Origin of the sequence: Nocardia shimofusensis NBRC 100134 (assembly GCF_001613125.1) — a bacterium.
Taxonomy (GTDB): Bacteria; Actinomycetota; Actinomycetes; order Mycobacteriales; family Mycobacteriaceae; genus Nocardia; species Nocardia shimofusensis.
This window is the reverse complement of sequence record NZ_BDBT01000002.1, coordinates 114,451-170,986: the sequence shown is the minus strand read 5'-3', so window position 1 is coordinate 170,986 and position 56,536 is coordinate 114,451. Positions and strand designations below refer to the sequence as shown.

57 protein-coding genes and 1 tRNA gene (1 of these 58 cut by a window edge) are annotated in these 56,536 nt (G+C 69.2%); 34 read left to right on the top strand and 24 right to left on the bottom strand.

The annotated features are described in order from the left end of the window. Both NS3_RS03045 and NS3_RS03040 read left to right on the top strand, forming a co-directional pair. Nucleotides 1–645, top strand: the final stretch of a protein-coding gene (locus NS3_RS03045) for a UvrD-helicase domain-containing protein (protein WP_067853135.1). Its footprint begins 1,983 nt before the window's first position; 645 of the gene's 2,628 nt are visible here — the last part of the coding sequence; the start codon falls outside the window, past its left edge; the stop codon is at nt 643–645. Nucleotides 646–744: 99 nt separating this feature from the next. After that, nucleotides 745–1,173, top strand: a complete 429-nt coding sequence (locus tag NS3_RS03040; protein ID WP_157101137.1) for a hypothetical protein — start codon at nt 745–747, stop codon at nt 1,171–1,173. Nucleotides 1,174–1,319: 146 nt separating this feature from the next. Here NS3_RS03040 and NS3_RS30480 read toward each other — a convergent pair whose 3' ends face one another. Then, nucleotides 1,320–2,708: a M23 family metallopeptidase gene (locus tag NS3_RS30480; protein ID WP_067853563.1), complete on the bottom strand. Its 1,389-nt coding sequence runs from the start codon at nt 2,706–2,708 to the stop codon at nt 1,320–1,322. Between the two features lie 565 nt (nt 2,709–3,273). Between NS3_RS30480 and sucC the strand changes: the two genes are divergently transcribed. From sucC to NS3_RS03000, 7 genes are all read left to right on the top strand, one after another. Then, nucleotides 3,274–4,440 (top strand): ADP-forming succinate--CoA ligase subunit beta, encoded by a 1,167-nt coding sequence (gene sucC, locus NS3_RS03030; protein WP_067853132.1) that lies wholly within the window; start codon nt 3,274–3,276, stop codon nt 4,438–4,440. A gap of 25 nt (nt 4,441–4,465) precedes the next feature. Continuing rightward, nucleotides 4,466–5,380 (top strand): succinate--CoA ligase subunit alpha, encoded by a 915-nt coding sequence (gene sucD, locus NS3_RS03025; RefSeq protein WP_040798471.1) that lies wholly within the window; start codon nt 4,466–4,468, stop codon nt 5,378–5,380. Between the two features lie 197 nt (nt 5,381–5,577). After that, nucleotides 5,578–6,657: a DUF5336 domain-containing protein gene (locus NS3_RS03020; RefSeq protein ID WP_067853129.1), complete on the top strand. Its 1,080-nt coding sequence runs from the start codon at nt 5,578–5,580 to the stop codon at nt 6,655–6,657. A 211-nt stretch (nt 6,658–6,868) separates the two neighbouring features. Continuing rightward, the gene (locus NS3_RS28830; RefSeq protein ID WP_157101136.1) at nt 6,869–8,500 is read left to right on the top strand and encodes a cell division protein PerM; all 1,632 of its coding nucleotides are present in this window, start codon (nt 6,869–6,871) and stop codon (nt 8,498–8,500) included. A gap of 182 nt (nt 8,501–8,682) precedes the next feature. After that, on the top strand, nt 8,683–9,315 hold the full coding sequence (gene purN, locus NS3_RS03010) for a phosphoribosylglycinamide formyltransferase (protein WP_067853123.1): 633 nt from the start codon (nt 8,683–8,685) through the stop codon (nt 9,313–9,315). Next, nucleotides 9,312–10,889, top strand: a complete 1,578-nt coding sequence (gene purH, locus NS3_RS03005) for a bifunctional phosphoribosylaminoimidazolecarboxamide formyltransferase/IMP cyclohydrolase (protein WP_067853121.1) — start codon at nt 9,312–9,314, stop codon at nt 10,887–10,889. The genes purN and purH overlap by 4 nt, the downstream gene beginning before the upstream one ends. A gap of 100 nt (nt 10,890–10,989) precedes the next feature. Further along, entirely contained in the window at nt 10,990–11,877 is an 888-nt protein-coding gene (locus tag NS3_RS03000) for a TIGR01777 family oxidoreductase (protein ID WP_067853116.1), read from the top strand. On the opposite strand, the gene NS3_RS02995 is transcribed toward NS3_RS03000, so the two are convergent. Then, nucleotides 11,864–12,313, bottom strand: coding sequence for a hypothetical protein (locus tag NS3_RS02995; RefSeq protein ID WP_245649445.1), 450 nt, complete (start codon nt 12,311–12,313; stop codon nt 11,864–11,866). The genes NS3_RS03000 and NS3_RS02995 overlap by 14 nt on opposite strands. Before the next feature lie 212 nt (nt 12,314–12,525). On the opposite strand from NS3_RS02995, the gene NS3_RS02990 reads away from it, so the two are divergent. Next, nucleotides 12,526–13,104: a LysM peptidoglycan-binding domain-containing protein gene (locus NS3_RS02990; protein WP_067853099.1), complete on the top strand. Its 579-nt coding sequence runs from the start codon at nt 12,526–12,528 to the stop codon at nt 13,102–13,104. Nucleotides 13,105–13,194: 90 nt separating this feature from the next. Here the strand turns inward: NS3_RS02990 and NS3_RS02985 are convergent, their stop codons facing one another. The 9 genes from NS3_RS02985 to rpmB all read right to left on the bottom strand — a co-directional run bounded on the left by NS3_RS02985 (nt 13,195) and on the right by rpmB (nt 21,487). After that, a complete protein-coding gene (locus NS3_RS02985) occupies nt 13,195–13,983 on the bottom strand; it encodes an AAA family ATPase (RefSeq protein ID WP_067853096.1) in 789 nt (262 codons plus the stop codon). A gap of 36 nt (nt 13,984–14,019) precedes the next feature. Then, nucleotides 14,020–17,280, bottom strand: a complete 3,261-nt coding sequence (locus tag NS3_RS29720) for a DHA2 family efflux MFS transporter permease subunit (RefSeq protein WP_218018183.1) — start codon at nt 17,278–17,280, stop codon at nt 14,020–14,022. Nucleotides 17,281–17,318: 38 nt separating this feature from the next. Beyond that, on the bottom strand, nt 17,319–17,960 hold the full coding sequence (locus NS3_RS02975; RefSeq protein ID WP_067853560.1) for an adenylate kinase family protein: 642 nt from the start codon (nt 17,958–17,960) through the stop codon (nt 17,319–17,321). 25 nt (nt 17,961–17,985) lie between these two features. After that, a complete protein-coding gene (locus NS3_RS02970; protein ID WP_067853094.1) occupies nt 17,986–18,981 on the bottom strand; it encodes an AvrD family protein in 996 nt (331 codons plus the stop codon). 36 nt (nt 18,982–19,017) lie between these two features. Continuing rightward, nucleotides 19,018–19,992 (bottom strand): beta-ketoacyl-ACP synthase III, encoded by a 975-nt coding sequence (locus tag NS3_RS02965; protein WP_281204737.1) that lies wholly within the window; start codon nt 19,990–19,992, stop codon nt 19,018–19,020. 404 nt (nt 19,993–20,396) lie between these two features. Next, complete coding sequence (rpsR, locus tag NS3_RS02960; protein WP_011211513.1) at nt 20,397–20,651, bottom strand: 30S ribosomal protein S18; 255 nt, start codon at nt 20,649–20,651, stop codon at nt 20,397–20,399. Nucleotides 20,652–20,681: 30 nt separating this feature from the next. Beyond that, nucleotides 20,682–20,987 (bottom strand): 30S ribosomal protein S14, encoded by a 306-nt coding sequence (gene rpsN, locus NS3_RS02955; protein ID WP_067853090.1) that lies wholly within the window; start codon nt 20,985–20,987, stop codon nt 20,682–20,684. Between the two features lie 81 nt (nt 20,988–21,068). Beyond that, the gene (gene rpmG, locus NS3_RS02950; protein WP_011211511.1) at nt 21,069–21,239 is read right to left on the bottom strand and encodes a 50S ribosomal protein L33; all 171 of its coding nucleotides are present in this window, start codon (nt 21,237–21,239) and stop codon (nt 21,069–21,071) included. An 11-nt stretch (nt 21,240–21,250) separates the two neighbouring features. Then, nucleotides 21,251–21,487: a 50S ribosomal protein L28 gene (gene rpmB, locus NS3_RS02945; protein WP_067853087.1), complete on the bottom strand. Its 237-nt coding sequence runs from the start codon at nt 21,485–21,487 to the stop codon at nt 21,251–21,253. Nucleotides 21,488–21,592: 105 nt separating this feature from the next. Here rpmB and mrf point away from each other — a divergent pair, with 105 nt between their 5' ends. From mrf to rpmF, 3 genes are read left to right on the top strand one after another with little or no spacing between them, the layout of a single operon-like run. Further along, nucleotides 21,593–22,975 (top strand): ribosome hibernation factor-recruiting GTPase MRF, encoded by a 1,383-nt coding sequence (mrf, locus tag NS3_RS02940; protein WP_373865274.1) that lies wholly within the window; start codon nt 21,593–21,595, stop codon nt 22,973–22,975. After that, complete coding sequence (locus NS3_RS02935; RefSeq protein WP_067853084.1) at nt 22,972–23,238, top strand: type B 50S ribosomal protein L31; 267 nt, start codon at nt 22,972–22,974, stop codon at nt 23,236–23,238. Before mrf ends, NS3_RS02935 begins: the two co-directional genes overlap by 4 nt. 1 nt (nt 23,239) lies before the next feature. After that, nucleotides 23,240–23,413 carry a 50S ribosomal protein L32 gene (rpmF, locus tag NS3_RS02930; protein ID WP_067853082.1) on the top strand — a complete coding sequence of 58 codons (174 nt, stop codon included), beginning with the start codon at nt 23,240–23,242 and terminating at the stop codon, nt 23,411–23,413. 402 nt (nt 23,414–23,815) lie between these two features. On the opposite strand, the gene NS3_RS02925 is transcribed toward rpmF, so the two are convergent. Genes NS3_RS02925 through NS3_RS02900 form a run of 6 tightly spaced genes read right to left on the bottom strand, consistent with a single transcriptional unit; the run spans nt 23,816 to nt 29,331 of the window. After that, on the bottom strand, nt 23,816–24,238 hold the full coding sequence (locus NS3_RS02925) for a hypothetical protein (protein ID WP_067853080.1): 423 nt from the start codon (nt 24,236–24,238) through the stop codon (nt 23,816–23,818). Between the two features lie 45 nt (nt 24,239–24,283). Further along, on the bottom strand, nt 24,284–25,105 hold the full coding sequence (locus NS3_RS02920) for an MHYT domain-containing protein (RefSeq protein ID WP_067853077.1): 822 nt from the start codon (nt 25,103–25,105) through the stop codon (nt 24,284–24,286). A gap of 13 nt (nt 25,106–25,118) precedes the next feature. Then, nucleotides 25,119–25,751 carry a GTP-binding protein gene (locus NS3_RS02915; RefSeq protein WP_174375436.1) on the bottom strand — a complete coding sequence of 211 codons (633 nt, stop codon included), beginning with the start codon at nt 25,749–25,751 and terminating at the stop codon, nt 25,119–25,121. After that, on the bottom strand, nt 25,732–26,106 hold the full coding sequence (locus NS3_RS02910; protein ID WP_051027397.1) for a DUF742 domain-containing protein: 375 nt from the start codon (nt 26,104–26,106) through the stop codon (nt 25,732–25,734). Before NS3_RS02910 ends, NS3_RS02915 begins: the two co-directional genes overlap by 20 nt. Before the next feature lie 7 nt (nt 26,107–26,113). Further along, nucleotides 26,114–26,524 (bottom strand): roadblock/LC7 domain-containing protein, encoded by a 411-nt coding sequence (locus tag NS3_RS02905; RefSeq protein ID WP_067853074.1) that lies wholly within the window; start codon nt 26,522–26,524, stop codon nt 26,114–26,116. Further along, nucleotides 26,521–29,331: a sensor histidine kinase gene (locus NS3_RS02900; protein WP_245649444.1), complete on the bottom strand. Its 2,811-nt coding sequence runs from the start codon at nt 29,329–29,331 to the stop codon at nt 26,521–26,523. Before NS3_RS02900 ends, NS3_RS02905 begins: the two co-directional genes overlap by 4 nt. A gap of 438 nt (nt 29,332–29,769) precedes the next feature. On the opposite strand from NS3_RS02900, the gene NS3_RS02895 reads away from it, so the two are divergent. The 7 genes from NS3_RS02895 to NS3_RS02865 all read left to right on the top strand — a co-directional run bounded on the left by NS3_RS02895 (nt 29,770) and on the right by NS3_RS02865 (nt 36,167). Further along, a complete protein-coding gene (locus tag NS3_RS02895) occupies nt 29,770–30,456 on the top strand; it encodes a response regulator transcription factor (RefSeq protein WP_067853068.1) in 687 nt (228 codons plus the stop codon). A gap of 12 nt (nt 30,457–30,468) precedes the next feature. Next, complete coding sequence (locus NS3_RS02890) at nt 30,469–31,938, top strand: HAMP domain-containing sensor histidine kinase (RefSeq protein ID WP_157101135.1); 1,470 nt, start codon at nt 30,469–30,471, stop codon at nt 31,936–31,938. Between the two features lie 168 nt (nt 31,939–32,106). After that, entirely contained in the window at nt 32,107–33,453 is a 1,347-nt protein-coding gene (locus tag NS3_RS02885) for a S1C family serine protease (RefSeq protein ID WP_084494992.1), read from the top strand. Between the two features lie 107 nt (nt 33,454–33,560). Then, complete coding sequence (locus NS3_RS02880; RefSeq protein WP_245649453.1) at nt 33,561–34,052, top strand: MogA/MoaB family molybdenum cofactor biosynthesis protein; 492 nt, start codon at nt 33,561–33,563, stop codon at nt 34,050–34,052. Further along, entirely contained in the window at nt 34,049–34,237 is a 189-nt protein-coding gene (locus NS3_RS02875) for a hypothetical protein (RefSeq protein ID WP_067853063.1), read from the top strand. Before NS3_RS02880 ends, NS3_RS02875 begins: the two co-directional genes overlap by 4 nt. A gap of 509 nt (nt 34,238–34,746) precedes the next feature. After that, nucleotides 34,747–35,421, top strand: coding sequence for an MspA family porin (locus NS3_RS02870; RefSeq protein WP_067853060.1), 675 nt, complete (start codon nt 34,747–34,749; stop codon nt 35,419–35,421). A gap of 68 nt (nt 35,422–35,489) precedes the next feature. Then, on the top strand, nt 35,490–36,167 hold the full coding sequence (locus tag NS3_RS02865) for an MspA family porin (RefSeq protein WP_067853054.1): 678 nt from the start codon (nt 35,490–35,492) through the stop codon (nt 36,165–36,167). 77 nt (nt 36,168–36,244) lie between these two features. On the opposite strand, the gene mscL is transcribed toward NS3_RS02865, so the two are convergent. The 4 genes from mscL to NS3_RS02845 all read right to left on the bottom strand — a co-directional run bounded on the left by mscL (nt 36,245) and on the right by NS3_RS02845 (nt 38,598). Further along, nucleotides 36,245–36,652, bottom strand: coding sequence for a large conductance mechanosensitive channel protein MscL (gene mscL / locus NS3_RS02860; protein WP_067853051.1), 408 nt, complete (start codon nt 36,650–36,652; stop codon nt 36,245–36,247). 113 nt (nt 36,653–36,765) lie between these two features. Continuing rightward, a complete protein-coding gene (locus NS3_RS02855) occupies nt 36,766–37,410 on the bottom strand; it encodes an SAF domain-containing protein (protein ID WP_067853048.1) in 645 nt (214 codons plus the stop codon). A gap of 188 nt (nt 37,411–37,598) precedes the next feature. Next, nucleotides 37,599–37,931 (bottom strand): FmdB family zinc ribbon protein, encoded by a 333-nt coding sequence (locus tag NS3_RS28225; protein WP_084494991.1) that lies wholly within the window; start codon nt 37,929–37,931, stop codon nt 37,599–37,601. Between the two features lie 70 nt (nt 37,932–38,001). Continuing rightward, complete coding sequence (locus NS3_RS02845; protein WP_067853037.1) at nt 38,002–38,598, bottom strand: 5-formyltetrahydrofolate cyclo-ligase; 597 nt, start codon at nt 38,596–38,598, stop codon at nt 38,002–38,004. 81 nt (nt 38,599–38,679) lie between these two features. Here NS3_RS02845 and NS3_RS02840 point away from each other — a divergent pair, with 81 nt between their 5' ends. The 9 genes from NS3_RS02840 (at nt 38,680) to NS3_RS02805 (ending at nt 47,359) form a co-directional block, all read left to right on the top strand. Then, nucleotides 38,680–39,669 carry a UTP--glucose-1-phosphate uridylyltransferase gene (locus NS3_RS02840; RefSeq protein WP_245649443.1) on the top strand — a complete coding sequence of 330 codons (990 nt, stop codon included), beginning with the start codon at nt 38,680–38,682 and terminating at the stop codon, nt 39,667–39,669. A gap of 115 nt (nt 39,670–39,784) precedes the next feature. Next, a complete protein-coding gene (gene glp / locus NS3_RS02835; protein WP_067853021.1) occupies nt 39,785–41,041 on the top strand; it encodes a molybdotransferase-like divisome protein Glp in 1,257 nt (418 codons plus the stop codon). A 41-nt stretch (nt 41,042–41,082) separates the two neighbouring features. Then, the gene (locus tag NS3_RS02830; RefSeq protein ID WP_067853545.1) at nt 41,083–41,733 is read left to right on the top strand and encodes a GNAT family N-acetyltransferase; all 651 of its coding nucleotides are present in this window, start codon (nt 41,083–41,085) and stop codon (nt 41,731–41,733) included. Nucleotides 41,734–42,016: 283 nt separating this feature from the next. Further along, nucleotides 42,017–43,564 (top strand): divisome protein SepX/GlpR, encoded by a 1,548-nt coding sequence (gene sepX / locus NS3_RS02825; protein WP_067853019.1) that lies wholly within the window; start codon nt 42,017–42,019, stop codon nt 43,562–43,564. 78 nt (nt 43,565–43,642) lie between these two features. Continuing rightward, a tRNA-Ala gene (locus tag NS3_RS02820) sits at nt 43,643–43,715 on the top strand. Between the two features lie 152 nt (nt 43,716–43,867). Then, entirely contained in the window at nt 43,868–44,023 is a 156-nt protein-coding gene (locus NS3_RS28825; protein ID WP_157101134.1) for a hypothetical protein, read from the top strand. Beyond that, a complete protein-coding gene (locus NS3_RS02815; protein ID WP_067853009.1) occupies nt 44,020–44,778 on the top strand; it encodes a class I SAM-dependent methyltransferase in 759 nt (252 codons plus the stop codon). Before NS3_RS28825 ends, NS3_RS02815 begins: the two co-directional genes overlap by 4 nt. Then, a complete protein-coding gene (locus NS3_RS02810; protein ID WP_067853005.1) occupies nt 44,778–46,355 on the top strand; it encodes an FAD-dependent oxidoreductase in 1,578 nt (525 codons plus the stop codon). Before NS3_RS02815 ends, NS3_RS02810 begins: the two co-directional genes overlap by 1 nt. Next, nucleotides 46,352–47,359, top strand: coding sequence for a DUF5914 domain-containing protein (locus NS3_RS02805; RefSeq protein WP_067853003.1), 1,008 nt, complete (start codon nt 46,352–46,354; stop codon nt 47,357–47,359). Before NS3_RS02810 ends, NS3_RS02805 begins: the two co-directional genes overlap by 4 nt. 101 nt (nt 47,360–47,460) lie before the next feature. Here NS3_RS02805 and NS3_RS02800 read toward each other — a convergent pair whose 3' ends face one another. Further along, the gene (locus NS3_RS02800; RefSeq protein WP_067853002.1) at nt 47,461–47,673 is read right to left on the bottom strand and encodes a hypothetical protein; all 213 of its coding nucleotides are present in this window, start codon (nt 47,671–47,673) and stop codon (nt 47,461–47,463) included. A gap of 226 nt (nt 47,674–47,899) precedes the next feature. Between NS3_RS02800 and NS3_RS02795 the strand changes: the two genes are divergently transcribed. From NS3_RS02795 to NS3_RS02775, 5 genes are all read left to right on the top strand, one after another. Then, a complete protein-coding gene (locus NS3_RS02795) occupies nt 47,900–48,232 on the top strand; it encodes a DUF6223 family protein (RefSeq protein ID WP_218018182.1) in 333 nt (110 codons plus the stop codon). Between the two features lie 267 nt (nt 48,233–48,499). Then, nucleotides 48,500–49,327 carry an LppX_LprAFG lipoprotein gene (locus NS3_RS02790; RefSeq protein WP_084495008.1) on the top strand — a complete coding sequence of 276 codons (828 nt, stop codon included), beginning with the start codon at nt 48,500–48,502 and terminating at the stop codon, nt 49,325–49,327. 411 nt (nt 49,328–49,738) lie between these two features. Beyond that, nucleotides 49,739–51,208 carry a fatty acid desaturase gene (locus NS3_RS02785; protein WP_067853000.1) on the top strand — a complete coding sequence of 490 codons (1,470 nt, stop codon included), beginning with the start codon at nt 49,739–49,741 and terminating at the stop codon, nt 51,206–51,208. A 78-nt stretch (nt 51,209–51,286) separates the two neighbouring features. Further along, complete coding sequence (locus NS3_RS02780) at nt 51,287–52,498, top strand: type III polyketide synthase (RefSeq protein WP_067852999.1); 1,212 nt, start codon at nt 51,287–51,289, stop codon at nt 52,496–52,498. Nucleotides 52,499–52,537: 39 nt separating this feature from the next. Then, on the top strand, nt 52,538–54,361 hold the full coding sequence (locus tag NS3_RS02775; protein ID WP_067852996.1) for an ATP-binding cassette domain-containing protein: 1,824 nt from the start codon (nt 52,538–52,540) through the stop codon (nt 54,359–54,361). 301 nt (nt 54,362–54,662) lie between these two features. On the opposite strand, the gene NS3_RS02770 is transcribed toward NS3_RS02775, so the two are convergent. After that, nucleotides 54,663–55,514: a hypothetical protein gene (locus NS3_RS02770; RefSeq protein ID WP_067852993.1), complete on the bottom strand. Its 852-nt coding sequence runs from the start codon at nt 55,512–55,514 to the stop codon at nt 54,663–54,665. Between the two features lie 124 nt (nt 55,515–55,638). After that, nucleotides 55,639–56,505 (bottom strand): hypothetical protein, encoded by an 867-nt coding sequence (locus NS3_RS02765; protein WP_157101133.1) that lies wholly within the window; start codon nt 56,503–56,505, stop codon nt 55,639–55,641. Between the last annotated feature and the right edge of the window lie 31 nt (nt 56,506–56,536).

Genomic DNA, 56,536 nt, shown 5'->3' with positions numbered 1-56,536 from the left:
GCCGACGCCGACCAGATCCCCGACGAGGGCTCCGGCGTGGTCACCATGATGACCCTGCACACCGCCAAGGGGTTGGAGTTCCCGGTGGTCTTCGTGACCGGCTGGGAGGACGGGCAGTTCCCGCACATGCGCGCGCTCGGCGACCCGACCGAACTGGCCGAGGAGCGCAGGCTCGCCTACGTCGGCATCACCCGCGCCAGGCAGCGCCTCTATCTGTCCCGCGCGGTGGTCCGATCGGGCTGGGGTCAGCCGGTGTCGAATCCGGAATCGCGTTTCCTGCAGGAGATTCCCGGCCATCTGATGGACTGGCGCAGGCTCGAGCCCGCGCATTCGCCCGGTCTGCGCCGTCGCGGCGGCGCGGAGGACATGGAGCGGGACTGGACGCGCGGCGACGGCTGGTCCGAGTCACGCGCCGCGACGCGCGGACGTGGTCCGGCCAGGCCGGCGCCGGGCAAGGCGGGCCGCGCCGCCTCGAATCTGGTTCTCGCCGTGGGGGACCGCGTCAGCGACGACAAATACGGTCTCGGCCGGGTGATCGCCGTCGACAACGTAGGAACGATGCAGACCGTGACCATCGATTTCGGCGGTGACGTGGGCCGGGTCCGGCTCATCCCGCAGCACAGCAGGACTCTGGTCAAGCTCTGAGCCCCGGCCGATAGCGAAAGGCAGGCCGGTGCCGAAAGGGTCTTTCGGCCCGGCCCAGGGCCTCTTCTCCACGGCAGGGTCACTGGGTAGCGTCGAAGTGTGGACAGCTTCGCGCAACACCTGGTCTGGTTCCTTCCGATGTTGTGGCTGGGGATGGTCCTGGCCATCTCGTTCCTCGAGGCGCCGTTGAAGTTCCGGGCGCCGGGGATCACGGTGCCGCTCGGACTGGGGATCGGGCGCATCGTGTTCCGGGCCTTGAACACCGCCGAAACCGTATGGGCCGCACTGCTTCTGATCGCCTGTGTGGTGCTGGGGCCCTCGACCTCGGTGTGGGTCTGGCTCGGTGTCGCAGTGGTGGCGCTGGCGATCCAGCTCGTGGTGATCCGGCCGCCGCTGACCAGGCGGTCGAACCAGGTGCTGGCGGCGGGGGAGGATTTGGGGCGCTCGACCGTGCACTACTACTACGTCGCGTTCGAGGTGGTCAAGGTGGTCGCGTTGATCGGTCTGGCGATCGTCGCCGCGCCCTGAACGACACGAACGACTCCGGTCGTCGGGCGCTGTGGCCGGAACGTCGCATGGCCTGATCGCCGCGCCGCGCGGCCGGTTCGGACAGCGAAACACCCCGGGGCTCGCGGGCTCCGGGGTGTTGTCGGTGGTACGTCGGTGATCGAGGATCAGCTGCGGATCTGACCGAGGGCGATGCCTCGGCTGGCCAGCCAGGGCAGCGGGTCGACCTTGTCGGTGCCGTTGAGCCAGACCTCGAAATGCACGTGCGGACCGGTGGAGAATCCGCGGTTGCCGACGGTGGCGATCTGGTCGCCTGCCATCACGTACTGGCCGGCGGAGACGAGCGCGGTGTCGACGTGGCCGTAAACGGTGACCGTGCCGTCGTCGTGCAGAACCCGGACCCACATGCCGAAGCCGGAGGCAGGGCCCGCCTCGAGTACGGTGCCGTCGGCCACAGCGTAGATCGGGGTGCCGATGGGGGCGGCGATGTCGACGCCGAGGTGCTGCACACCCCAGCGGGCGCCGTAGCCGGAAGTGAAGTTGCCGTAGGTGAACTGGGCGAACAGCGGCCGGAGCTTGGCGGCTTCGGCGGCGGCCAGATCCTCGGCGTACTTGCGGCCCTTCTCCAGGATCTCGTCGAACTGGCCGAGGTTCGAGGGTGCGGAGACGTTGAGCACCTGCGGCGCGGCGGAGGAGGTGGTCGGGTCCTCCAGGCTCACCGACTGCGCGGCGATCTCGTGGATCTGGCCCGCCGCTTCGTAGTCGATGGTCTGGGAGGGCTGACCCGGCGAGGCCATCGCGGCCTGACCCGCAGCGACGACGGCGCCCGCGGCGACGGCGACGACCGCGGCACGCCCCTTGAGCGATCCGGGCGGGGCGGGCACGCGGTGCGCGCCGCCGCGACGGGCGGCGCCGCGACCGGGGATGAAGGTGGGTGCGACGGGCGTGCCGACCAGGCTCGCGTCGGACCGGTCGTCATCGGATTCGTCGTCGTGCCAGCCGTTTTCGGCTTCCGGGGCGTACTGGGACTGGCGCGCCCAGGCGTCGCTGTCGCAGGTGCCTTGCCACTGACTCGGGTCGTCCTGGTTCCAGCCCGGGGCGCCTTCCGGCTCAGCGGCTTCGGTGGCGCCCCAGGCGCCGCCGTCGTTCCAGGAGCCCTGCTGGTGCCATGCCGGGTCCTCGTCCTGATTCCACGCCGAGCCGTCGTTCCACGCGGCATCGTTGTTCCACGCCGTGCCCGAGTCCTGATTCCACGCGGAGGCGTCGGGAGCCGCGGAAACGTGGTCCTGCGCGCTCTCGTTCCAGGCCGAGCCCTCGTTCCACGCGCCGCCCGCCTGGCTCCACGCCGCGGTCTCGTCCCAGGCGGCGTTCCCCGCGGCGTGCGCGCCGAAACCAGCGGCGGCCGGGGCGGCATGGTGATTCGTCGAGGGGGGCAACGGCGCGGCAGCCGGCATGAAGGGCTGATCGTCGTCGCGGTAGCGGTGACCGGAGCGCGAGCGGGGGCCGGAAGAGAAAGCGCCGGCAGCGAGTTCGGTCAGAGTCGAGCGATTACTCATCGGCAGCACCACATCGTGAAGCGGGAGTTGGTCACTGTGCCGATGAAACGGCAGGTGAACGATGTCGGGGGTGTCTCGATCGAACGGCTCACCGATTGCGGAGCGCTGTGCTGCATCAAGGCTTGCCGTCCTCCTCATCCTCTGGAACAGGGGAGTCGTGACATAGTTGTGACATCGACTGCATGACGGTAACGAAGCGATTGCGTCGCTCGCAAGCGCTGCGCCGTTTCTCTCCCGGCATGTGAGATTCATCACGGTAACGGCGCGGAATATCTCACCGCGTTTCGGGCATGCGAGTGAGAATGCCCGCCGCCCCCGCGCGGCGGTCCGGTGCGGGTCTCCGGCGTGGGCCGCTCTACCTGGCCGCACGCCAATAAGCTACTCGCCAGTAGCCTTGGCCAGCGGTTTTGCGTGCCCCGCCTTATGGTGCGTGACCTGCGCCACTTACGATGAACGTGGCCGATTGGCCCTCCATGTGACTGGTTAGAGTCCGACCCGACCCGCTTCCGACGTCGGGCCGCCAACAAAGACGTTGTCATAGCAACGCAGACGAGATGGTGAGTACATGGATCTCTTCGAATATCAGGCGAAGGAGCTCTTCGTTAAGCACGGAGTGCCTTCGTCCGAGGGCCGCGTCACGGACACGGCCGAGGACGCCCGCGCCATCGCGGAGGAAATCGGCAAGCCGGTGATGATCAAGTCCCAGGTCAAGGTCGGTGGCCGCGGCAAGGCCGGTGGCGTGAAGTACGCCGCCACCCCGGAGGACGCGTTCACCCACGCGCAGAACATCATCGGCCTGGACATCAAGGGCCACATCACGAAGAAGATCCTGGTGGCCGAGGCGAAGGACATCGCCGAGGAGTACTACATCTCCTTCCTGCTCGATCGCGCCAACCGCACCTACCTGGCCATGTGCTCGGTGGAAGGCGGCATGGAGATCGAAGAGGTCGCCGCCACCAAGCCGGACCGTCTGGCCAAGGTCGCCGTCGACGCCGTCAAGGGTGTCGATCTGGCGTTCGCGCGCTCCATCGCCGAGCAGGGCCACCTGCCCGCCGAGGTGCTCGACTCCGCCGCGGTGACCATCCAGAAGCTGTGGGAGGTCTTCGTCGCCGAAGACGCCACCCTGGTCGAGGTCAACCCGCTGGTGCGCACCCCGCAGGACGAGATCCTCGCCCTCGACGGCAAGGTGACCCTGGACGAGAACGCCTCCTTCCGGCATCCGGAGCACGACGAGTTCGCGGACATCGACGCCACCGATCCGCTCGAGCTCAAGGCCAAGCAGAACGACCTCAACTACGTCAAGCTCGACGGCGAGGTCGGCATCATCGGCAACGGCGCGGGTCTGGTCATGTCGACCCTCGACGTGGTCGCCTACGCCGGTGAGAACCACGGCGGCGTGAAGCCGGCCAACTTCCTCGACATCGGCGGTGGCGCCTCGGCCGAGATCATGGCCGCCGGTTTGGACGTCATCCTCAACGACGCGCAGGTCAAGAGCGTGTTCGTGAACGTCTTCGGTGGCATCACCGCGTGTGACGCGGTCGCCAACGGCATCGTCAAGGCGCTCGAGATCCTGGGCGAGGAGGCGAACAAGCCGCTGGTCGTGCGTCTCGACGGCAACCGCGTCGAAGAGGGCAGGCAGATTCTGGCCGACGCCGCGCACCCGCTGGTGACGCTGGCTCAGACAATGGACGAAGGCGCCGACAAGGCCGCCGAACTGGCAGCCGCCCGCTGACGCGGACGAGTAAGGACCGAATCTCATGTCTATCTTCCTGAACAAGGACTCCAAGGTCATCGTCCAGGGCATCACCGGCGGTGAGGGCACCAAGCACACCGCCCTCATGCTCAAGGCCGGCACCCAGGTCGTCGGTGGCGTGAACGCCCGCAAGGCCGGCACCACCGTGTCGCACACCGACAAAGACGGCAACGCCGTCGAGCTGCCGGTGTTCGGCACCGTCGCCGAGGCCATCAAGGAGACCGGCGCCGACGTGTCCATCGCGTTCGTGCCGCCGAAGTTCGCCAAGGACGCCATCATCGAGGCCATCGACGCGGAGATCCCGCTGCTCGTGGTCATCACCGAGGGCATCCCCGTGCAGGACACCGCGTACGCGTGGGCCTACAACGTGGAAAAGGGCAACAAGACCCGGATCATCGGCCCCAACTGCCCCGGCATCATCACCCCGGGCGAGGCGCTGGTCGGCATCACCCCGGCCAACATCACCGGCAAGGGCCCGATCGGCCTGGTGTCGAAGTCCGGCACGCTGACCTACCAGATGATGTACGAGCTGCGCGACTTCGGCTTCTCGACCTCCATCGGCATCGGCGGCGACCCGGTCATCGGCACCACCCACATCGACGCCATCGAGGCGTTCGAGAAGGATCCCGAGACCAAGCTCATCGTCATGATCGGCGAGATCGGCGGCGACGCCGAGGAGCGGGCCGCGGCCTACATCCAGGCCAACGTCACCAAGCCGGTCGTCGGCTACGTCGCGGGCTTCACCGCTCCGGAGGGCAAGACCATGGGCCACGCCGGCGCCATCGTGTCCGGCTCCTCGGGCACCGCCCAGGCCAAGAAGGACGCGCTCGAGGCCGCGGGCGTCAAGGTCGGCAAGACTCCTTCGGAGACCGCCGCCCTGGCGCGCGAGATCCTGGAGCAGGCGTCGATCACCGCCTGATTCCCTGGGAGCCATCCGCTCGGACTCGATCGGATAAAGCACGTTGAAGGACCGCTTTTCGGGTAACCGGAAGGCGGTCCTTCCGCTTCGGCGCACGAGGACGACCCGTTCGGGTGAGGATGACCGGTGCGGGCGCGTGCAGTAGCGTCAGAAGTAGTCCAGCCGAAGTACACGAACTCGACCGAGGAGACGACGACATGTCCTACCCGACCGGGGGCTCCGGGTACAACACACCCGCGACGCCCTCCGCACCTTCCGCACCCGGCCCCGGCCAGCCGACCGGTGCAGGCGCCGGTGCGAGCGCCGCCGGTGCCGCGGCCAAGGGGCTGCCGTTCTTCCTGGTGGTCGGCGTCGCTGCGCTCGGTGTGCTCAACTTCCTGCTCGGGTTCCTGCCGTTCGCTCAGCCGGAGATCACCAACTCCTTCAACGGCGCCACCATCACCGGTGATTCGCAGTCGGCGTTCAGCATGGGCATGGCCGGGCTGCTCGCCCTGCTGCTGCTCGGCGGTCTGCTGGCCGGTCTGTCGCTGCTGCCGAAGCAGGATTGGAAGGGCGCTGCCGCCGCGGCGTCGGCCGCCGGTTTCCTGGCGCTGCTGTTCCAGGTCATCGCGCTGCCCGAAGGCTACGGCGCGAAGTTCGGCGCCTGGGTGCTGATCTTCCTGGCGCTGGTGCAGACCGCCATCGCGGTCGCGGCGGTGCTGTTCGACGCGGGCATCCTGAAGCCGCCCGCTCCCAAGCCCGCGCAGCCGGCCGGTCAGCAGGGTGGATTCCCCGGCCAGCAGGGCGGTTACGGTTCCTACGGCCAGCAGGGCCAGTCGCAGTACGGCCAGCAGAGCCAGCCCGGCCAGCAGACCTACGGTCAGCAGGGACAGGGTTACGGTCAGCAGCCCGGGTACGGTTCCGGCGCGCAGTACCCGGCGCAGCAGTCGCCCTACGGTCAGAGCCAGCCCGGCCAGCAGGCCGCCTCGCCGTACGGCCAGCAGAGCCAGCCGGGGTACGGTCAGCAGCCGGGTTACGGTCAGCAGCAGCCGGGATACGGTGCGCCGCAGCAGCCCTCGCCCTACGCGAGCGGTGCGCAGCCGCGTCCCGACGAGAGCGCGACCCAGCACTACGGCGGCCAGTCCGGCCAGCAGTACGGCGCCGGTTACGGTCAGCAGCCCGCCGCCCCGCAAGCCGGTCAGCAGCAGGGACAGCCGTTCGGCGGTGAGACCACCGGTGACCCGGCCGCCGACGCCACCACGGCGTTCCGGCCCTCCGACGACAACAACAACAAGTAGGTCGTCGCAGCACCCGGTCTCGAAGTACCTGTACCGAACCAGATCGGTCGAAGAAGTACCCCGCGAGCACCCGGCCCGTTCCAGGGCGGGTGCTCGCGGCGCGCCTGCCCCGATCCCGTCGCGAAGGCTGCCACGCTGAATTCCCATGAGCTCACCCAGAAACTCGCTCGTCCGCTGGACCGGGGAACCTCCCGGGAAGCCGGAGCGGCCCGTGCGTAGCGGGCCCGAGGAGATCTACGAGCCGGGGTTCCTGTCGCTGACCCCGGAGCGGGCTCGGGTACTGCTGCTCGTCGCGGTCCGCCCGGCGGCCCAGGCGATGCTGGTGATCGCCGTGCTGGTGCTGCTCACGCTGCTCACCTCCGGCGACGGCATGGCGGGCACCTCCGCCGCGATCGCCGCGAGTTGGCTTGCGATGCACCAGGTTCCGCTGGTCGTCGGCCAGACCACGCTCGGACTGCTGCCGTTGCTGCCCACTGCCGTCCTGCTGTGGGCGGCGGCGCGCGAATGCGCCCGCGCCATGCTGCCGGACAGTTCACGCGCCGATCTCGGCTGGCTGATCGGCGCGGCGCTCGGCGGGCCGCTGCTGGTCACCGCGGTCTGTCTGGCCGTGGTCGAGGACGCGTCGGGAATCCTGCCGGTGCGCTCGCCGAACGCGCTCGGCGCCTTCGGCTGGGTGCTCGCGCTGCACACGATCGCGGCGGTGGCGGGCATGGTGAGCCAGGAGATCCCGCACGTGGTCGACGTGCTGCGGCTGCCGGACTGGGCGGTGACCGGTCTGCGCTGCTCGGGGCGCACCGCACTGCGGCTGCTCGCCTGCGCGGCGGCGGTGACCGTGGTGTCGCTGCTCGCGCACTGGTCGGCGCTGGGGGAGGGCTATGGCAGCGCGGGCAATGTCTGGGGCGTGCTCGGCCTGACAGCGCTCTCGCTGGTCTATCTCCCCAATGTCGTGGTCGGTGCACTCGGGGTGCTGATGGGCGCGCCCGTGCAGTTCGGCGCGGCCTCGATCAGCCTGTTCGAGGTGGTCGGCGGCCCGGTGCCCGCGGTGCCCGTGCTGGCCGCGCTGCCGGTCGGTCCCGCGGCCGGGTGGTGGCCGTTGCTGATGGCGCTGCCCGCAGCCGTCGGGGTCGTCACCGGTCTCGATCTGGCGCGCACCGGTGACGACGAGATCCGTCGTCCCTGGTCGGTTCTCGTCTGCGCCGCCGGGACGACACTCGTGCTGCTCGTCGCGGCGCTCCTGGCCGGCGGCGAGCTGGGCGGCTTCGGCCACGTGGGCCTGGACCTGCTGGTCTTCGCCGCGTCATCGTTCCTCGTCCTCGCGTTCACCGGCTGGATCGGTCTGATCGCGGCCAGGCTGGTCCTGGACCGCCGCGCAGGGCGCGTCGGCCACGGCTACTACGACGATGACGACTACGACCGCCGGGGTGGTTCCCGTGCCGACCACGAGGACGGCCGCGACGACGATCACTACGACGACGATCACTACGACGAGCATTACGACGACGATTACGACGACGACGATTACGACGACGAGCACGACTACTACTACGACGACGATTACGACGACGAGCATTACGACGACCACCACGACGGCGACTACGAGGACGGCGATCCCGATCACGGCCACGACGAGGACGACTACGATCCCGATCACGGGCCAGAACGCGACGATCCCGATCACGACGTCGCGGACCGCGATCACGAGCACGACGAGGCCGACCGCGATCATCCCGACGCGATCGAGGCCGAAGTCCTCGACGATCCTCCTGCCGTCAGCCGCCCACGCCGCGAACCGGCCGCCGACATCGTCGACGCCGAAGTAGTCGATCCCGACGCTGCCCGCTGACCTGCCGCACCGGAGAGCGCCACGCCCCCCTCGGCCGCGTGTCACCCGGCCGGAGCACCCGCTGCCGACCGGTCGTCAAGATCGTCCGCGCCACCGACTACGCTGATCACCGGCGGTGACGTTCCCCCGCCGACAGATCGACACGCAGGAGTAGAGCGCTGACGCCTTCGCATGCCACGTGGATGCCGACCGCGGCCCCGGCTACCGTCGTTGTGCTCGCCTCGGGCACCGGATCGCTGCTGCGTTCCCTGCTCGACGCGGCGGGCGAACCCGGGTATCCGGCGAAGATCGTCGCTGTGGGCGTGGATCGCTCGTGTGCGGCCACCGGTCACGCCGAGGAGGCGGGTGTTCCGCATTTCCGGGTCGCGCTGCCCGACTACGCCGACCGCGATGCCTGGGACGCGGCGCTGACCGAGCAGGTCGCGGCCTACCACCCGGATCTGGTGGTCTCCGCGGGCTTCATGAAGATCCTCGGCCCGGCCTTCCTGGCTCGCTTCGGCGGTCGGATCATCAACACCCATCCCGCGCTGCTGCCGTCCTTCCCCGGCGCGCACGGTGTGCGTGACGCGCTCGCCTACGGGGTGCGGGTCACCGGCTCGACGGTGCATCTGGTCGACGCGGGCGTGGACACCGGCCCGATCCTGGCGCAGGAGCCGGTGCCGGTGCTGCCCGGTGACGACGAGGCCACCCTGCACGAGCGCATCAAGGTTGTCGAACGACGGTTGCTGGCGGAAGTCGTCGCCGCCGTCGCCACGCGAGGCATTGTCTCCGACGGACGAAAGGCAGTAATTCCAGATGAGCGGGTGCACCGGTGACTGAACGCAAGCCGATCCGCAGGGCGCTGGTGAGCGTCTACGACAAGACCGGGCTCGTGGAGCTCGCGAGCGGTCTGCACGCCGCGGGCGTGGAACTGGTCTCGACCGGTTCCACCGCGGGCAAGATCGCCGAGGCCGGTATCCCGGTGACCAAGGTCGAGGAGCTGACCGGCTTCCCCGAGACCCTCGACGGCCGGGTCAAGACGCTGCACCCCCGGGTGCACGCGGGCATCCTCGCCGACACCCGCAAGGCCGAGCACCTGGACCAGCTCACCGAGCTGGGCGTCGAGGCGTTCCAACTGGTGGTGGTGAACCTCTACCCGTTCACCCAGACCGTCGCCAGTGGCGCGAGCCAGGACGAGTGCGTCGAGCAGATCGACATCGGCGGCCCGTCGATGGTGCGCGCGGCCGCGAAGAACCACCCGTCGGTGGCCGTGGTCGTCGACGCCGGTGACTACGCCGACGTGCTGTCGGCGGTGACCGAGGGCGGTTTCACCCTCGCGCAGCGGACCGCTCTGGCGGCCAAGGCCTTCCAGCACACCGCCGCCTACGACGTGGCGGTCGCGAGCTGGATGACCGGGGTGCGCGCCCCCGCGGTGGCCGAAGCCGAGGGCGAGGCGCCCGGCACCCCGTACCCGGCGTGGATCGGCGGCAGCTGGGAACGTGCCGCGGTGCTGCGCTACGGCGAGAACCCGCACCAGTCCGCGGCGCTGTACACCGCCGACGGACAGCCCGGCCTGGCCCAGGCCAAGCAGTTGCACGGCAAGGAGATGTCGTACAACAACTACACCGACGCCGACGCCGCCTGGCGCGCCGCCTACGACCACAGCAGCCCCGCGGTCGCGATCATCAAGCACGCCAATCCGTGTGGCATCGCGATCGGCGCCGATGTGGCCGAGGCGCACCGCAAGGCGCACGCCTGCGATCCGGTGAGCGCCTTCGGCGGCGTCATCGCGACCAACCGTGAGGTCACCGTCGAGCTGGCCGAGCAGGTGGCCGACATCTTCACCGAGGTCATCATCGCCCCCTCCTACGCGCACGGCGCGGTGGAGGTGCTGCAGCGCAAGAAGAACGTGCGCATCCTGATCGCCGAACCGCCGCAGCGCGCGGGCGTGGAACTGCGCCCGATCAGCGGCGGCGCGCTGCTCCAGCAGCGCGACATCCTCGACGCCGAGGGCGACGACCCGGCCAACTGGACCCTGGTCGCCGGCGAGGCCGCCGACGAGCAGACCCTCACCGACCTGGCGTTCGCCTGGGTGGCCTGCCGCGCGGTGAAGTCCAACGCCATCCTGCTGGCGGCCGACGGCGCGTCGGTGGGTGTGGGTATGGGCCAGGTCAACCGGGTCGACGCGGTGCAGCTGGCCGTTCGCCGGGCCGGGGATCGCGCCAAGGGCTCGGTCGCCGCGTCGGACGCGTTCTTCCCGTTCCCGGACGGCCCGCAGCAGCTGATCCAGGCCGGTGTGCGCGCCATCGTGCAGCCCGGCGGGTCGGTGCGCGACCAGGAGACCATCGACCTGGCCAAGGAAGCGGGAGTCACGCTCTACCTGACCGGATCCCGCCACTTCGCGCACTGAGCGCGAGAGCTCTCCGGCGAGGGTGGACGCACACGGTGTCCACCCTCGCCGTTTCTCTGCCCGCCGCGCCCGCCCCGGCGCCCTACGGCACAATGAGCGAATGCGTATCGTAGTCGCCGGATCGTCGGGACATCTGGGTCGAAATCTAGTTTCCATACTGCGCGGCGCAGGCCACGAAGTGGTGACGCTGGTGCGTCGCCCTGCCGCCGGAGCCGACGAGATCACCTGGGATCCAACGGGTTCGGACTTCGACAGCGCCGTGCTCACCGGCGTCGACGCGGTGATCAACCTGTGCGGCGCCCCCGTCGCGGCCCAGCGGTGGACCCCGGCCTACCAGCAGGAATTGCGCGACAGCCGGATCCTGCCCACACAGGTATTGGCGCGCGCGGTGGCCGAGGCCTCGGTGCCGGTGCTGCTCAACGCCTCGGCGGCGGGCTGGTACGGCGATTCCGGGGACCGCGAGGTCGACGAGTTCACCCCCAACGCCGACGACTTCCTCGGCACCATGTGCCGGGACTGGGAGGCGGCCACGGCCGCGGCCACGGAAGCGGGCACGCGAGTGGTCCTGCTGCGCACCTCGAACGTGCTGGCCGCGGACTCCATGATGGTGGAGGGGCTCAGTCCGCTGTTCAAGCTCGGACTCGGCGGCAAGTTCGGCAGCGGCCGCCAGTACGTCCCGTGGATCACGTTGCAGGACTGGCTCGCGGCCGTGCAGTGGCTGCTCGTCGAGCCGGTCTCGGGTCCGGTCAATCTCGTTGCGCCGGAAGCGGTCACCAACGCGGTGTTCACCAAGGCCTTCGCCCGCGCGTTGCGTCGCCCCGCTCTGATCACCGTGCCGGGCGCGCTGCTGAAGCTGATCGGCGGCGAGGCGGGTGCCGAACTGCTGAACGGCCATCGAATGGTGCCGAAAGCGCTGGTGGGCAGTGGATTCGAGTTCAGTCACCCCACCCTCGAAGAGGGGATGGCCTACACGTTCACGCGGCGCTGAGCACGGTTCGATCGCCCAGCGGTCGCTCCAGCGGGATCTCCATGTGGGCGAACACGGCGATCATCACGCACATCTTGCCCACGGCGTCGGCGCGGGTGCCCGAGCGCAACTCCACCGTGACCGTCGTGTCGGTTTCGGTGGTCACCGCGTCGACGCCGTAACACTCCGGTGAACCCATTTCGAAATTGATCGCGATCCGGTTCTCGGCCAGGCGCGACCAGGATCTGAACGGAATCGGGTGTGCGTCCACGATGGTCGGGTCCGCGGTCACGAGGGTGCCGCTCGGCTGCGGTGCCTCGCTCGGCGGCGCCGACGCCGTGGTCTGTGCGGACGTGGCGATGCTGCCGGAACGCGTAGCGTCCTGCGCGGCATCGTCGTCGGCGTCTCCGCCGAGGCCGCAGCCCGTCGCGACGAGCCCGAGGAGCAAGACGGTCAACGCGGTGGCGGTACCTCGGCTCGACATCCTGTGCATGCGATCAGCCTAGTCCGGCGGTGGGATATTCCCCACAGTGAACGTTCCGCGAACCCTGCGCGTAATCCCGCCCCGGCTACCGATGCGACGGTAGATTCGGCGGCGATGCGCGTCAACGATTTTCGGCGGGCATCGCTGTCGGGTGCTGTGCACAGGAACATCTCGAAAGGAACAACGTGGGCGACACGCTGCGTGTAGGCGAAGAACTCGGACTCGGCGAGTCCCTGACCGGCGGTGCATACACCCTGACCCTGCAGCCGGACGGCAACCTCGTGCTCTCCGAGCCGGACGGCGAGGTCGTCTGGGCCACCCAGACCCACGATCAGGGTGTCCAGCGCGCCGTCCTGCAGACGGACGGCAACTTCGTTCTCTACAAGGGCGAGGGCGCCGCATGGTCCACCGAGACCAACGGCGAGAACGTCGACCGACTGGTCGTGCAGGCGGACCGCAACGTGGTGCTCTACGGCGCCGACGGTTCGGCGGCTTGGGCCTCCGGGACCCACACCGACAACCCGCTGCCCGCTCCGGAGCCGGAGCCGGAGCCGGAGCCGGTCGCTGCCGCGCCGGTCGCCGAAGAGGTGCCCCCGCCGCCCGCGCCGGAGGTCCGCACCTACACCGTCGAGCCCGGCGACACCCTGTGGGCGATCGCCGAGCGCTTCTACGGCGACGGCAACCGCTACCAGGAGATCGCGAACGCCAGCGGCATCGCGAACCCGGATCTGATCCATCCCGGCCAGGTTCTGACCATCCCGTAAGGCCGGGATCAGCCACCGCGCAGAACAGCGGCGGACAGACGTGGGCCCCCGCAGCACGCTGCGGGGGCCCACGCGTCGTCGGGGCGAGTGTCAGTACCGCATGGCGTAGGAGAGTTTGCGCCAGGTCGACTTCTGGCGTTGGGCGGCCTTGAACCGATCGTCTTCCTCGAGCACGGCGGTGGCCTGGGTGACGCGCCGCTGCGCCTCTTCGATGGCCTCCTCGACCGGCATCACGGTCTCGAGGTCGAACAGTTCGATGATCCGGGTGACACGCTCGTAGACGCTGCCGCCGACCACCTCGTAGGGCAGACCGATGTCCTTGACCACCTGTAGCAGGGTGTCGTCGGACAGCTTGCGGAACGGTTCGGAGACCGGGCGGTGGCCGTCCTTGCGCATCTCGAACTCCACCGGCAGGTGCACATAGGCGTCGTACAGCCGCGCGGCGCGTTCCTTGACGATGTCGCCGATGATGTCGGTGTACTCCAGCAGCGGCTTCTTGCGTCCGATGCCCGCCACGCTCTTCACGGTGCGCAGCAGCATGCCCGCGCCGGGATTGATGCCCACCGCCATCCTGGCCGTGCCGTACACCCATTCGTGCACCACGGAACCGTCGGAGATGAAGGAGTCGTCCCTGGACTCGTTGTGCACCCGTTCCTCGAAGCGCCGCAGGCCGAGCAGCAGCAGCTCGATCGAATTGAGCTCCATCACCGTCTTGCCGGGAACGAGGTCGATCAGCAGCTCACGGGAGGTGAGCGCATGGGTGCGCGCGATGCCGGTGGCGATCGACAACGTCTCGGTGGTGGTGCTCTTCCCCGTGCCGTAGGTGCCCGATATCGCGAGTTTGATGCTCTCGCGTCGCTGTCCACCGACGAGGTACATGTGCGCTCCGATCCTTGTGCGAACCTGTGGCCCGGCTCAGTCCGTCGTGGTGGCGCCCGCGCCGTCGGCGCCCGTGGCCGTTGCGCCGGCACCCGTCGAGGCGGCGCGCGACGAGCCGCGGTCTGCCGTGCTCTTCGCCTCGGACGTGGTCTTCGAGCCGGACGCGGTGCTCTTGGCGCCGGACGCGGTGCTCTTCGTGGTCGACGCCGTGCCCCTGCCCCCGGACGTGGTGCCCTTCGTGCCGGCCGCCGCACTTCGAGCGCCGGTGGTCGTGCCCTTATCACCGGACGCGGCGGCCTTCTTCGCCGCGGTATTCCTGGCCGTCCCGGTCGTGGTCCGCTTGGCGGGCTGTCTGGCCGCCTTCGCCGGTTGCGCGGCCGCTTTCGCGGGCTGCTCGGCGGCCCGGGTGGCCTGTGCGGCGGGCGCTTTCGCGGCGCCGCGTGTGCGCTTGCGGGCGGTCGTTCGTTTCGTGGCGGTCTGCTCTGTCGCGGATGTTTCGGCCTCCGCGTCCGCCGTGGCAGCCGAGGAGGTCGAGGTCGTGGAACCGGAGGCGCCGGTGTCGGCAGAGATTGCCGCGGAGGTCGCGGTGGGGGAGGTCGCGGTGGCAGAGGTCGCGGTGGCGGAGGTTGCGCTCGCGGAGGTCGCGGCGGACGAGGTCGCGGCCGCGCGCCGTCCGCTGGCGTGCCTCGGCGTCGCGGCCGTGATCTCCGACCCCGCGGCGCGGTGCTTACCGCCCGCCGCGCTGTTCGTCCGAGTCCGGGCCGTGGCGCGCCGACCGGTCGTGGACGAGGTGTCCGAAGTGGATCCGGTCGTGGTCTCGACGGCGGTGCCTGCCTCGGTGGCCGCCGCGGAGCTTGTGCTGTCGAGCTCGGAGGCCGGGACAGCGGGGCTCTCGGTAGCGGTGGCTGTCGCTTTCTCGCCGATAGCCGGGGCATCGCCGGCGGGCGCGGCCGTGGTCGGCGATGCCGGCTGAGCCGCTCGCGCCGCGGTGGCGATCGCCTTCGGGTCGGTCAGGCGGTGCTTGCCCGCCGCCTCGCGCCGTTCGGCGTCGGAGAGGGCAGCGGCACTGCGCGTGGTGACATCGCCGGGGCGGTCGGTCTCGGCGCGGTCGGTCTCGGCGAGGGCGTCGCTCGTGCGGGCCGAACGTCGTGCGGTGGCCTCGGTGAAGCGGCCCGAGACGGGCGAGCGTGGAACGGCACCGACCGTGAGCGCGCTGTCCTTCGCGGAATCGAGGCCCTTCGCGGAATCGAGCCCCACCGTAGCGTTGTCGGCCGTAGCTTTTTCGGCCGTGGCGACCCGGGCGGAATCGGATGCGCGCGTACCGCGATCGCCTGCCGAAGCGGACGGCGCGACCGGCCGGTCCACGGCGGTGCTCCGGCGGGCGGTCGAGGAGCCGCGCCGCGAGGCGGCGGCGTCGGCCGGGCGGCCGACGGGTGTCGTGCGGATCGTGGCGTCATCGCTGTCCGGCGTCGCTGTCGCCCGCTGCCTGCCGGTCGCGGCGTCCGCCCGCGTTTGCGTGGAGCGCGCTGTGGCTTTGCTCCGCCGGGCGCCGCCCGCGGGCGCTGCGGGGGCCTTGGCGAGGGTCGCCGAGACGGTGCGTCCGGCGCCGTCCGCCTCTTGGGCATCGGCTTTCGCCTGGGCGATGATCTGCGCCGCCCGCTGTGCGGCGAGTTCGCTCGGACGGTCGGCGGGCCGTTCGGCGCCGGCGCCGGAGTCGCCTGCGCCGTCGGCGGGTATGCCGGGACTGTCCAGCGCGGCCTCGTCGAGGTCGTCCGGGCGCATCGTGAACAGCGCGATGGCGCCCGAGATCGCCGCGAGCGCCGCGACCAGCAGCATGGTGGTGTGCAGGCCGTCGACGAAGGCGGCCTCGGCCGCGGAGCGCACCACGTCGGTCGCCGCGGCGGGCAGGCCCTCCAGCACCGCCGCGGGGCCGCCTGCCGCGACCGCATCGCCCGCGGTGGCGGCCTGATCGTCGAAAACCTGGCGCGCGGTGTCGGTCTCGGCGAACGCGCCGGAGACCTGGTTGTGGAAGAAGGCGCCGACCGCCGCGATGCCCACCGCCACACCGGCCTGCTGGAAGGTCTCGTTGATGCCCGAGGCCATTCCGGACTTGTCCGGCGTGGTGACGGCGATGGAGAACGCCGCGCGCGGCGGGTTGAACACGCCCATGCCGAGGCCGATCAGGATCATCGCGGGAATGAGCGCGGTCCATACCGACTCGGTGTCCACCAGCACGACCGCGGCCAGGCCCGCGGCGATGAGCAACTGCGAGATGCCGACCAGGACGCCGGGATGCACCTTGGTCACCAGAGTGCCCGCGCCCGCCGCCGCGACGAACAGCAGCAGGGTCAGCGGCAGGAAGCGCAGACCGCTGGCGAACGCCGAATGCCCGAGCATATTCTGCACGTAGGCGATCAGCAGGAACAGCGCGGGCATCACGGTGAGCGCGCACAGCGCGGTGACCACCGACAGGCCGTTGAAGGTGCGGTTGCCGAACAGCGACAGATCGAACATCGCCTGGTCGGGCCTGGTGACCTGCAACCAGGTGAACCCGGCCAGCAGCGCCACCGCGAGCGCGAAGCAGCCCAGGACGATCCAGCTGGTCCAGCCGTCCGCCTCGCCGCGCATGAAGCCGAGCACCAGGAAGAACAGACCCGCGGAGAAGGCGATCATGCCCGGCCAGTCCACCGGCGGCGGTGTCTCGCTGCGGGATTCGCGCATCTTGAGATAGCCGATCGCCATCGCGGCGATGGTGACCGGCACGTTGATCAGGAAGATCCAGCGCCAGCCCGCCGACTCGGCCAGGCCGCCGCCGATCAGCGGACCGAAGGCGATGGCCAGGCCGGTGACGGCGCCGAACACGCCGAAGGCCATCCCCCGGTCCTTGCCGCGGAATTCGTGTCCGAGCAGGGCGGGTCCGACCGCGAAGAGGATCGCGCCGCCCAGGCCCTGGACGAACCGCGCCACGATCAGCACGTCGTCGCTGGGCGCGAGTCCGCAGGCCAGCGACGAGAGCACGAACACGACGAGGCCGACGTCGAACACCCGCTTGCGCCCGAGCCGGTCGGCCAGCGAGCCCGCGGCCAGCAGCACGGCCGCCAAGCCGAGCGCGTACGCGTCCAGGATCCATTGCAGCGCCGAGAAAGACGAGTCGAACGCCGCGCGGATGTCGGGCAGCGCGACGTTCACGACCGTCAGATCCAGCATCAACATGAAGGTCGCGAGCGCGACGACCACGAGGGTCCAGATCGCGCCCGGCGACCGCTGTGGTCCGGTCTCGGCACCGGCGGTGGCCATGTGGGAATCCCTTCGAAGTTCGACGCCGCGACGTGACGTCAGGCGGCGCGCAACGCGGCCGACACCGCGTCGCCGACCGGAATACGTTGCGGCAGCTGCCACATTCCGGTCACGTGGGTGACGATCTGCTCGAGCGATCCACCGACCACCAGATACGGCAGCGAGGACTGCTGCAGGGTGTCCAGCAGCAGCCGGTCGACGACGGTGCGCCGGGCATCGTCCGCTGTCGCCTCCGCGTCCTCGGGAAGGCGTAGATGGACGAATCCGTCGTAGGTCGTGGCCGCGTGCCGCGCGACGATGCGGTGGTGCGCGAGCAGATAGCGTTCTTCGAAGATACGGTACGGCAGGTCCAACGGAGACAGCGCCCAGTGCCGTAATCGCTTGGTGCGCCTCGTGGCTTCGGCCACGGCCCATTCGTGCAGTACCGAGCCGTCGGAGAGGAAACTGCCGGGAATCCTGGCCTCACCGTCGACGCGCTGCTCGAAACCGCGCACCGCCGCGTCCACGGTCTCGGCCAGGCGCCGCGGCGTGCGCGGACGCACCAGACCGTCGGAGACGGAGGCGCAGTCGAGGCCGGTGGCCAGCGCCAGCGCGGTGCACACCGTGGCGCGGCCGGTGCCGGGCGCGCCCGTGACGGCGATCCGCAGGGGTGCGGGCTTGTCGGGGTTGTCGTCGGTCATCGCCGCATCATTCGTCATCTCCGCCTCAGTCGGGTAGCCGGTGGGCGAGCAGGCACGAGCCGGTCACGCCCTGGAATTCCTTGATCAACAGATCGGCGCTGCGCCAGCGCTGGCCGCCGCGGTCGATGATCGAGGCGCGCTTGATCTCCACGGTGCCGTCGAATTCCTCGGTCGACGGGCGCGGCGGCGCCTCGGAGAAGAACTCCAGCTTGCGCATCCACAGGGTGTCGCTGTTGGTGCGGTCCAGCGAATCCATCTGGTACAGCAGGATCTGGGAGAGCTGGGCGGCGCCGACGATGGCGTCGATCGGGGACACCGAATCCCAGTAGGCCGCTTCGGCGCCCACATAGCCGGCGTCGCCCTCGGCGCCCGGACGTACGGTCTGCCTGCCGGTGACACGGGTGGCCTCGGCGTCGACGGTCAGATCGGTGGCGCTGAGGCTGTGGTCCTTGACGCCGGTGAGGTAGTAGTGCGGGGCCGGGCCGAAGATGTCGGTGAGACTGTCGAAGCCGTCGACGCCCTCGAGTTCGGGGCCGCTGCCGGTGCCGACCGCGTGTACCAGCGTCAGCGTGCCCGCGAGGTTGCCCACTTGGAACTTGAAGGTGGTCTCCGCGCTGTCACCGTCCTCGGCGAGAGCGGTGACCTGGGCTTCCACGGGTATGTGGTCGAGGTCTTCGTGTGGGGCCGCGCCCGCCCGGACCGCGCCGTGACGGACCCAGGTGCGGGCCGACTGCTCGGGGGTGAGGCCGCGGGCGCGAGTCACCGCCGCGTCGCAGAGTGTCGCGGCGAGCATGACCGTGTCCACGCTGCTCACGTGCGGGACGAGTTCCCGATGTTTTTTGGTCGACCAGGCCGCCGGATATTCCAGCCGGGCCACCGCGGAATGGCGTGTGCCTGGCCGGACGGAATTTCCGAGGCGCAGGGCGGCCAGTTCCGGTCCGACCTTTCGGTAACCTTCCCCGAAATATCGGGTGGCGCGGGGCCCGAGGGGTTCGTCGTAGCTGGAGAAGATAACACTCATACGTACAACCTTTGAACAGCGAAAATAATCCGGTATTCAGGCGACGCGAGGCAGCTCGAAAACTTGTCCCGCGTACGACAGACCCGCTCCGAAGGAAACCTGGAGCGCGAGCTGACCCGGCTTGGCCCGACCCGAGGAGATCAGGTCGTCGATCGCCAGCGGCAGCGCTGCCGCGGACGTGTTTCCGGTGTGGCGTACATCGTCGGCGACCACCACCGACTCTTCGCGCCAGCCCAGTTTGCGGACGACGCCGTCGATGATCCGCAGATTCGCCTGGTGCGGGATGAAGACCTCGACCTCGTCGAGACCGATCTCGCCGGCGATAGCGATCCGCTCGACGATCTGCGGCACTGCGCCGGTGGCCCAACGGAATACCTCGGTGCCCTCCATCCGCAGCATCGGTGTCGCGGTGGTGGCCGGTGCGGCGCGCAGCGTCTCCCAGGTCGGCTCCTGGCGGATCAACCGGGCGTACGAACCGTCGCTGCCCCAAACGGTTTTGCGGATATGGCCGTTCTCGGTCGGGCCGATCAGCACCGCGCCCGCGCCGTCACCGAAGATCGGCGCGACCCCGCGGTCGTCGGGATCGACCACGTGGCTGAGCTTTTCGGCGCCGATGACCAGGACGTTGCCCGCCTGACCGGAGTTGATCAGCGCGGTGGCCTGCCCCACGCCGTGCGCCAGGCCGGAGCAACCCGCCGAAATGTCGAATGCCGCCGGGCCGGCGCATCCGAGTTCGGAGGCGATGATCGGCGCGGCGGCGGGAGTCTGGTTCATATGGGTGGAGGTGGCGAGCAGGACGACGTCGACCTCGCGCGCGGATACGCCCGCGGCGCTCAGCGCGCTGTCGGCGGCGTGCACCGACATCGATATCACCGTCTCCTCAGGACCGGCGAAACGACGTTCACTGATTCCGGTGCGGGTGAGGATCCATTGTTCGTCGACCCCGAGGTGGGCGGCGAGTTCCGAATTGGATATAATTCGGTGAGGACGATACGATCCGATCATGAGCATTCCGGCTCGCTGGACTGTCATATCTCGTCTTGCAGCCTTTTCTCGCAGCGTCGTCATATACTCACCCCCCTGAGTGTTTATGAAGTGAATCACTTGTGAATCAACCTAGCACCGGGGTGAAGTGCTGGTATCAGATCACACGGCTATAACACGTGCATAACAGGTGACAGTGATGAAGGTCACGTTTTTTGATGCGGCATTGACATAACCGAAGCTACTGATCAGTTCGCAATTTTGCGAACGATATCGTTCGTAAGGGCTGGAGGTGTGTGGAAAGCGAACGAATCTGTTCGCCGTGGCCGATGAGGGCTGTGATCGTGCTGGTCAGACGCGTTTCGATCGAGAAATGACGAGGGCGGGCCCGATCTATCGATCGGGCCCGCCCACGGATCAGGGGGCTTGCGTCAGCGACTGGTGAACGGCAGCAGCGCCATCTCGCGGGCGTTCTTCACCGCGACCGCGACCTGCCGCTGCTGCTGCGGGGTCAGGCCGGTGACGCGCCTGCTGCGGATCTTGCCGCGGTCGGAGATGAAGGTACGCAACAGATTCACGTCCTTGTAGTCCACCGTCTCGATCCCCGCGGCGATGAGTGGGTTCTTCTTGGGGCGGCGGGCCTGCTCCGCACGGACCTTCTTCGACGGTGCTCGCTTGACTGCCATATCAGGATTCCTTCTGCGGTATCGGTGGTTCTACCAGCTCGACTTGTGCACACCGGGAAGTTCTCCGCGGTGGGCCATTTCGCGCACGCGCACACGGGAGAGACCGAACTTGCGGAGGTGACCGCGCGGTCGTCCGTCCGCGGCGTCCCGATTGCGCAATCTTACCGGACTGGCATCGCGCGGCAGTCGCTGCAGGGCCGCCTGCGCGGCTGCCCGGTCGGCGTCCGGGGTGCTGGGGCGGCGGATCAATTCCTTCAGTTCCGCACGGCGCTCGGCGTACCGGGCGACGATCTGCTCGCGCTGCTGGTTGCGGGCGATCTTGGACTTCTTTGCCACTAGTGCTCCTCGCGGAAGGCTGTCTCGGACTGCTGGACCATCAGCGCTCCTCGCGGAAAGCTGTTTCAAGCTGCTGGACCATCAGCGCTCCTCGCGGAAGTCGACGTGCTTGCGTACGACCGGATCGTATTTGCGCAACACCATGCGGTCCGGATCGTTGCGCCTGTTCTTGCGGGTGACGTAGGTGTAGCCCGTGCCCGCTGTGGATTTCAGCTTGACGATGGGGCGTAGTTCGGTGGATTTCGATGCCACTTCGGCGCTCCTCAGATCTTCTCGCCGCGGGCGCGCAGGCGTGCGACCACGGCCTCGATCCCGTCGCGGTCGATGGTCTTGATGCCCTTGGCGGACACGGTCAGCGTGACGCGCCTGCCTTCGCTGGGCAGGAAGTAGGTCTTGCGCTGGATGTTGGGATCCCAGCGCCGGCTGGTCCGTACGTGTGAGTGCGAGACGGACTTGCCGAAGCCGGGCTTGCGTCCGGTGACCTGGCAGTGGGCGGACATGTCCGGGGTCTCCTCCGTTTGTTGGTAATCATTTTCGACAACGACCGTGGGGCACTGTACGCTGGCGGCGACCGAAATGACAATCGTTATCGAAAGGGGCTCCCGGTGCCGCTCGATTCCGCCCCGCAGATCGGCGATCCTGATCGCCGTACCCCGGTGTTGCTGCTCACGAGTCCGCCCGGCCGCGCCGAGGCCGCCGTGCGCCGGTTGGCTGCCACGCTGGGGCGAGCGGAAAGAACAGTCGTCGTCCGCCATGATCTGCGCGAACTGCGCGAAGGGGTCGTGCGCCGCACGCTGACCACCGAGGGCCGCGAGAGCCGCACGGTGCTAGAACTGGCGCACTGCTGTGTGTCCTGCACGCTGCGCGCCGATCTGCTCCCGCTGCTGTGCACACTCTCCGCCCGCGATTCGGTGGATCGGATCGTGCTCGCTCTCGATCCGGCCTTCGAGGCCGAAGCGATCTGCGGCGCCATCGCCGACACGGTGGTGACCGGAGTGCACGGGCGTGTGGACGGGCCCGCCGCCCGCAATGTGCGTGTCGAGGCCGTGCTCGCCTGCCTGGACGGTGAGCGCTGGCTCGCGGACGCCACCGGCGACGAGACCGTCGCCGAGCGTGGATCGGCGGCCGCGGACGACGGCGAACGCACCGTCGTCGACGACGACGAACGCACCGTCGCCCAACTGTCCGTCGGCGCCGTGGAATTCGCCGACGCGGTGCTCGTCGCCGAGCCTCCGGCGGACCCGCTCGAGCGCGGCCGTCTGACCGCGGTGCTGGACAGGCTGGCACCCACGGCGCCGGTCGTCTGGCTCGACGGACCGGACTCTGCGGACGATGTGCTCAGCGGTGATCTGCTCAGCGGTGATCTGCTCGCGCGCATTCCGGGAGATGCCCGTCGCGGCCGCGTCTTCGACGCGCACGCTCCGCTGCTGCGCGGTCAGCCCCCGTTGACCCCCGAGCACGGCGTCACGATCGTGGAGTTCTCCGCGCGCAGGCCCTTTCATCCGGCGCGCCTGCACGAGGCTCTCGATGTCCTGCTCGACGGTGTGATCTGCGCGCGCGGCAGGGTGTGGCTGGCCACCCAGCCCGAGGAGGTGGTGTGGCTGGAGTCCGCGGGCGGGGGGCTGCGCGTCGGCGGCGCGGGTATGTGGCTGGCCGCCATGAGCGCCGAGGACTACGCCGCGGCCGATCCGACCCGGCGGGCGATGGCCGCGATCGGCTGGGACGAGCGATTCGGCGATCGGCACATCGAACTGGTGGTGCTGACCTGCGACGCCGACCCGGACGAGATCCGGACCGCGCTGCACTGGGCGCTGGTCGACGACGACGAAATGCGCATGGTGGAGCGCGCGCCGGAACGGGTGGCGCGGTGGGAGGACCCCTTCGGTGAATGGCACGTCGACCCGTGCGAGGACCTGGGCGAACAGGTCGACGATGCCAACCGCGGCAATATTCCAGGGCCGAAAGGCCGGACAGGAGAAGTGCAGTGAAATCAGGAATCCATCCCGAGTATCGGCCTGTGGTGTTCGAGGACTCCAGCACGGGCAAGCGGTTCCTCACCCGTTCCACCGCGACCGCGCAGCGGACCGTGACATGGACCGACGGGAACACCTACCCGCTCATCGTCGTGGACGTGACCTCGGATTCGCATCCGTTCTGGACCGGATCGCAGCGGCTGCTCGACACACAGGGCCGGGTGGAGAAGTTCGAACGCAAGTACGGCCGCCGGGTGCGCGCCGGGAAGGAGGGCTGAGATGGCGGTGCCGAAGCGCAGGATGTCGCGGTCGAATACCCGCAGTCGCCGGTCGCAGTGGAAGGCGAAGGCGCCGGAACTGGTCACGGTGACGGTGGCGGGTGTGACCCATCGTGTGCCGCGCAGGCTGGTGGCGGCGGTGCGGCGGGGGTTGATCGACCCGGAACGGCTCTGAGATCGCCGGAATCGCCGGGTTTTCGATGAGGGGGAGCGGGGTGGGTTCGCCGGAACCCACCCCGCTCGCATGTCTGCGGCGCGGGGACCGAGGCGCGCGGCAAACGGATGGCAACGGCGAGGTGATGAGGCATCGGCCGAAACACTTCGCATGCGCTTGCCCCGAGATAGCCGATGATCGAAAGATGCTCGCGCCGAAACTCTTTCGAAGAAGAAATTCTCGGTGAACGGCTGCTTTCCTCGGCGCAACGGAGTACATTCATCCATCGAGGGCGGGTTCTCCTGTTCTGGAGAACCCGCTCATCGCCAAACTTCTGGCGATCTTCCGGGATTCCCGGAAGAACTCCCGGTCGACCCGGCTCATTGCCGGATGATCTCCTGCTCCGGCGAATTCCCGTTCCGGTCAGCGTGACCCATCGCGCTCGCCCGGCCGACACGGCAGACTCAGCTGTTCGGAAGCGGGCGGCCGTTCGGCCAGCAGCGCTTCCAGCCGGGCCAGCTGAGCCACGATCAGCTCCACCGGACCCTCGATCAGCGACAGCGGCCACGGCAGGCTCTTGCCCTGCGAGCGCTGCACCTGATCGGCGAGATCGGCCGCACCGGCCTCCAATTCGCTGATCTCGGTCCGCAGCTCGGCGATCTGCGCGCGCAATTCGGCGGTTTCCGCGGTCAGGTCCTCGATCCGGCGCAGTGCCGCCGCCAGCCCGTCCACCAGTGAGCGGGCCCTGCCCTCGGCGTCGACGCCGAGCTGCGGCCAGCCGGCCAGGCTGGGCCCGCGCAATTGAACCTGGATGTCGCGCAGCACGGCGTCCTGCTCCGGCGTCACATCGGTTCCTCTCTCCTGGCAGGGCTGACGGTAGCGCACGAGATCCTAGAAGCGGGGGGTGCCGATCACCATCGTCTCGCCCGCGTCGAAGGCCCCCGACGGTCCGGTGCCGGGCGTGGCGGTGGACGCGGGGGTGGGCGCGGTCCGCAGGCGCCGGTCCGGCGCCACCAGTACCGCGGTGATCGGCACCGCGAGCGAGAGCATGCCGAGCACGAACATCGGGACCAGGAAGCCGAACAGGTCGTCGCCGGGCGGGCGGGCGATGCTCTCGTCGAGTTCGATCGCCATCCCGGCCAGACGCACGTAGTGCATGCCCAGCGTGCCCACCGCGAACAGCACCGCGGCGGCGATCAGCACCCGGATCGGCGTGCGCCGCAGGATGAACCACAGGGTGGCAGTGGCGATGCCGATCGCGATCACCGCGGCCACCAGCACCGCCCACCACGCGGTGCGCACCGACCCGCGGACATGGACGCCGTTCATCGCCACGTACATCATCCCCGTGGTGCCCAGGCCCATGATCAGACCGGCGGCGGCCAGGCGCGGCAGGTCGGCCTGCATCCCGAGCACCAGCAGCGCGGCGAGCACGGCGACCACCGCGATCACGCCCGCCGTGACCAGCCGGGTGGATTCGTAGCGGATCAGGCCGTCGTCGGTGGGGGCCACGCCGAGCATCGAGATGAAGACCGCCAGCCAGGTGCCGACACCGCCCAGACAGACCGCCGCCGCGACCTGCCAGACCAGCCGGAATTTCTGGGTCACCGAATGTGTCGACTGCCGCACGCAGATCAAGCCGACCAGGGCGCCGACCGTGGAGACCAGCGCCGCCAGGCCGAGGACCCAATAGCCCATGGAGAAATAGCTCACCGCGACAGCACCCTCACGCCTGTCCGACCGGCTGTTCCCGCTGCTGCGCGGCCAGACGCTGGATCGCGTACTCGGTCACCGCCGCCAGCGACTGGCGTACTTCCATCGCATTGCGCGCGTCGATGTCGACGATCGGCACGATCGGGCGCACCGAGAGCGCTTCGCGCAGTTCGGCTACCGGGAAGCGCGGGGCATCGGGGAACCGGTTGACCGCCACCAGGAACGGCAGGCCGCGGGCCTCGAAGAAGTCGACCGCCGCGAAGCTGTCCTCGATTCGCCGGGTGTCGACCAGCACCACCGCGCCGATGGCGCCGCGGATCAAGTCGTCCCACATGAACCAGAACCGGCGCTGGCCCGGGGTGCCGAACAGATACAGCGTCAAGTTGCCCGGCAGCATGATGCGACCGAAATCCATCGCGACCGTGGTGGTCTCTTTGCCGGGGGTCGCGGCGAGGTCGTCGATGCCGTCGGAGAACCCCGTCACCATCGCCTCGGTGCGCAACGGCACGATCTCCGAGACGGCGCCGACGAAGGTGGTCTTGCCCGCGCCGAAACCACCCGCGACGACGATCTTGGTCGAGGCGGTGCGGTTGTCCTGCGGCGCCGTGCCGCCGAACGGCGTGGGGTTATAGGGCGCGGAGTCCACGCAATGTCCTCTCCATCAGGGACAGGCGCTCGTCATAGCTCGCCTGGTCACTCAGGGTCCAATGCACACGCAACGTTCCAGCGACGACGAGATCTCCGATCACGACGCGCACCAGACCCAGCGGACGCTGAAGTTTGGCGGTGATCTCGGCGACCGACAGACGCGCGGTGCCCAGCCTGACGATATCGGTGCGAATATCGCCGACCGGCCATTCGAGATGGGCAGTGTAGGAGATGGTCTCGATGACCGCCTCCAGGGGAAGGTCGACCGCGGGTTCGGTTCGGCCCGAGGTCAACGCGTATGGGCGGACTCGGGTAGGCGGTATACCCGGCCCCCCGCCGGATGGGGTGGACATGCCACTCTCAGACGGCGCTGCGCGCGGTCGCCTGGACCACCGAGCCGACCCGGTCGACGAGCAGCGCCATCTCGTAACCGATCCGTCCGATGTCGTGGGTCTTGTTGGCCAGCACCGCCAGGTGCGAACCGTTGCCGACCGTCATCACCAGCAGGTACCCGCGCTGCATGTCCACGATGGACTGCATCACCTTGCCGCCGTTGAACAGCTGGGCCGCGCCGGCGGACAGGCTCGCCAGACCGGCGGTCACCGCGGCCAACTGCTCGGCACGATCGGCGGGCAGGTGCGGACTGGTCGCCTGGAGCAGGCCGTCGGCGGAAACCAGCACCGCGTGGGTGACCCCGGGCACGTCCCTGGTGAAGCGGGTGACCAGCCAGTTCAGGTTCTCGTCCGTTGTGGTGCTTGGTTTCTCGGTCACTCGAGCCCTCCGTCGTTGTACTGGGCGTCGGCCCGCCCACTGCGGACCCCGCTGAGATGCCTGGTCAAACTGTTGCGGATCTCTTCCGGATCGCGCGCGTTCGATTCGTTGGCCGGTGCGAGACCGCCCGGCACGAGTTGGGCGCCGGGGCGGCGGATCGGCAGCCCGCCGTTGGTCCGGCCGGACACCGTGGGCTTGCTGGCCTCGGCCGCCGCGGCCCAGCCGGTGTCGCCCGGCGCGGACCACTCGCCGCCGCCCGCGCCGTCGTCCTTGTCGTCCTCGGCCTCCGAGCCCGAGGAAGCGGGCTCCACCAGCCACTCCGACACCATGCGCTGGTAGATCGGCGTCGGCGATTCGGTGGTGACCGGACGCAATCCGGTCGAGGTGGTCTGCGAGGCCGTGCTCGGTGCGGGCACGTCCTGCTCGTGCCGGGGGATCGGAACCTGCTGCGGCACCGGGTCGCCGGGGACGTAGACGTCGGTGACGTACGGATCGCCCTGGTAGGCCTCGAAGGGACGCGCCGACGAGCTGGAGTAGACCTCCGTCGGATGCGAGTCGGCGGTGCCGCGCGACCCGGAGGACTGCGCGCCGGTCGGCGCGGGCTCGAAGGTCTCGGTCGCGTAGGACTGCGAGGAGTAGCTCGGCGAGGTATAGCCCTGCGAGGAGTAGGAGTCCTGAGCCTGTGCCTCCGACGGGAAGGAATCGGGGGCGGGGGTATCGGCGTAGCTCTCCGGTTCGGCCCACATGTCGACCTTCGGCGGCTCCTCGGTGAAGCCGCCGGACGCGGGGCGGTCGCCACCGCGATCGGGGCCGGGCGCCACCCGGATGGCCGGGCGGCGCTGCGGCAGGCCGCTCCCGGTGCCGCCGCGCGGACCCGGCTCCGCGGGCGAACCGTGCTCGGCCGAGGCCGGGCTGGGCACCGGCTGCAGGATCCGCGGCGCCGGCGAGCCGGGCAGGTCGTAGGAGGAGGTCTGCTCGGACTTCGAGGGAGTCGGGGAGAGCAGTTCCTTCGGGTGCTTGTCGTTCGGCGGCAGCGCGGTGACCAGCGATCCGGGCAGGTGCACGCTGGCGGTGATGCCGGGCTGCTGGGTCATCGCCGAGGTGCGGCGCAGGTTGACGGTGATGTTGTGGCGCTTGGCCAGTCGGCCCACCACGAACAGACCCATGCGGCGCGCGGTTTCGACGGTGACCTCACCACCGGAGGCGAGGTGGCTGTTGACGGTCTGCAGATCCTCGGCCGACATGCCCAGGCCGCGGTCCATGATCTCGATGAGGTAGCCGCCGTCGACCGAACGGGCCACCGACACCGCCACCGAAGTGGTGGGCGGCGAGTAGCGCAGCGCGTTGTCGATCAGCTCGGCGAGCAGGTGCTCGATGTCGACGGCGGGCTCGCCGGGCACCACGCCGTCGGGCGCGGCGCCGATCTCGACACGCTGGTAGTCCTCGACCTGCGAGACCGCGCTCCAGAGCATGTCCGACAGCGGCACCGGCGGCAGATGGCCGCGGCGCAGCGCGGTACCCGCCAGGACCAGCAGGTTGTCGCCGTTGCGGCGCATGCGGGTGGCGAGGTGGTCGAGGCGGAACAGGCTCTGCAGCCGACCCGAATCGTCCTCGTCGTGCTCGAGTTCCTCGATGAGCGAGAGCTGCTGCTCCACGAGGGACTGGCTGCGCCGGGAGAGGGTCTCGAACATGCTGCCGATCTGCAGGCGCAGACGGGCCTGTTCGGCGGCCAGGTGGAGCGCGGCGCCGTGGATGTCGTCGACGGCTCGGGCGAGCTGGCCGATCTCCTCGGTGGTGTGCACCTCGACGCGGGTCGGTTCCGGGGTGGCGCCGCCGGAGCGCACCACCTCGAGCTCGTTGGGCAGGTCGACGTGGGCGACTTGCAGTGCGCCGTGGCGCAGGCGGCGAATCGGCACCACCAGCGAGCGGGCGACCGCGAGGGCGAGCGCGAGGCCGGCCAGCAGGGTCGTGACCACGATCGCGATATCGCGCAGCACCACGCCGCGCAGTTCGGCGGTCCGATCCGCCAGCGAGCGGTCGACCAGGTCGAGCAGCGTTCCGGTGGCCTCGGTGTAGGCCGCCGTGCTGCGGCGCAACGAGTCGTAGACGACCTCGTTGTCCGACAGGCTGCCGGTGTTCTGGCCGAGCGCGCCGATACGGGTCTGCACCGCCTCGAGCAGGACGTCGGCGTTGGTCGCCGACTCCGGGCTCAGGTAGGCGTAGACGTTGATGAGCACCATCTCCGCGCCGAGCATCGTCAGGATGTTCGCCCGGCTCGCCGGGTTGGCGTCGGCGAAGGCCACCATGATGTGTTCCTGCGTCAGCAGGCGGCGCTTGTTGGCGATCAGGCCCAGCTGCAGGAAGTACCGCTGGATCGTGACCTCTTCCAGCGAGTTCGACACCGCGGTGGCGGCGATGATCCGGTCGCCGACCTGACCGACCTGTTCGGCGATCGTCACCGGCGAGCTGCCGCGCAGGCCGTTGCGCATGACCCGGCCCGCGGCGATGGCCGCGGAGAGCTCCTCGGTGACGTTGTCGGCCTCGACCGAGCGCAGGGCCGTCTCCAGGTCGGCGGCGGCCTGGTCGAACTTCGCCGCCGCCTCGTCGGTGGCGGGATCAGGATTGCGCGCCGGATCGGCGGTGACCGCGGCGATCGCCAATTGCTCGGCCGATGCGCCGAATTCGAGCATCGGGCGCACCAGCTGAGCCTGACCGGTCGCCGCGTCGAGCTGGGAGATCAGTGAGAGCTCGTCGTTGATGCGCAACGCCGCGAAGGTCGATGCGAGCACCACCGGCAGCAGTAGCACGATCCCGACCTTGCGGGTGACTGGCCAGTTCGACAAGCTGAATTGCCGGGAACGCGGTGTTGCATCCATCCGCTTCCGTCGCCTCCACTCCGCGCGGGTTCCCCGGGATGGTCAGCGGCTGTTCAGCATAAGTCTCGGAACCAACCCGTTGAGAACCAACTCGAGGTCTTGTTTTTACCGCAGGGAACATACCGTGCCTGACTTGTAACGGCAATCCGGGGCATGCGGCTCGATTATTCTCTAATATGCCCGCCGCTAACGGCTTTCGCAGCGAAACGAGGAGACCTCCTCGAGCGCGCGTCCGGGTCTCGCGCGGGTTTGCCGCGAAAGTCGCTGGTCATCCCGTCCGGACCGGCGTGTCGGTCGCGGAACCGGCTCGGCGGCGTGTCGCACGGCCCCTCTCAGTCGGCTCTCAGTCGGTACGGTCAGACTGGTCTCATGCGGATTCTGGTAGTCGACGACGATCGCGCCGTCCGGGAATCGCTGCGCCGGTCGTTGACCTTCAACGGCTACACCGTCGACCTCGCCGTGGACGGGATCGACGCCCTGGAGAAAGCCGCCGCGCAGCGCCCCGACGCGCTGGTGCTGGACGTGATGATGCCGCGCCTGGACGGGCTGGAAGTTTGCCGGAGATTGCGTAGTACCGGGGACGATCTTCCGATTCTGGTTTTGACGGCGCGGGATTCGGTTTCCGAAAGGGTAGCGGGGCTGGACGCGGGCGCCGACGATTATCTGCCCAAACCTTTCGCGCTCGAGGAATTGCTGGCACGTTTGCGGGCGCTGCTGCGCCGCCGTGCCGCAGATCCCGGGGAGATCTCGGAGGCAATGCACTTCGCCGATCTCTCGTTGGATCCGGTGACTCGCGAAGTGTCGCGCGCGGACCGCTCGATCAGCCTCACCCGCACCGAGTTCTCCTTGCTGGAGATGCTGATGGCCAACCCCCGCCGGGTGCTCACCCGCAGCCGCATCCTGGAGGAGGTGTGGGGCTACGACTTCCCCACCTCCGGCAACGCGCTCGAGGTCTACATCGGCTATCTGCGCCGCAAGACCGAGGCCGAGGGCGAGGCGCGGCTGATCCACACCGTGCGCGGTGTCGGCTACGTGCTGCGCGAGACGCCGCCGTAGGGCGCCGCGATCATGGCACGCAGCAATCCGAGACGCCCAGCCCTCGCACCTGTCGGCCTGGCCGCCGCCGAGCCTGCCGCGATGCGTCCGCCGATGCCGCTGACCAGTTCGGTCTCGCTGCGCTGGCGGGTCACCCTGCTGGCAGCCTCGGTGGTGGCCATCGCGGTGGCGGTCACCTCGATCGCCGCCTACGCGATGGTGGCGCGCGCGCTCTACGCCGACGTCGACGAGGCGCTGCGGGCGCGCGCGGCCACCATGATCGACAACAACTTCGAGAGCCTCGGCTTCCAGTCGATCATCCTGGCCGGGCTGTACTCCAACGATGTCGGCGTCGCACTGATCTTCGCCGACCACAAGCCCTATATGCCGCCGCAGCAGACCATCCCGCCGGTGGGAGAACAGGAGCTGGCGGTGGCCGACGGCGAGCTGGCCACATCGCTGCGCACGGTCAGCAATCAGCGCGTGCTGGCCGTGCACACCAACTCCGGGGCCACCCTGGTGATCTCCCAGCGGCTCGAACCGACCAGGGAGGTGCTCGACCGGCTGGCCTGGCTGCTGTTCGTGGTCGGCGGCTGCGGCGTCGTGCTCGCGGCCGCGGCGGGCACCGCGGTCGGGCGGACCGGCCTGCGGCCCATCGCCCGGCTGACCGCCGCCACCGAACGCATCGCCCGCACCGATGACCTCACTCCTATCCCGGTCAGCGGGGACGACGAATTGGCCCGGTTGACCGAGAGTTTCAACACCATGCTGCGCGCGCTCGCCGAATCCAGGGACCGCCAGCGCAGACTCGTCGCCGACGCCGGTCACGAACTGCGTACGCCGCTGACCTCGTTGCGCACCAACATGGAGCTGCTCATCGCCGCGGGCCGCCCCGACGCGCCCACGCTGCCCGAGCAGGACATGGCCGATCTGCGCGCGGACGTCGTCGCCCAGATCGAGGAGCTGTCCACCCTGGTCGGCGACCTGGTCGACCTGGCGCGCGAGGACGCGCCGGAAACGGTCTACGACCGCGTCGATCTGGGCGAGGTGACCGAGCGGGCGCTGGAACGGGCCAGGCGTCGTCGCGCCGATGTCGAGTTCGTCGCCGAGCTGCGGCCATGGTTCGTCTACGGCCACGACTCCGCGCTCGAGCGCGCGATTCTCAATGTCCTCGACAATGCCGCGAAATGGAGTCCTGCGGGGGAGCAGGTGCGGGTGAGCATGCGCGAGACCGGGCGAGGGCTGCTGGAACTGAATGTCGACGACGCGGGGCCCGGCATCGCGCCCGAGGAACGTGAGCTGGTCTTCGAGCGGTTCTATCGCACCACCGCGTCGCGGTCGATGCCCGGTTCCGGGCTGGGACTGGCCATCGTCAAACAAGTGGTGACCAAGCACGGCGGCACCATCACCATCGAGAACTCCGAGCGCGGCGGCGCGTCCGTCCGGATCGTGCTGCCCGGCGAGGCGGGAACCCCGATGGGCGGAGCGGACCGGCCGGCATGAGCCGCTTCCTGGCGAGAAACGGCAGAGCATGGAACGGCACAGCGTCCAGCGTCGTTGTATGGAACAGCGGGAGACGGTCGATCTCGGAGAACTGCAAGCACGGTCTCAGTTCGCTTTAAGCCGTCGCGGCCAGGCTGGACGGTGGATGTGAGGAGAAACGAGTACGCCATGACGGAGGATTTCCAGGCCGGGGGCTCCCAGGCTCCCCACCAGACGCACCCGACCACGAGCCCGGGCGCGACCGAGCACATGGGCGCGCAGCCGGCCCCGGGGACGGCCCACCCCGGTCAGGGCGGCTTTCCGGGACAGGGTTACGGGCACTATCCGACCCAGCCGTTCTCCGGTCCGGTCCCCGGACCGGTCGGTTCGGCCGCTCACCCCGCCGCCCCGCAGCGTCCGTCCCGCCCGGCGCGCGCCGGCTTGATCGCGGGCGCGGTGGCACTGGCATTGGTCAGCGGTGGTGTCGGCGGTGCGGTCGGCGTGGTGGCGACCCGCGACGACGGCAGGGCGCCGGTGACCAACGCCCTGGACGTGCCCCGGCCGGACGTCAGCACCGTCGCCAACGCCCCCGCCGGTTCGACCCAGGCGGTCGCGCAGAAGGTGCTGCCCAGCGTGGTGATGATCGAGGTGGCCAGCAACCGCGCCGAGGGGGAGGGCTCCGGGGTCGTGCTGTCCTCCGACGGGCTGATCCTGACCAACAACCATGTCGCCTCCGGTGGCGGCACCGGCGCCACCATCGTGGTGCGCTTCTCCGACGGCACCAGCGCGCCCGCGCGCATCGTCGGCGCCGACCCGGTCTCCGATCTCGCGGTGATCAAGGTGGAGGGCCGCACCGATCTGACCCCGCTCGAGATGGGCGCCTCGGCCGGACTGCAGGTCGGCCAGCCGGTCATCGCCATCGGTTCCCCGCTCGGCCTGGCGGGCACGGTCACCACGGGCATCGTCTCGGCCCTCAACAGGCCGGTCTCCACCAGCGGCGAGGGCACCGACAATCCGAACGCGCCGCAGCCGGTCATCGACGCCATCCAAACCGACGCCGCGATCAATCCCGGCAATTCCGGCGGCGCCCTGGTCGACTACGAGGGCAGGCTGATCGGGATCAACACCGCCATCGCCACTCTCGGTTCGGGCGGGCTCGGCGGTCAGCAGAGCGGTTCGATCGGCCTCGGTTTCGCGATCCCGGTCGACCAGGCGCGCCGGGTGGCCCAGGAACTCATCGCCACCGGAGGGGCCACCTACGCGCAGATCGGCATCAAGTTGCGGCCGCAGGACAGCGTCGCCCTGGTGTTGGAGGCCACACCGGGTGGACCGGCGGCAGAAGCGGGTATACCGGCAGGCGCGGTCATCACGAAGCTCGACGATCGCACCATCGATTCGGGCGAGGCGCTCATCGCCGCCGTCCGGTCCAGGCAACCAGGAGACAAGGTGAAGGTCACCTATACCGACGACAAAGGCGGCAACCCCATCACGGTCGAGGTCACCCTCACCGCCGCACCCACCGAGGGCGCCCGATGACGGGCCCGCGCCGCGGTCGGCTGCGGATGATCGCGGTGGACGGCCTGAACCCGGAATTGTCCAGCGCCCCCGAGGACTTGCTCGACCCAGGCGCTACGGTGAGCACTATGGAAATCGATCCTGTGGCAGGTCGCGCACTCGTGGTTGTCGTCGATGATCGGACCGCCCACGGCGGCGTGGACTCTATCGGGCCGTTGGTCACCGAACTGTTGACCGAGGCGGGATTCCTGGTCGACGCCTCGGTGTCGGTGCAGGCCGACGAGGTGGAGATCCGTAACGCTCTCAACACCGCGGTGATCGGCGGCGTCGACTTGGTCGTCTCCGTGGGCGGCACCGGCATGTCGCCGCGGGATGTCACCCCCGAGGCCACCTCACAGGTGCTCGACCGGGAACTGCCGGGCATCTGCGAGGCGCTGCGCGCCTCCGGCCGGGTCGCCGGATCCCTGGATGCCGGCCTGTCCCGCGGGGTGGCCGGGATCTCCGGTTCGACGCTGGTGGTGAATCTGCCCGGCACCCGCGCGGCGGTGCGCGACGCGATGGCGACGCTGACCCCGCTGGCGGGCAAGGTGATCGGCGAGCTGTCCGGCTTGGCGGAATGAGCGCAGAGCACTCCGACGATCCCCGCCCGGCGCGCCGCCGGGCCGGGGATGCCGCGCGCCTGGCGCGCATCTTCGGCGACACACTGCCGGACACCACCGCGGACGAGCGCGACGACGATCCGCGCGAGCGAACCGAGTCCGGCGACGACTGGCTACGCTCCCAGGTGCCTCCGCACCACGGTTGACGCGTCCCGGCGAATGTCCTTCTTCCGCGCGATTTCTCGCCGACGGAACTCCCTCACCGCTTCTGGTATAAAGCTGTGATCTATCTCATCGTCGCTGGTCGTGGCGGTTGAGCTCTGCCCACCCCGATAGTTCACCGAGTAACTCCACGTACGTGTCGTACGCCTTCGCATACTGCATTTATGCACGTCAAGCGATATCGGCATGAGAGTGAAGGTGATTCAAGTCACATGCACCGGCTTTTTCTTCAGCCGTTGCCGACGCTTAACCCAGCGTTTAATCTTCCGCTCGGAACAACGTTCGAGATGCCGTATCCGCCGCCGAGAACTCGCTTTCTCCGGGGGCGGCGAGCGCTGTCCCAGGTGGCTTTTCGGCCCCGACCGTGTAGCGCCGAAATAACAGCCGGTTACGTACCGGCAACAAATAGGCGACAGACTGGGCTGGGCCTGTGAGGACCACTTGTCCGCCTCGATGGTCGAGGTCGGACTGTTAGAACCTGATGAGGGGAAGTATGAGCGAGAACCGCACCAACGGTCTGCGTCACGGCGCCCGCGCCGTGGGCGTCGGCGCGGCGGCGGCCGTTGCCATGGGCCTGCTTTCGACCGGCGCCGCCAACGCCGACACCTTCGTGCCGTTGCCGGACGGCGAGAAGATCGGACCGGGCGTCACCATCACCCGCACGGGTGAGAGTGCTCTGATTTCGCCGTCGATGGCGGCCAACGGCGCCGGGCGCGTCGTCTGGGTCTCCGGAAACGCGACCGCCGATGTCACCGTGACACCGGAGGGCGAAGCCGGCCCGAACAACGGCCCCACCGGCGACTCGGGCACCAACAACTCTTCGACCCACGGGATTTCCCAGCTGAACACCGGCTACATCGTCGGTTGCCAGGTCAGCATCGGTGATGATGCGGTCAGCCTCGGTATGTCGGGTTCCGTCAACCTGAGCGAGGGCGGCCTCGGTGGGTCCTTCGGTGTGAGCCTGGGCCCTGGCGAGGTGAAGTTCGTGCAGATCAACTACAAGAACATCGCCGAGCCCGGCGTCTACTCCGTCGAGTACCAGGACGTGGAGATCGAGATCCAGGGTTGCGCGGGCTACGCCCAGGCGCGCGCCTACACCGTCGTCGAGATCATCGGCGACCACTACTCGAAGACCACGCTCTACGGCATGCCGTTCAGCATCGGCTGACGCCGCCCGAGAAACACCGAAAAAACTTCTCGCGCAAGCGAATCGAACCCTCGAAGGGTATTGGATACATGATCAACCGTAAGAATGCGGCGCGGGCGGCCGGGGTCGGGGCTGCTGCCGCCATCACCATGGGCCTGCTCTCCACCGGCGCTGCCAACGCCGACACCTTCGTTCCCCTGCCCGGCGGCGAGATCGTCAAGACGCTCTCCGACGGCACTGTCGTGACCGTTCGCCTGGTCGGCGAGTCCGCGCTGATCAGTCCGTCCATGGGCTCCACTCCGGTGCACCGCAACGCGTGGGTCTCCGGTAGCGCCCAGGTCGAGATCAGTGGCGTCAGCGATGAGATCGGCGGCAAGATCAAGCCCGGGTACGTGGTGGGCTGCCAGGTCAATATCGCAGGCGGCGGTGTCGGCGGCGGCGTGGAGGGCACCGCGGACTGGAGCGGTGAGACGGTCACCGGCGGTGTCGGCGCGAACGGTGGTGGCGACCTCTCGCTCGGCCCAGGCCAGGCCCAGCAGTTCTACCTCCTCGACCTCGAGGAAGCCGACGACTTCGGCAGTGAGGACCACTCGGCCCGCAACGGTTTCAGCGGCAACAGTGGCTCGGTCACCTGGGCGGACTCGACCATCGGCCTGTCCGGCTGCGGCGGCTACGCGCAGGCGCGCGCCTTCGTCGACGTCGAGGTGGAGACCGAGAACGTCATCACCTCGGTGACCCTGTGGGGCCAGCCGTTCAGCCTCGGCTGATCCGGGCGACACCCCTCGAACGGGCCCGTCACCGCATGGTGGCGGGCCCGTTCGCTGTCCAGAACCCTTGCGCCGAATCAGAACTCGTGACGTCCGCCCGCGCTCTGTTGAGCCTGGGCGAGCAGGTCGCGGATCTGCACGAGCAGTTCGCTGTCGCTGAGCGGCTCCTCGGCGTCACCGCCGCGGCGCTTCTTCTGATGGATCGAGGGCAGCACCAGAACGAAATAGAGAATGGCCGCGATGAGGATGAAGTTGATCAGAGCGGTGATGATCGGACCGATCGCGACGAACGTTGCCGGGTTGTCGGCAACCAGCCGGAAACCGAGTCCGACTTCATTCGCGTCACCGAATACCGCCAGTAGCGGATTGATGATTCCATCGCTGAACGCGGTGACGATCGCCACGAAGGCGGTGCCGATGACCACGGCAACTGCCAGGTCGACGACATTTCCGCGAAGCAGAAAATCCTTGAAACCTTTGAGCATGCCGAGTTCTCCTCTTCGGGATGAATCCAACGGTCGTGCTCGGCGAAATCTATTTTCCGCCGTATCGGGATCGTAGTTCACGCTATCGGCAATCGACCGGCGAACTCGGCCGGTCAATGGAATACGACGGTCAGGGCGGTATGCAGCGATGCCGCCGCGACCGCGACGGCGTGCTCGGCGTCCATGGCGACGAGGACCACCGGTCCGCTGCGATCGCCTTCTCCGGATCCGGCGACCAGCACCACCGCGGCATCCGTCGCCAGCGTGCGCGCCCGCTCTTCGGCGCCCACCACGTCGACCCGGTCGCCTGCCCGCAGAATGCCCGCGACCGCCGTGTCGGCCAGCCGGATCGGCACGATTCTCGACTCCGCCGCGCCGGTGGCGACTTCGGCCAGCCGCGGACCGACGACCCGCAGATCGGTGAACACCTCCCCGGTGCGCATCGCGCTGGTGAGCGTCGCGCCGAGCAGATCGCCCGGATCGCGCACGGCGCCCGCCGGTAGGGAGCCCGCCGCACGCGGCGCCGCGGTCAGGTCGGCGGCGGTGAGGGAGGCGCCGGGCGGCAGATCACGGCTCGCGAGGACGACCGAAACACGGTTCGTATCCGGATCGCCGCGCACCAGCAGGACCGCGGCCGTCACGACGAGAGCGGCGGCAAGCACGCGGCGCGCGAGGGTGGCATCGATCCACGGTGGCCGGTTCCACCAGGCCGCTCGCAGGACGGAGCCACGGCCGAGATCGCTGAACATGCGGTTCATGCGGCGACGCTATCGCCGCGAATCGGCTTCGCGCACCGGCGGAACCGGCGGCTGGGGACAACTACGGGGTTGGGGATGAATTACCCGGATGATCGGCATGGCGCGGCAGTGGCGCGCGCACGGCGGCGCTCGATCGGCTGGTTGGGGCGGTCGCGCCGCCCAGCCGATCGAGGTCCGGGCAACGAAAGTCAGGCGACCGAGGTGCTCGTCGTACTCGACGCGGTGCTGGACGAGGAAGAACTCGATGACGAGGAGTTCGACGAAGAAGAACTCGACGACGAATCCGAGCTGCTGGACGAGGAGCCGCCGTCGGACTTGGCCGAATCGCCCGCGGGGACCGCGCCACCACGGCTGTCGGTGCGGTAGAAACCGCTGCCCTTGAAGACGATGCCGACCGAATTGAACAGCTTGCGCAGCTTCCCGGAGCACTGTTCACACACGGTCAGGGCATCGTCGGAGAACGACTGAACGATGTCGAACCGGTTGTCACACTCGGTGCACGCATACGAGTAAGTTGGCACAGCATCCTCCGCGAGTTTCCGTCGAGCTAGCACTCTACCGCCGACAGTGCCAACGTCGCCAGTCGGTGTGTCATTCCCCGCAGTCGTCCCGGCCGAGCCGGATCACTCCACCGCCGGGGGTGAGTACCCAATCGACCCGCACATCGTGCTGCTCTTCGGGCAGCGACGCCACGAACTCCTCGTCTCGCACCACCGCCACCAGCCGGGCGTGCGGCCGGGCGGCGCCGAGGGTGCGGTCGTAGTATCCGGCCCCGCGGCCCAGTCGCACGCCGCGCCGGTCCACCGCCAGCGCGGGCAACAGGATCAGGTCGGCCTCGGCCACCACCTCCGGCCCGAGCGCGGGCCCGACCGGTTCGAGCAGCCCATAGCGCGCTGGGCGCAGATCGTCGGCGCCGGTGTACTCGCCCCAGGCCAGCGCTCCGGGAGCACCGGTCACCGGCAGCAGTACCCGCCCCCCGTCGGCCCGCAGTTCGTCCAGCATGGCGGTCGAACCGGGCTCGCCGCGCACCGGCACGTACGCGCAGGTGACACCGTCGCCGCGCAGTTCGCGCACCGCCGCGGCCAAGGCCGCGGCCTCCGCTGCGTGCCGCGCCGGGTCCAGGCGCGCCCGGCGAGCGAGAATTTCTCCGCGCCATGTCTGTTTGTCGCGCTGACGGGGCATCCCCATGGGGATCACCTTAAGCTCAGCCGCAGCCGGATCGTCGCGACGACGTTCATCGGCGGTGTCATGGATGGATAGGGTATGCGTATGACAGCAAAGGCCGGACAGTCCGCGCGGGCCGCAGTGTCCTCGTCGGACACAGCGTCCCCGCAGAGGGCGGCGTCGTGTTTCCGCACGGCCGTCGTTCCGGCGGCAGGGCTGGGGACCCGGTTCCTGCCCGCGACGAAGACGGTGCCCAAGGAATTGCTGCCGGTGGTGGACACCCCCGGCATCGAACTGGTCGCCTCCGAGGCCGCCGATTCCGGCGCCGAGCGCCTGGTGATCGTGACCTCGCCCGGCAAGGACGGCGTGGTCGCGCACTTCGTCGAGGACCTCGTGCTCGAGGGCACGCTGGCCGAGCGCGGCAAGTTCCACCTGCTGGAGAAGGTGCGCAAAGCGCCCGGGCTGCTCGATGTCACCTCGGTGGTGCAGGAGGAGCCGCTCGGGCTCGGACATGCCGTCGCGCAGGCTGAGCGCGTGCTCGACGACGACGAGGACGCCATCGCCGTGCTGCTGCCGGACGACCTGGTGCTGCCCTGTGGCGTGCTCGACGTGATGAGCCGGGTCCGGCGCAAACGCGGCGGCTCGGTGCTGTGCGCGATCGACGTGCCCAAGGACCAGGTCAGCGCCTACGGTGTCTTCGATGTCGCCCCGGTGCCCGACGCCGTCAACCCGAATGTGCTGCGCGTCAAGGGCATGGTGGAGAAGCCCGAACTCGCCGACGCGCCCTCGACCTACGCCGCGGCCGGCCGGTACCTGCTCGATCGGGCGATTTTCGACGCGCTGCGGCGCATCGAGCCCGGCGCCGGTGGTGAATTGCAGCTCACCGACGCCATCGCCCTGCTGATCGAAGAAGGACATCCGGTACATGTGGTCGTCCACCGTGGGTCGCGCCACGATTTGGGCAACCCGGGCGGTTATCTTCGAGCAGCGGTCGATTTCGCCCTCGAACGGGAGGAATACGGCCCCGCCCTGCGGGAGTGGCTGCATCATCGGCTGAGTTCGGACTGGGATCCGCAACTGGCGACCGACGAGTAGGAGCCGCGCCTGGCGCGCCTGCGGTCGGGTACCACAATGTGCGGGGCGGGCGATCACGGCCGGGCCCGGAAGCGTCGGGCCGTGAACAGGTGCGGAGAGGATCAGGAAGGGCTGGATGCGCTCGGTTGAGGATCAGCAGATCAAGGTGACCGCGGCGGCGGTCGCACCGCGGCCGGTCCGGGTCGCGATCTCCGAGGCGCAGGGACTGCTGTGTGCCGAGGACATCGTCACCGAGCGTCCGCTGCCCGGTTTCGACCAGGCCGCGATCGACGGTTACGCCGTGCGCAGCGTCGACGTGGCCGCGGCGGGCACCGAGATCCGCGACGAGGACGGCGAACTCGTCGATCTCACGCTGCCCGTGGTGGGCGAGGTGGTGGCCGGCTCGCGCCAGCCCATCCGGCTGCAACCGCGCCAGACCGTGCGCGTGGACACCGGTGCGCCGTTGCCCACCCTCGCCGACGCCGTGCTGCCGCTGGATTTCACCGACGGCGGGCGGGCCAGGATCAAGGTGTACGAGCCGGTGCGTTCCGGTGATTACGTCCGTCGCGTCGGCGACGACGTGCAGCCCGGCGACGTGGCCGTGCGGGCGGGCACCATCATCGGCCCGGCTCAGGTGGGCCTGCTGGCCGCGGTCGGCCAGGACAAGGTGCTGGTGCACCCGCGGCCCCGGCTGTCGGTGATCGCGGTCGGCGGGGAACTGATCGACATCGACCGGACCCCCGGCCCCGGCCAGGTCTACGACGTCAACTCCTACGCCCTGGCCGCCGCCGCGCGGGACGCGGGCGCGGACGTGAACCGGGTCGGCATCGTCAGCACTGATCCGCGCAGGCTGCGCGATGTGGTCGAAGGTCAGCTGGTGCGCTCGGAGGTCGTGGTGATCGCGGGTGCGGTCGGCGGCTGGGCGTCCGAGCAGGTGCGCGAAGCGCTCGAGGGGCTCGGTGAACTCGAGATCGCCCGGGTCGCCATGCATCCCGGCTCGGTGCAGGGTTTCGGCAGGCTCGGACGCGACGAGGTGCCCACCTTCCTGCTGCCCTCGAATCCGGTGGGCGCGCTGGTGGTCTTCGAGGTGATGGTGCGGCCGTTGATCCGGATCGCGCTCGGGCGCAGGCATCCGATGCGCCGGATCGTGCGGGCCAGGACCATCACGCCGATCAGTTCGATGGAGGGACGCAAGGGCTACCTGCGTGCCCAGCTCATGCGCGACGAGGCGACCGGCGACTATTTGGTGCAGCCGCTGGGCGGCGCGGCGGGGTCCTCGCATCTGCTGGCGACCCTGGCCGAGGCGAACAGCCTGATCATCGTCGAACCTGACGAGACCGACTTCCGGACCGGGGACGAGGTACAGGTCGCCTTCTTGTCCCAACGTGGCTGACTCGGCCGCTGAGCTCAGGGCACGAGTGAACTATGGAGAGCATGAACGTATTCCGGGCCACGCAGCATCCTGGATGGCCCGCCCGCCTCGGTCCGGTACACGTGGCCGCCGGTGCGGTGACACTCCGGCCGGTGCGGTTCCGTGACGCCGCCGCGTGGAGCAGGCTGCGACTGCGCGACCGTGCGCATCTCGAGCCGTGGGAACCGACCGGGCGCGGCAGTTGGGAGGCGCGCAACCACGCGTCGAACTGGCCCTCGCTGTGGTCGAGCCTCAAAGCCGAGGCGCGCCGGGGCGCGATGATCCCGTTCGCCATCGAGGTCGACGGTGCGTTCGTCGGGCAGCTGACGGTCGGCAACATCGTGCGCGGTGCGCTGCGTTCGGCCTGGATCGGCTATTGGGTGGCCAAGGATCGCAGCGGGCAGGGCGTGGCGACGGCCGCGCTGGCACTGGGACTGGACCACTGTTTCGGGCCGGTCGGACTGCACCGGGTGGAGGCCACCGTACGGCCGGAGAATCTGGCGAGCCAGGCGGTGCTGCGCAACTGCGGATTCCGGGAAGAGGGATTGCTGCAGCGCTATCTGGATGTCGACGGCGCGTGGCGCGATCATCTGCTGGTCGGTATCACCGCCGAGGAATTGGGCGGCACGGCTGTCGAGCGACTGGCCCGCGCGGGCCGTATCGTTCTGCCCTGAGCCCTATCGTTCCGAGCCCTATCGTTCCGAGCCCTATCGTTCCGAGCCGTATCGTTCTCTCCACATCCGGGTTATTCCGGCTCGCGCCGGATTCGGGTCCGCGCCTACTCTCGTAGTGGTGGCATTGTGACAGGTGTGGCCGATGTGCACGGCGCGCCTGCCGGATCACCGCCTCCGCGCGAATTAACCTACCGACGTCGGAGGTGTGCCGTTCGCGAGCGACGCCACTGCTGAACGGACAGCCCGAAAGGATTGAACTGGTGGGGACGGAGGTGACGGCCTGATGCCGAATTCGATCCTGTGGATCGGCTTGGTCGTGCTCTGGGTCTTCGTCCTCTTCCCGATTCTCGCCGACCGGCACCCCAGAATCCGGCAGACGACCGACGCCGCGCTCGCGACCAGGGTGTTGCATCGCGGCGGTTCCAAACGGCGGCTGCGCTATCGACCGAACCGAGTGCGGAGAAAGCGTTTCCACAGCGATGATGCGGAGGACCGGATGACCATACCGGCCGACGAGAAAGTTTCCGACGACCTCGCCGAATTCCTCGACGAGGCCACCGACGACCGGCGCGGCAAACGGGTCGCGTCGTCCCGCTCCGCCCGCGCCGACGCTCCACCGCGCGACACGGATTCGTCCGACGAGGGCTGGGAGCACGTCCCTGCCGATATCGACGACGGCGATCACGGCCCGCGCCGCGAGCGCACCATCCGTCGCGGCGGCTCCAACCGAACCGCCGCCGCCTCCGATCTCGACGCCGGCGATACCGCGGAGTCCGCCGACCGGGCCGCCTCCGATATCGCCGCGAACGCCGGTGATCTCGAAGTCACCGGCGATATCGAGGACGCGGGCGATATCGAGAACACGGAGGTCGAGACCGACGGCCTCGACGGGAAAGCCGAGCGTGAGCTCCGGACCGAATGGGCCGAGACGCGACAGATCACCGCTCGAATTCCACCGGCGCGCTCCACGGCGCCCGTGCGGGCGCCCGACCCCGGCTACGGCGAGTCCGACGATTACCGCGACGCCGATTACGACACCGACGAGGAGACCGACGCCGATCAGCGCGCCTCCGATCGACCCGGCTCGGGTCGTCGTCGCGCTGAACGTCGTGGCTCGGACCGCCGGAAATCCGGGCGCCGCAATTCCGGTTCGGGTGACGTCGACAACGACGCGGACAGCGACTCCGAGCCCCCCGGCCCCGAAACCTCCGGCCACGAAACTCCCGGCCACGAAACTCCCGGCTCCGAAACCTCCGGCTCCGTAACCTCCGGCAACGAGGTCGGCGATTACGAATCCGGCGACGCGGAGCCGGAATTCGTGCCGACCCGGCGGGGCCGAGGCGGTTACGACCCGGAAGCCGACGCGATCGCCCGTGCCGCTCGCTACACCTTCCGTCAGCGCGCCGTGCTCGCGCTCATGCTGACCGCCCTCATGACCGGCGCACTCGGACTGATCATCAGCCCGATGTTCTGGTGGGGCAGCGGTCTGTCGATCCTCGTGCTCGGCGCCTACCTCGCCTACCTGCGCAAGCAGGTGCGGATGGAGGAGGAGATCCGCAGACGTCGCGCCGCGCGTCTCGGCCGCCGTCACCGCGAATCCGAGGACGACGAGTTCGACGAGCACGAACTCAGTGCCGAAGAACGGGTCAGGATCGCCACCGGCGGCATGGACCGCGCCACCGCGCGCGCCCTGCGCCGCCGCTCGTCCCTGCTCGACGTGGACGACGAGGATCCCCTCTTCGAGCACCTCGAAGCATTCGACCCGGCCACCGCCCGTGCCCTGCGCCGACGGACCGGTGCCGACTCGCGCAGGCAGGCCGCGGGCGAATGACCGCAGATCAGGCGGGCGATTCGGTATCCGGACCGCCCGCCTGATACAGTGTCACAGCGCGGTTCGCAGGAGCCGCACGGGGCTATAGCGCAGTTGGTAGCGCGTCTCGTTCGCATCGAGAAGGTCAGGGGTTCGATTCCCCTTAGCTCCACAAGAGTGGTCCTACTCGAACCGGTGACCTTTATGGCGCTGGGGAGAGTAGGGCCATTTTTGTTTGTCCGGCTCGCAGGCTCGTGGCAAAGGCGCGCCCCCGCCGGCGCGTCTTTTCCGCAGTGTGTTGCCGGTCGCGGGCATACTGCTGGTGTGGACGCGATCGCGATCGCCGCCGATGTGTGGAGTTCCAGTCCGCGCCGGCGCACCGGCCGGCTCCTGCCGCGGGAGGTGCCGATCGAAGAGCTGCTGTTCCGGGAACACCGCGGCCGGAACCGACACCGCCTCGGCCGCCAGGTGGCGTCGTGAGTCGCGCCCGACTCGGCCCGACCGGACTTCCACGGGACCAGGTGCCGGCCACATTCGACAACGGCGCCGCCGACTACGACCGGCTCGTCGGATTCAACCCGGGCTATCACAAGCATTTACGCCTGTCCGCGCGACGTATGCGGCTACCCGGGAACGGCGCCGGACTCCGGCTGCTCGACGCCGGCTGCGGTACCGGCGCCTCGACCGCGGCGCTGCTGTCGGTCGCCCCGGACGCCGAGATTCTCGCCGTCGACGGATCGGCGCAGATGCTCGCTCGCGCACGAGCGAAAACCTGGCCCGCGACCGTGCGGTTCCACCACACCCGCATCGAAGACCTCGACGTGGCGGACACCGGCCGTTTCGACGGCATCTTCGCCGCATACCTGCTCCGCAACCTCGCCGACCCCGACGCGCAACTGCGCGCGTTCGCGGCGCTGCTGCATCCCGGTGCCCCGCTCGCGGTGCACGAATACTCCGTGCGCGGATCACTGCCGGCCCGTCTGGTCTGGAACGCGGTATGCGGCGCCGTGATCATTCCGGCCGGCGCGCTGCTCACCGGCGAGGCCACCCTGTACCGGCATCTGCGTCGCAGCGTGAATTCGTTCGACAGCGTGCCCCAGCTCCGGGCGCGGTTGCGTGACAACGGTTTCACCGCGATCCGGGCGACGACGGTGCCCGGGTGGCAGCACGGCATCGTGCACACCCTGACGGCGACCGTGCCGCGCCCCGGCGCGGAAACAGAAGGGACACCGTAATGCGTGACCGCCCCGGCCGCGACCGACGTGTCGTCCACCATCGCGCCCCACCGGCCTCCGGACCCAGCCGCCCCGGCAACCGCCCACGCGTCGTGGTCGTCGGCGCAGGCATCGCCGGGCTCACCGCGGCGACGGGGCTCGCCGAACGTGGCATCGCGGTGGAAATCATCGAGCGCCGACCTCATCTCGGCGGCCGGGCGGGCGGCTGGACCGACACCTTGCCCGACGGCACCGCGATCGCGGTCAACCGTGGATTCCACGCCTTCTTCCGCCAGTACTACAATCTGCGCGCACTACTGCGCCGCACCGATCCGGAGCTGCGCCGACTCGTAGCAATCGACGACTACCCCCTCATCGACGGGCACGGACGACGCGACACCTTCCGAGGCCTGCCGCGGACCCCGCCATGGAACGCCCTCGCGTTCGCCGCCCGCAGCCACACCTTCCCGCTGGCGGACTTGCGCCGCGTCGATGCGCGCGCCGCGGCGCCGCTCGCGGCGGTGTCCGTGCCCGCGATCTACGATCAGCTCGACCACCTCGACGCCGAAACCTTCCTGCAGCGGATCAACTTCCCCGCGACCGCTCGCCATCTTGCCTTCGACGTGTTCTCCCGCAGCTTCTTCGCGCCACCGACCCAGCTGTCGGCGGCCGAGCTGGCGACCATGTTCCACATCTACTTCCTCGGCTCCAGCGAAGGGCTGCTGTTCGACGTCCCCACCTCGAATTACGACACCGCCTTGTGGTCGCCGCTGCGCGACTATCTCGCATCGCGCGACGTCCAGATCCGCACCGACATCACGGTCACCGCCGTGGAACCCGGTGGCGACCGCACCTTCCGGGTGTACGAACGAGACGGTCGCGCTATCGCCGCCGACGCTGTGGTCATCGCCACCGATGTCGCCGGTCTGCGTCGCATCGTCGAGCACTCACCACAACTCGGCGACGACGCCTGGCGCGCATCGGTCGGGCGGTTACGCAGCGCGCCACCGTTTCTGGTGTACCGGATCTGGCTGAACACACCGGTCGCGCCGCATCGCCCGGCGTTCCTGGCTACCGGAGGGCTCTCCCCGCTCGACAACATCAGTGTGGTGAACCACTACGAGCAACAAGCCCGCACGTGGGCCGATCGCCACGGCGGCGCCGTGCTGGAACTCCACGCCTACGCCCTGCCCCAGCAGCTCACGCCGGCCCAGGAGCACGATATCCGCGCCCGGCTACTCGCTCGGTTGAACCGCCTCTACCCGGAAACCGCCGACGCCGAGATCCTCGGTGAACACCTGCAATGGAACCAGGACTGCCCTCTGTTCGGAGCAGGCGACCACGCGCACCGGCCCCCTGTCCGCACACCACACGACCAGCTCGTGCTGGCCGGCGACGGCATCCGCATCGACCTGCCCGTCGCCTTGATGGAACGCGCCGCCACCACCGGGTGGACAGCGGCGAACACCTTGCTCACCCGATGGGGACTACCCGGTCACGACCTGCACACCGTGCCGACCAGCGGCCGCAACGCCCTACTCCGCCGACTCGCCACCCGCTACGGATCGGCGCCCGCGCGAGTTGAGGACCCCCGATGAACAACATCCTGTCTCGGCGGTGGCCCGGCCGATGGCCGCTGCAACCCCTCGATCCCGGCCGCTGGACCGACCAGCAACCGACCTACCGCGCCGCGAAACCCGCCATCATCTCCGCCGCACTCGAACGTGCCCAACGACGCCCATCCGGAAACTGGTATGTCTTCGCGGCCAGCCGAGACATCCGCACCGATCGGCCGTTCGGATTCACTGTCGCCGGAACCGAACTCGTCGCGTGGCGCGACCGGCGACAGCGACTCGCCGTGGGTCCGGGAGCGTGCCCACACCTGGGGGCACCGATGGCGCAAGCACACATCGACTGCGGCGCCCTCGTGTGCCGATGGCACGGACTGCGCCTGGACCGCGGCGGCGCACCCGGCTGGACACCGCTACCCTGCCACGACGACGGCGTCCTGGCCTGGGTCCGCCTCGACCCCGTCGACGACGGCAGCCCCCTCGACACACCCGTGATCGGCGCCCGCCCGCCCGCGCACCGCGCCATCTCCGCGGTAGCGACCGTCAGCGGTGTGTGCGAACCCGCCGACATCGTCGCCAACCGGCTCGACCCCTGGCACGGCGCCTGGTTTCACCCTTACTCCTTCACTCACCTCGAAGTACTCGAAACCCCACCCCTGCACCAGGACGCGACCGAATCCGAGGACCGGTTCCTCGTCGCGGTCACCTTCCGAGTCGGCCGATGGCTCGGCGTTCCCGTGCGAGCCGAGTTCACCAGCCCGGAGCCCCGGACCGTCACCATGCGCATCGTCGACGGCGAAGGATCCGGCAGCGTCGTCGAAACCCACGCCACACCACTCGGCCCCGGACCAGACGGACAACCACGCACCGCTGTCATCGAGGCGGTCATCGCCGACTCCACCCGACCCGGCTTCGCCCGCGCCCACCACGCCACCCGCTTCCTGCGGCCGATGATGACCCGCGCCGCGGCCCGGCTGTGGCGCGACGACCTGGCCTACGCCGAACGCCGCTACCGACAGCGGACGCAATAGTCGCGAACGCCGCCGGGCGATGTTGTTCAGTGACTCCTGGACGATCCGGTAGCCGGTCCGATCCACCGCGACAGGCAGATCCCGGTGCCGTCCTTCGATGGTCAGCGTCGCGTCCAGGCCGGACGCACGGGCCCGTTCCACCAGGTCCGCCACATCGGTGAGGCCTGCGCGAACGCCTCACCCGTGTCGCGTACCGACACCAGGACCGCGAGCGGTAGCGAGGCCACCACGATCGCCGACCCCGCCACCGCGACGACGCGATGACCGGCCCGCACGGCGGCATACACCGCGAACAGGAATGCGACGGCGGGCACGTCGAAGTTCCGTGGGCGCGCCGCATTGTCCGGATGGTCGGCTACCGCATCGGCGGTAGCGGAATTGTCTTCAGCCGCACGATGTTCGATGGCCGGTCGCCCCGCAGTATCGGATGGGTCGAGTTTTCCAGCTCACCACGGTGGCCGTCGCCCCGCTCGCCGGTATCGCGCTCGCTGTGCCTGCGGTGCCGATGCCGCGGTCCAGCCCGACGCCGCTGTCACCGGCATGACCTCCGGGCGAGTCGGGCCCACGCTGACCGCGCTGGTGGGACTGATCGGCGTGATCAGCGGCGGGCCGGCGCTGACCCGCTCCGGTGGGCGTATCGGGACCGTCGCGAGGACGAGAGCCGCTGTGGTGGCCCTGGTAGCGGGAACGGCCGGCGTGGTCCTCGGCGGGCTGTTCGCCGCCACCGCCGACGGCGGGCCGGGTACCGGCAACGGGATTGTCGGTGCCGCTATCGCCGTGGTGTTGGGGCTGGTCAGCACCGTCCTCGGTGGCCGCGCGCTGGCACGCTCCCGGCGCCGCGGCGAACAGCGCTTCGCAGCGAGCCGCCACTGATATGGTGGGCGCCGCTGTTCATCATGCGGGTCGTGTCAGGGCGATCATGGACGAGGGGTGATCGCCCTGACACCAGTCCCTGTCCCCGGCCGTGCCCGCGGACAGTGGCCGCAAGACCCTTGCCGGAAAAGGTTCTGCCCGATCACTCGCGCGTACTCCGATGTGCTTGCATACTCTGTGCGGGGCAGCGTCGCTGCCTCGTACACAGGCGCCGGAACACGCCGGCGCCACGGAAACTCTCCGGGGGTACACGTGACCGACAAGACCATGCGGGGCTCTGCCCTGCGCAACAAGCGATCCCGCCGCTCGCGGCTGAGCGGTGCCGCGCCCGCGCTGCTGGCGGCATCGCTGATCGCGGCGCTGGTGGCGGGCTGCTCGTCGTCCGACGACGGCGGCGACACCACCGCCGCGCCGGTGACCGGGCCGCTGCCCGACGCCGCGCAGATCATCCAGGAGTCCTCGCGGACCACCCAGACCCTGCAGTCGGTGCATCTCGACATCCAGGTGACCGATGTGCCGAATCTGCCGGTGGAAAGCGTCTCCGCGGACGTGACCAACCAGCCGCAAGGCGCGGGCCAGGCCATGGGGGAGGCCAAGGTCAGGACCAAGCCCGAGGAGCCGTTCATCGACACGAAGTTCATCGTGATCGACAAGACGCTCTACACCGCGGTCAACAGCTCCAGCTACGCGCCCGTCGGGCCGGCCGAGCAGGTCTACGATCCGGGCGTGATCCTGGACAAGGACAAGGGCTTGGCCAATGTCATCGCGCAGGTGAAGAACCCGAAGGCCGAGGGCCGCGAGACCGTCGAGGGCATCGCCGTCGTCAAGGTCACCGGCACCATCGACGGCTCGGTCATCGACCCGGTCGTGCCGCGTCTGGGCGAGGGTGCGGGCACCATGCCGATCACGCTGTGGATCGCCGACGTGCCGCCGCCGAGCGACGCCGGTTCGGAATCGACCCGCCCGTCGGACGCCGCCTCCACCGGTGACGGCCCGAACCTGGTGCGCGCCGTCGTCGACAAGGACGGTGGCACCGTCGAGGTGACCCTGTCCAAGTGGGCGGAGCCGGTCAACGTCATCAAGCCCGCGAGCTGACGCCGGGCAGGCGACAGGACACCCGGTCCGGAGCGTGAGACGGCACAGCCGCTCGCGTTTCCGGACCGGCTGCGTTCCCAGCGCTTTCATCTGACCCGCCGTCCCTGCTCCGGCAGGGCGGTGGGGGTACGCGAAAAATACACTCCGACAACGGAATCGCAGGCCGGCGGGGAGGCCGGTCCGCGGCGCTGCCATTGTCGCGACATCGCCGGGCACGGCGATTCCGTCCGCCGCGCAACGAGGTCCGGCGATGCCGGTCCGCCTCTCGCCCCGCCTCGCGCGGGCGCCTCGGCGACCGCTTAAGAGATTGTTCAGTGAAGTACAAGGCGCCGCGGGAAGCATTCACTCTCGACGACAGCGCCGGCGACCTGATCGGCACCAGGAAACGCCGTTCGGACACGGAGGATTGACATGACGACAAGTGACCGCCCGGAGGTCGAGGAGCGGGACTTCCGTCGACCCCCCGCCCCGCCCGGCCCGCCGCCTGTCTCGAACGTCTGGGTGTACAACGGCAAAGCCTACGACCTGTCGGAGTGGATCTCCAAGCATCCCGGCGGCGAGTTCTTCATCGGGCGCACCAAGAATCGCGACATCACCTCGATCATCGGTTCCTACCACAAGGATCCCGAGCGCATCGAGCGCATGCTGGCGCGCTACTCGCTCGATCGCGACGCCAGGCCCGAGGACATCCACCCCAAGGCCAACGCGCCGGACTTCCTGTTCAAGGAAGGCTTCGACAGCTGGCGTGACACCCCGAAGTACCGCTTCGACAACAAGAACGACCTGCTGCACAAGGTCAAGGCACGGTTGAAGGACCCCGAGGTCGCCGCCCGCATGAAGCGGATGGACCGGATCTTCGACATCGTGGTGATCGTGCTGGCCATCGCGTACTTCGCGGTGCAGGGCGTGCGCCTGGCCGAGCCGGCCTGGCTGCCGCTGCCGGTGTTCGTGCTGGCCATGGTGCTGTTGCGCAGCTCGCTGGCCGGATTCGGGCACTACGCCATCCACCGGGCCCAGAAGGGCATGAACAAGATCTATACGAATGCCTTCGACATCAACTATGTCGCACTGGCTTTCGTCACCGCGGACGGTCACGCGCTGCTGCACCACCCGCACACCCAGAGTGAAGTCGACATCAAGAAGAACGTCTTCACGATGATGATGCAGGTGCCGAGGTTGTACCGGGTGCCGATCCACACGCTGCACAAGTTCGGTCACACCGTCACCGGTATGACGATCCGGTTGCTCGATGTCGTCCGGCTCACCCGCAAGGTGGGCGTCAAGGAGATGTACGGCAGTATGCGCGGCGCGCTCCCGCATTTCATCGGCTCGTTCGGCATGCGCGCGCTGCTGCTCGGCGAGCTGATCGTCTTCACCGTGGCGGGCGACTTCTTGGCCTGGGCACTACAGTTCGTCATCACCTTGTGGATCAGCACCTTCCTGGTGGTGGCCAGCCACGACTTCGAGGTCGAGACCGATGCGCTGCCCGAGTCCGATACCGAGGACTGGGCGATCAACCAGATCGAGCAGGCCTACGACCTGAAAGTCATCGGCAACCGCTACGTCGACTGCTTCCTCGCCGCGGGCCTGAGCTCGCACCGTGTCCACCATGTGCTGCCCTACCAGCGCAGCGGCTTCGCCAATATCGCCACCGAAGACATCCTGCGTGAGGAATCCGCGGAGTTCGGCGTCGAATGGCTGCCCGCCAAGAGCTTTTTCACCGATCGCTTCCCGAAGCAGATAAGCACCTACCTGTTGGCTCCCTCCCGGGAGGCCGAGGAAAAGAACTGGGGCTTCGTACGCGAACACCTTTCACCGACGGCGCTGAAGACCTGCGCGACCTACACGGTCCAGGGCTTCACCGGAATCGGGACCGTCTGACCCGATCCCGCTGACCGCACCGATCACCACCGGAGGCCGCGCCGCCGACCACCACATTCCTCGAAGGGAAGAAAGACCATGTCCATCACCGTCGACCAGGGCGGCGCCCGCCCCGCCACCGAGCCCCGCCACCGCATCGCGCCCGAGACCGAGCGCACTCCGAGGGAGCACTCCTCGATGCCGCCGTCACCGCCGGTCACCATCGGCGTCATCGAGGGCATCGCGACCGGCTCGCCCGAGCGCAGTGTCGATCAGGCCGGGGCGGCCGAACAGGTCGCCGGGTTGTTCTCCGATCCCCGGCAGCAGGCCCGTATCGCCCGCATCTACGACAAGACCAGGATCGACACCCGCCGCATGGCCGTCGACCCGACCGACCCGGAATTCCTCGAATTCAGCAGGAAGCCGGGCAATCTGCGGGACCGGATGAACCTGTATTACCGGCACGCCGCACCGCTCGCGGTCGACGTGGCAGCTCGCGCGCTGGCCGATTCGGGCGCGGCGGCCGAGGAGATCGGGCAGTTGGTGTTCGTCACCAGCACCGGGTTCATCGCGCCCGGCGTCGATGTCGCGGTGCTCACCGGACTCGGGCTCTCGCCGACCGTCGGGCGGATCGTGGTCAACTTCATGGGGTGCGCGGCCGCGATGAACGGCATCCGCACCGCGACCGACTACGTGCGGGCCCATCCGGACAAGAAGGCGCTGGTCGTCTGCCTGGAGCTGAGCTCGGTGAACGCCGTGTTCGCCGACGACGTCAACGATGTCATCATCCACAGCCTCTTCGGCGACGGATGCGGCGCGGTGGTGGTCGGCGCGCGCCAGGCCAGGCAGCCGCTGGCGCCGGGCAGGATCGTGGTGCGCGACAGCTTCAGCCACCTGTTCGCCGGCGCCGAGGACGGCATCGTGCTCGGGGTCAACCACAACGGCATCACCTGCGAACTGTCGGAGAACCTGCCGCAGTACATCTACCGCGGCGTCGATCCGGTGGTGCGGGGCGTGCTGGCGCGCAACGGACTGACCAAGGCCGACGTCGACCTGTGGGCGATCCATCCGGGCGGTCCGAAGATCATCGAGGAATCGGTGCGTTCGCTCGGACTCGATCCCGATCAGGCCGCGCCCAGCTGGGATGTGCTGGCCCGCTACGGCAACATGCTGTCGGTTTCCCTGATCTTCGTGCTGGAACAGATGATCCGGCAGTCCACGGTGGGCGAGTCCATCTCGACCGGTGTGGCCTTCTCCTTCGCGCCCGGGGTCACGCTCGAAGGTCTGGTCTTCGACATCATCCGTCGCTGATCTCGCGACCCATCGCTTCTCTCGAGAGAGCACCTGATCATGCAACTCATCAAATTCCTGGTCTCGATCTCCTGGACGCGCATCGCCGCGGTGATCGTCACCGGCCTGGTCTGCGGCGCGGCCAACACCTATCTGGTCACTCTGATCAACGCGGTGGTCTCGCCCACCCCGCATCCGCGGGCCACCGTCGAGCAGTTCCTGCTCACCATCGCGGTGGTCCTGATCAGCGGCCTGCTCTCGCAGGTAATGCTGATCCGCCTGGCGCAGGACGCCATCTTCCGGTTGCGCTCGGACCTGAGTTCGAGCGTGGTCGCGGCGCCGCTCGAGCATCTGGAACGGCTCGGCATGCACCGGCTGGTCGCCACGCTGACCGAGGACGTGCGCTCGCTGTCGCAGGCGGTGACCGCGATCCCCGCGATCTGCATCGACGTCGCGACCATCATCGGCTGCTTCGTCTACCTGGCCACCGTCTCCGGGCCGATCTTCGCGATCACCATCGCGGGAACGCTGATCGGCGTCGCCTGCGTCGAGGTCTTCCTCGGCCGTGTGCGCCGCATCTACCACGCGGCGCGGGAGAACGAGGACGCGCTGCTGCGCTCCTTCCAGGCGGTCACTCTGGGCATCAAGGAGCTCAAGCTGCACCGCGGCAGGCGGCGTGACTTCATGGACCGGCATCTGCTCGGCACCGCGGGACAACTGCGGGCGCAGAATGTGGACGCGGGCTCGAAGTTCTCGGTGGCACAGAGCCTCGGGCAGCTGCTGCAGCTGGGCACCATGGCGCTGATCCTGTTCGGCGTGGCCAAGGCGATGGAGATGCCACGCGAGGTGATGGTCGGCTACATCCTGGTGACGACCTTCCTGGCGATGCCGATGCAGAACTTCATGCACCGCATCCCCGATCTGCTGCGCGGCGACGTGGCGCTGGCCAAGATCCGGGCGATGAACTTCTCGCTGGAGACCCTGCACGACGAGGACCAGCTGCCCTACGCGCAGCGGCCCGCCGTCGAGTCGGCCCGGCTGGAGCTGTCCGGGGTGAGCTATCACTACCGCGAGGACGTGCCCTCGGCGATGCCGCCCGGTCCGCCCGGTCCGCACGGCCATCCCGGAGGCGGGCATCCGCCGCTGCCGCCGCCCGGTCACGGGGGCGGTCCGCGCCAGGGCGCGCCCGATGTCAACGGCAAGCGCAAGGTCAGTCACGCCGGCATGGACGGCAAGCCCGTTCCGCTGGGGCCGCCGCCCGGAGGTCCGCCCGGCGAGGACGGCGGGTTCACGCTCGGCCCGCTGGACCTGGTGTTCGAGCCCGGTGAGATCACCTTCGTGGTCGGCGGCAACGGCAGCGGCAAATCGACGCTGGCCAAGCTGATCACCGGCCTGTACGTGCCGCGCACCGGCACCGTCTCGATCAACGGCGAGGCGATCGACCATCAGAACATCGAATGGTTCCGGCAGAACAGCTCGGCGATCTTCACCGATTTCCATCTGTTCGAGGACTATCTCGGGTTCGACCAGCCGGGCATCGACGACGAGGTCCGTCGGTACCTGCGGGAACTTCGGCTCGACGACAAGGTCGACGTCCGCGACGGCACGCTGACCACCATCGCGCTGTCCCAGGGACAGCGCAAGCGCTTGGCGCTGCTGACCGCGCTGCTCGAGGACCGCCCGATCTACGTCTTCGACGAGTGGGCCGCCGACCAGGAACCGAAGTTCCGCGAGGTATTCTACAAGGAGATCCTCGTCGGGCTCAAACGGCGCGGCAAGACGGTCGTCGTGATCACCCACGACGACCGGTACTTCGATTGCGCGGACCGGCTCGTGAAGCTGGAATTCGGCCGGATGGTCGAACCGGTGGCCGTCGAGAGCTGACCGCTACCGCCCACGCCCGGTGACGCTCCGTGTGTCGCCGGGCGTCGGCGTTTCCGGTCGATCCACCCCGACTGCTCGATCTGCTCGGCGGAGGTGCGAACACCGCGGGGATATCCGTGCCCAGGCCGTCGTATTCGTCGAGCAACAGCGGAATCGGTTGCCGGTAGGTCGCGCCCGCGTCGGCAACCTGATCGTGCTGCCGTGCAGGGCGTGCGGGAACTTCCGCCCGGGCTGCCCGGCCGGACGGCGACCCTGGCCGCCCGGGTGCCCGGCGGTGTGGTGCTGGTGTGAGGGGCGTGGGTCAGGCGGCGGGCGGTGCGGGATCGAGGGGAACCTGCGAGCCCTCCATCGCGCCCACGGCCGCACCGATGACCGCGCCGGTGACGACGCCGGGACCGGTGCCGAAGGCGTAGCCCATGGCCGCGCCGACCGCCGGGCCGATGACCAGACCGGTGGGCAGGAAGGGGATTCCGAAGAGGAACCCGACCATGCCGCCCGCGACGGCGGCCAGACTCGCGACCGGGGCGATCGCCACGCCGCCGATGACCGCGCCCATCGCCGCATCGCCGATCACGTACTCGGCGATCACATCCGAACGCCGCGGGTCCATGCCGGTGCTGTCCAGCACATCCGAGAGCGCGTTCTCGAAACCGGCCGCACCCCCGTTGATCTCGGCGGCCTGCTCAGGGGTGATGATGCCGGGGCGGCCGAGTTCGACTCTGCCGATACGGATCTGCTCCGCCGTCGCCGGTGCGTCGACGGCGGGCGCCACCGGCGCGACGAGCGGTGTGGCCTGGACCGGAGCGGGCGGTGGGACAACCGCCGCCGGCGCGGGAACCGGCGCGATCCCCAGCGCCGAGGTGACCAGCTGGACGAGATCCGGCGCGGGGGGCGGTGGCCCGAGATCGACCCGGGGCGGCAGTGCCGGTGTCGGTGCGCCGAATCCGAAGCCGGCGAGCGGGTTCGGCCCCAGGCCGAGTGCCTCGGTGAGCTGGGTGGGGAGTTGCCCGACCGGCGCGGTGAACTGCTGGTCGTCGGCGGCGGCGGGTGCCGTCCCGGCCACCGCCGCGCACACCGCACCGGCCACCAGGGCCGTCGCGGCGCGCAGGGCGAATGTGCGGTGTGGAGCGTCGGGCCTGTTGGATGTGGCCATTGGCTACCTCATTCCGAAGGGAGGACCTACGGAAGGGGATTCGGAGCGGCAGGCCGAATGGATGCGCGACGACGAGCCGGGCCCCGGCGAGTACCGGAGCCCGACTCGGTCCGCGCGGCGAGGATCAGGCGGCCGGCGGTGCGGGAAGGTCGGATTCGAGGGGGACCATCGAGCCCTCGATCGCGCCGACGGCGCCACCGATGAGCGCACCCGCGGCCACGGCCGGGGCGGCGACGAACGCGTAACCCATGACCGCGCCGACCACCGGCATCACCACCAGGCCCGCGGGCAGGAACGGGATGCCCGCGATGAACCCGGCCATGGCGCCGACCATCGCACCCGCACTGGAGATGGGGGAGGACACGGTGTTGCCGACCATCGCGCCGATGGCCGCGTTGCCGATCATCTTCTCGGCCACCACATCGGAGCGCGCGGGGTCCATGCCGGTCATGTCGAGGGTGTCGGACAGCCCTGTCTCCGCGGCGAGTGCGCCGTCGTTGATCTGGGCCGCGATGTCGGGCGGCACGAAATCGGGGCGGTCCACCTGGACGCTGCCGATACGAACCCGGTTGTCGGGCAGCGGCATCGGCGGTGCGGGAGGCTCTGGCTCGGCGATCGGGGTGGCGGCGGGCGCGGGCGCCACCGCGACCGGCGCCATGCCCATGGCTGTCAGGACCGACCGATCCAGCTCCGGGATCGATGCTCCGGCGTTCGCCTGCGCCTGGTCGAGAGCGGCCGGGACGCGCGGGAGCGCACCGAAGTCGATGGCGCCGAACGGGCTGAAGCCGTGCGCAGGCGCCTCCGCCGCGCCCGGGACGACCGGGAACTGCCCGACCGGCGCGACGACCGGGCGGTCGTCGGCAGCGGCGGGCGTGGTTCCCACCACCGCCGCGCAGACCGCCCCGCTGAGTAGAACGGTTGCGGGACGCAAGGCGAAACTGCGGTGTCCAGCGGCGGGCCGGTTGTGTGTGCCCGCAGCGTGCTTGCCCATTGGCTACCTCATTCCGAAGGGACGACCTACG

Coding starts and splice junctions, on each gene's coding strand:
- NS3_RS02975 (WP_067853560.1), bottom strand. CDS start 17,960: ATGACCGACGACAACCCCGACAAGCCCGCACCCCTGCGGATCGCCGTC.
- purN (WP_067853123.1), top strand. CDS start 8,683: ATGCCGACCGCGGCCCCGGCTACCGTCGTTGTGCTCGCCTCGGGCACC.
- rpmB (WP_067853087.1), bottom strand. CDS start 21,487: ATGTCCGCCCACTGCCAGGTCACCGGACGCAAGCCCGGCTTCGGCAAG.
- NS3_RS02880 (WP_245649453.1), top strand. CDS start 33,561: ATGGAAATCGATCCTGTGGCAGGTCGCGCACTCGTGGTTGTCGTCGAT.
- NS3_RS30480 (WP_067853563.1), bottom strand. CDS start 2,708: ATGAGTAATCGCTCGACTCTGACCGAACTCGCTGCCGGCGCTTTCTCT.
- glp (WP_067853021.1), top strand. CDS start 39,785: ATGCGCTCGGTTGAGGATCAGCAGATCAAGGTGACCGCGGCGGCGGTC.
- NS3_RS02965 (WP_281204737.1), bottom strand. CDS start 19,992: ATGCTCATGATCGGATCGTATCGTCCTCACCGAATTATATCCAATTCG.
- NS3_RS02885 (WP_084494992.1), top strand. CDS start 32,107: ATGACGGAGGATTTCCAGGCCGGGGGCTCCCAGGCTCCCCACCAGACG.
- NS3_RS02865 (WP_067853054.1), top strand. CDS start 35,490: ATGATCAACCGTAAGAATGCGGCGCGGGCGGCCGGGGTCGGGGCTGCT.
- NS3_RS03000 (WP_067853116.1), top strand. CDS start 10,990: ATGCGTATCGTAGTCGCCGGATCGTCGGGACATCTGGGTCGAAATCTA.
- NS3_RS02790 (WP_084495008.1), top strand. CDS start 48,500: ATGCGGGGCTCTGCCCTGCGCAACAAGCGATCCCGCCGCTCGCGGCTG.
- NS3_RS02765 (WP_157101133.1), bottom strand. CDS start 56,505: ATGGGCAAGCACGCTGCGGGCACACACAACCGGCCCGCCGCTGGACAC.
- NS3_RS02985 (WP_067853096.1), bottom strand. CDS start 13,983: ATGTACCTCGTCGGTGGACAGCGACGCGAGAGCATCAAACTCGCGATA.
- NS3_RS02805 (WP_067853003.1), top strand. CDS start 46,352: ATGAACAACATCCTGTCTCGGCGGTGGCCCGGCCGATGGCCGCTGCAA.
- NS3_RS02840 (WP_245649443.1), top strand. CDS start 38,680: ATGACAGCAAAGGCCGGACAGTCCGCGCGGGCCGCAGTGTCCTCGTCG.
- NS3_RS02890 (WP_157101135.1), top strand. CDS start 30,469: ATGGCACGCAGCAATCCGAGACGCCCAGCCCTCGCACCTGTCGGCCTG.
- NS3_RS02910 (WP_051027397.1), bottom strand. CDS start 26,106: ATGTCCACCCCATCCGGCGGGGGGCCGGGTATACCGCCTACCCGAGTC.
- NS3_RS02875 (WP_067853063.1), top strand. CDS start 34,049: ATGAGCGCAGAGCACTCCGACGATCCCCGCCCGGCGCGCCGCCGGGCC.
- NS3_RS02770 (WP_067852993.1), bottom strand. CDS start 55,514: ATGGCCACATCCAACAGGCCCGACGCTCCACACCGCACATTCGCCCTG.
- NS3_RS02845 (WP_067853037.1), bottom strand. CDS start 38,598: ATGGGGATGCCCCGTCAGCGCGACAAACAGACATGGCGCGGAGAAATT.
- sucD (WP_040798471.1), top strand. CDS start 4,466: ATGTCTATCTTCCTGAACAAGGACTCCAAGGTCATCGTCCAGGGCATC.
- NS3_RS02775 (WP_067852996.1), top strand. CDS start 52,538: ATGCAACTCATCAAATTCCTGGTCTCGATCTCCTGGACGCGCATCGCC.
- NS3_RS02870 (WP_067853060.1), top strand. CDS start 34,747: ATGAGCGAGAACCGCACCAACGGTCTGCGTCACGGCGCCCGCGCCGTG.
- NS3_RS02970 (WP_067853094.1), bottom strand. CDS start 18,981: ATGAGTGTTATCTTCTCCAGCTACGACGAACCCCTCGGGCCCCGCGCC.
- rpsR (WP_011211513.1), bottom strand. CDS start 20,651: ATGGCAGTCAAGCGAGCACCGTCGAAGAAGGTCCGTGCGGAGCAGGCC.
- NS3_RS02895 (WP_067853068.1), top strand. CDS start 29,770: ATGCGGATTCTGGTAGTCGACGACGATCGCGCCGTCCGGGAATCGCTG.
- NS3_RS03020 (WP_067853129.1), top strand. CDS start 5,578: ATGTCCTACCCGACCGGGGGCTCCGGGTACAACACACCCGCGACGCCC.
- rpmF (WP_067853082.1), top strand. CDS start 23,240: ATGGCGGTGCCGAAGCGCAGGATGTCGCGGTCGAATACCCGCAGTCGC.
- NS3_RS02780 (WP_067852999.1), top strand. CDS start 51,287: ATGTCCATCACCGTCGACCAGGGCGGCGCCCGCCCCGCCACCGAGCCC.
- NS3_RS02785 (WP_067853000.1), top strand. CDS start 49,739: ATGACGACAAGTGACCGCCCGGAGGTCGAGGAGCGGGACTTCCGTCGA.
- NS3_RS02830 (WP_067853545.1), top strand. CDS start 41,083: ATGAACGTATTCCGGGCCACGCAGCATCCTGGATGGCCCGCCCGCCTC.
- NS3_RS02810 (WP_067853005.1), top strand. CDS start 44,778: ATGCGTGACCGCCCCGGCCGCGACCGACGTGTCGTCCACCATCGCGCC.
- NS3_RS02795 (WP_218018182.1), top strand. CDS start 47,900: ATGACCTCCGGGCGAGTCGGGCCCACGCTGACCGCGCTGGTGGGACTG.
- sepX (WP_067853019.1), top strand. CDS start 42,017: ATGCCGAATTCGATCCTGTGGATCGGCTTGGTCGTGCTCTGGGTCTTC.
- NS3_RS02855 (WP_067853048.1), bottom strand. CDS start 37,410: ATGAACCGCATGTTCAGCGATCTCGGCCGTGGCTCCGTCCTGCGAGCG.
- sucC (WP_067853132.1), top strand. CDS start 3,274: ATGGATCTCTTCGAATATCAGGCGAAGGAGCTCTTCGTTAAGCACGGA.
- mscL (WP_067853051.1), bottom strand. CDS start 36,652: ATGCTCAAAGGTTTCAAGGATTTTCTGCTTCGCGGAAATGTCGTCGAC.
- NS3_RS29720 (WP_218018183.1), bottom strand. CDS start 17,280: ATGGCCACCGCCGGTGCCGAGACCGGACCACAGCGGTCGCCGGGCGCG.